The following is a 55784-nucleotide window of genomic DNA, read 5'->3' as shown; positions in this document are numbered from 1 at the left end:
CTTGGCGCCGAGGGCGAGGCCGAGCATCTGGTGGCCGAGGCAGATGCCGAAGACCGGGATATCGGTCTTAACAAGCGTCTTGATCACCGGCACGGCATATTCGCCGGTCGCCGCCGGATCGCCCGGGCCGTTCGACAGGAAGATGCCGTCCGGCTGCATGGCGAGCACGTCTTCGGCGCTCGTTGTCGCCGGCACGACGGTCACCTTGCAGTCGAGGCCGGCAAACAGGCGCAGAATGTTGCGCTTGACGCCGTAGTCGAGGCACACGACATGATATTTTGCGTCGGCAGCGCCGAGCTCGCCATAACCTTCATTCCAGATCCACGGCGTCTGGGCCCATTGCGAAGACTGGCCCGAGGTGGCGATCTTGGCGAGGTCGAGGCCCTCGAGGCCGCTCCAGGCCTTGGCTTCGGCCTTCAGCGTCTCGATGTCGAACACACCGTTCGGATCATGGGCGATCACCGCGTTCGGAGCGCCGTTCTCGCGGATCCAGGCAGTCAGTGCGCGGGTGTCGATGCCGCAGAGGCCGATGATGCCGCGCGCCTTCAGCCATTGGTCGAGATGTTTGGCGGCGCGGTAGTTCGAGGGTTCGGTGATGTCGGCCTTGAAGATGACGCCGACGGCACCGTGGCGGGCGGCAGGCGTCAGATCCTCGATGTCTTCGTCATTGGTGCCGATATTGCCGATATGGGGAAAGGTGAAGGTGACGATCTGACCAAGATAGGACGGGTCGGTCATGATCTCTTCATAGCCGGTCAGCGCCGTGTTGAAGACGACCTCGGCCTGGACCTTGCCGGTGGCGCCGATGCCCTTGCCTTCGATCACCGTGCCGTCGGCAAGAACGAGCAGGGCGGTCGGCTTTTCGATTGTCCAGGGTGCTGTCGCGGTCATCTTCATCCCGTTTCCGGCGGCCGATGCGCGTTGCCGCGCTCGCTGCCATTTGATCTCGCAGGCGTGTGGACGCGGCTATGCTGCGCGCTTCAGGCCTGATCACGAATTTTGGTGCAGGTGGCGGTAGATAGCCACGCAATCGCTGAGCGTCAATCTTTGTAACCGGGATTGCGGCCGTTTTCCTGCGCTTTATCGCGCCGATCGCGCAATTTATTTGATCCCCCGCATCAGCGTGGTTTATGAAGCGGCATCAAAAACGGAGAAAAGACCATGCTGCGCGATCAACTCGCCACCCAGCTGAAAGAGGCGATGAAGGCCAAGGATTCGGAGCGGCTTTCCACCGTCCGGCTGATTCAGGCCGCTATCAAGGATCGTGATATCGCCAATCGCGGTGCCGGCAAGGAGCAGGCGAGCGACGACGAGATCCTGCAGATTCTCGCCAAGATGGTGAAGCAGCGCGACGAATCGGCAAAGATTTACGAGGAGAATTCCCGGCCGGAACTCGCTGCCAAGGAGCGCGCCGAAATCACCGTCATCCAGGATTTCATGCCGAAGCAGCTGTCGGAGAGCGAAGTGCGCGCCAACGTCTCGGCGATCATCGCCGAGACCGGTGCTGCCGGCGCCAAGGACATGGGCAAGGTGATGGCCGCGCTCAAGGAGCGTTATGCCGGCCAGATGGATTTCGCCAAGGCGTCGGCGACCGTCAAGGAACTGCTGAACTAATTTAGAGCCTTTCCTGGTTAGATTGAAGCATTCTGCCGAAGCAGGTTTTCGTCAGGGCAGAGGCGATTGCGACGGGCATACCTCAAGGTACGTCCGAGCCGATCGCCTCTGATCCTGGCTAGAGATGCCCGGCCCTCCGGCCGCACCGCTTCGCCGCGGCGAAGCGGTCAGTGCGTCCGGCGATTCGAAGTCTTGCAGATTTGCCAGGCAAATCTGCGGGAGGGCTGGCTGAAACGGGCCGGCTGATCGACCGGCCGGCTTGGCCGTAGAGCTTGGCTACGACACGCGCCGGCCGGTCGACCATCCGACTCCGTTTGAGCCAACAGAATGCATCAATCTAACCAGGGAAGGCACTAGACCACGCGTCGCGCCTACGGTTCGTCGAGGACCGCGGGTCCGAGCACCGCCTCGGCGGCGGCATCGACGATGGCGAATTTGGAAGCCTGATAATTCCAGTATTCTAGGATGAAGCGGCGTGACAGCCAGAAGTCGCCCTTGCGGGATGGTTCCGTCCAGCCGACGCTTTCCATGGTCGCGGCCTGCGTCAGAAGCCGCTTCAGGTGGGTGTTCGATATCATGAACTGGTCGCGGATTTCCCGCAGCGACAGGGGGCCGACCGCGACGCGCTCGGCCGTCTCGGGAAAATCCGGAAGGCGCGAGATCAGGTAGTCCATCACCAGCCCGCCGGAATTTGCCCAGTTGAAGAGGTTGAAGGTGGGGCCCGGACTGCGCACCGCCTGGCTTCCGATGATCGCCTTAGCGATGCGGGGCTGGATCGCTGCCATCATCGCCGCGGGATCTGTGGCGATCCTGTCGGCGCGCTTACCGCCGTCGAGGCTGTCGAGGATCATCATGTGGGTGACGAGCCATCGGGTGAAATGCTGCTCCGCGATTTCGGTGGGTTCCAGATAGCGTGTGCGCTTGTCGGCACCAGGAGCCGGACGCAGGAAGCGATAGGCCAGCATTTCCTGCATGAACGCCGCTGCCGTGTTGCGGCTGGCGATGTCGTTCTGGACCGCAAAATCGATGAAGCGGCCGGAATAGAGGCCGCTCTTTTCATAGTCGGGATGGCCATAATGAAGTGCAAAGCCGGCATGGGCCATCAGCCAGCGCTGCTGTGCGGCGAAAATCGAGGCGATGCGCGGGCTCTCACGATAGATCGCGAGCATCTGATCGGCGCAGTGGAGGATTGCCGCGAGAAAGCGATCGTCTGCTGCAAGAGTTTCAGCGGTAAAGGCCATGGGGAAGGAGTCCAGGAAATTCGGCGCATACTTCCTTCACGCACGCGCCGCCTGTCAACGGATTTGTCAATAATCGGTTAATTTCAAAAGGGAATTTGTATCAGGGCAAGCCAAAAATTTAAGAAGGCAGGAGCTGGGGGCGCTCCTGCCTTCTTGCACTTTGCTTCCGCCGGCACGCAGGGCCGAAGCCCAAGCCGGAGGGTATTTGCAAAGGCACCCTTGCGAAGCGGCGCCGGGGGTAGGGATGGTGCTTCGCTCGGGGATCGCTTGTTGAGATCGAACTTATTGCGGTGCGGCGGCCTGTTCAAATTACAAAAAAATAATGATTGCCGAAAATGTCGGTTTTGGAGATGTCGAAGCGGAGGCTCGGATGGCGGCGCAAAGAGCAGAGCGGATCGTGACAGAGGGTGGTAATGGTTTGTTTTCAAACGATTTATTTGAGGCTCATGGGAGATGTCCGTCTTTGCCGAAGCTTGCGCGACGGCGGAATTCTGGTCTCCAGAGGACAATAATGTCGCACCCCTGTCGCAGGGGCGATAACGTGTTTTTGATTGGATAAGCGACGCAATCGGAGACGGGTGCACTTGCCTGTGAATAGCGGGTTTTCGTGACAAGTTTCGTGGCATGGTGCGGCAAAGCAGCTTATATGGAGGCTGGCCAAGAGGTATAGATGCGCTTTTCCAACACCTTTCTCGATGAGATCCGTGACCGCGTTCCGATTTCGAACGTGATCGCGCGCCGTGTGAGCTGGGACAAGCGCAAGACCAATGTCTCGCGCGGCGATTACTGGGCCTGCTGCCCGTTTCACGGCGAAAAATCACCGAGCTTCCACTGCGAGAACCGGAAGGGCCGTTATCATTGCTTCGGCTGTGGCGTCACCGGTGACCATTTCCGCTTCCTCACCGAGCTGGAGGGCCTGAGTTTTCCCGAGGCGGTGCAGCAGATCGCCGATATGGCCGGCGTGCCGATGCCGCTTGCCGATCCCGTCATGGAAAAGCGCGAGAAGGAGCGCGGCTCGCTGATCGACGTCATGGAAATGGCGACGGCCTTCTTCCAGGACCAGTTGCAGACCGCCAATGGCGCGAAGGCGCGCGCCTATCTGCGCGATCGCGGGCTGACGGGGCGCACCATCGAGACGTTCCGCCTCGGTTATGCGCCCGACAGCCGCAATGCGCTCAAGGAATTCCTCGCCGGCAAGGGCGTCACCAAAGAGCAGATCGAGGCCTGCGGCCTCGTCGTTCATGAAAACGTGCCGGTGTCCTATGATCGCTTCCGCGACCGCATCATGTTCCCGATCCTCTCGTCGCGGGAAAAGGTGATCGCCTTCGGCGGCCGTGCCATGTCGGCCGAGGCGCCGGCGAAATACCTGAACTCGAACGAGACGGAGCTCTTCCACAAGGGCAATGTTCTCTACAATTTCGCCCGCGCCCGCCGCGCCGTCCAGGGGCCGGGCCGCAGCGATCAGCAGGACGAGAATGCGAGCGGCACCATCATTGCCGTCGAAGGCTATATGGACGTGATCGCGCTCCATCAGGCGGGTATTGAGAACGCCGTTGCGCCGCTCGGCACCGCACTTACCGAAAATCAGCTCGAGCTGCTCTGGAAGATGGTGCCGCAGCCGGTGCTCTGCTTCGATGGCGACGGCGCCGGCATCCGTGCGGCCAATCGCGCCGCCGAACTGGCGCTGCCGCATCTGAAGCCTGGCCGCTCCGTCCGCTTCGCGCTGCTGCCCGACGGCAAAGACCCTGATGATCTCGTGCGCGACGAGGGCCGCGCGCCTTTCGACAAGGTGATGAGCCAGGCAAAGCCGCTTTCGGAGATGCTGTGGAGCCGGGAGATCAACACCGGCAAGTTCGACACGCCCGAGGCACGCGCCGAGCTCGAGGCGCGGCTGAAGCAGCTTGTGGCCGTCATTGCTGACGAGAATGTTCGCCGTCATTACCAGCAAGATATTCGCGACCGGCTGAACGCCTTCTTCCAGCCGCAGTTCCAGAACCGCAATAATGGCGAGCGGCGCGGTTTCGGCGGCAACTCCCGGGCTGGCCGCGACAATGCTGCTAAGGCAGGGCCGAAAAGCCCGAGCCTGATTTCCGACCGGCTTGCCCGCTCGGGCCCGGTGCGCGGCCATCGGGACAATACGGCGCTGCGCGAAAGCGTGCTGGCGCTCACCATCGTCAATCATCCGGCGCTGATGATCGACGATTATGACGAGATCGCCGCGATCGAATATGACAGCCGCGAGCTGCAACGGTTGTGGTCGGCGGTGCTTGGGGCAGCGGCCGCCGTCGCCGGCCCGCATCTGACGCGTGACTATCTGACTGAACGGCTGGAATTCGAGGGCTTCGGCCCGCTGATCAAGAGCCTCGACCAGCAGGTGCGCAATGCCCGGCTCTGGACGGCCACCGAGGAGGCGGCGATGGAGGATGCACGTGAGGGTTATCGCCAGGCGCTCGCCTTCCACAAACGGGCAAAGGCGCTGCGTCGGCAGAAGTTGGAGCTCGAACGCGAGATTGCGCTGGCGACCGAGGCCGGCGACGGCGAGGCGATCGTTCAACTGATACGGGCCCAGCAGGAAGTGCATCTGGAAGGCGTGCGCCTTGAGAACCAGGAGGCGATCATCGACGGATTCGGCGTGCTTTCCGGTCGCGTCAAAGGGGCGGCGAACCACTGATGTCGCTGACCGAAGGCAACGAAGCTGGCTTTTCCGCCTCCGATGCGCTGTTTTCCGCCGGCCGCTCGCCACTCGAGGTGCTGAAGCACGTCTATGGCTATTCCTCTTTCCGCGGCAAGCAGCAGCAGGTGGTCGAGCACGTCGTGTCAGGCGGCGATGCGGTGGTGCTCTTTCCGACAGGTGCGGGCAAATCACTGTGCTTCCAGATCCCGGCGCTCTGCCGCGAAGGCGTCGGCATCGTCGTTTCGCCGTTGATTGCCCTGATGCGCGATCAGGTGGAGGCGATGAAGCAACTCGGCATTCGTGCTGCCGCACTCAATTCGTCGCTGTCGCGCGAGGAGTTCGTCGAGGTTCGCCGCGCGCTTTCGGCCGGCAAGCTCGATCTCCTCTACGTGACGCCGGAGCGCATCCTGACCGACGGCTTCCGCGAGCTGATCGCCAATGAGAAGATCGCGCTGTTTGCGATCGACGAGGCCCATTGCGTCTCGCAGTGGGGCCATGATTTCCGGCCGGAATATCGTGAGCTCGGCCGGCTCGGCGAGCAATATCCGGGCGTGCCCAGAATAGCGCTGACGGCAACGGCCGATCCTCATACCCGCGACGATATCGTCGAGCGGCTGGGGCTCGACGCTGCCGAGATCTTCACCACCAGCTTCGACCGGCCCAACATCAGCTATGAGATCGTCGAGCGCGATCAGCCGCGTCAGCAGCTTTTGCGCTTCCTCTCCGACCATAAGGGCGACAGCGGCATCGTTTACTGCCTGTCGCGCGCCAAGGTCGAGGACACGGCCGACTGGCTGAACGGGCAGGGGGTTCGTGCACTGCCTTATCATGCCGGCATGGACCGGGCGCTTCGCGACGCCAATCAGGATGCCTTCCTGAAGGAAGAGAATCTCTGCCTGGTTGCCACCGTCGCTTTCGGCATGGGCATAGATAAACCGAATGTGCGTTACGTCGCCCATCTCGACCTGCCGGGTTCGGTGGAAGCCTATTACCAGGAGACCGGGCGCGCCGGCCGCGACGGCCTGCCGTCGGAGGTCTGGATGGCCTATGGCATGACCGACGTCATTCAGCGTCGTCGGATGATCGACGAGGGCAATGCCGCCGCGGAGATCAAGCGGGTCGAACGCGCCAAGCTCAATGCCTTGCTGGCGATTTGCGAGACCGCCTCCTGCCGCCGGCAGGCGATCCTGGCCCATTTCGGGGAGGCACATGCCGGCCAATGCGGCAATTGCGACACTTGCCTGAAGCCGGTCGAGACCTGGGAGGGCACGGAAGCGGCGATCAAGGCGCTGGCCGCCGTCTATCGCACCGGCGAGCGTTTCGGCGCCGGCCACGTCATCGACGTGCTGGTCGGCAATGTCAACGACAAGACCGAGCGTTTCGGCCATGTCGATATGCCCGTCTTTGGCGCCGGCAAGGACATTCCGGCGCGAACTTGGCAATCCGTTTGCCGCCAGCTGCTCGCCATGGGGCTGATCCGGGTCGATCACGATGCCTATGGGGCGCTTAAGTTGGAGCCGGAAGCGCGCGCCGTCTTCAAGCGCGAGCGACAGGTATTCTTCCGCAAGGACCGGCCTGCCTCGGAACGGCGCACGAAGAAGGCGGAGCGCAGTGAGCGCAAATCGGCCCTGTCGGGCGCCGACGACAGCCTCTTCGAGGCGCTGCGGGCCGAGCGCATGGCGATCGCCAAATCGCTCGGCGTGCCGCCCTATGTCGTCTTCCCCGATACGACGCTGATCGCTTTTGCCACCGAACGGCCGCGCAGCCGTCAGGAGCTGCTCGCCATATCCGGCGTCGGGCAGGCGAAGCTCGAGCGCTATGGCGACGCCTTCCTGGAGATCATCCTCGCGCATGACGACTGAATGGATCGGGCGACGTGCCTCCCGATTTGGGCCCAGCGCTGAACAAGACAATCCGGTGGCGATATGCTAACTCCGAAGCTATAAAAAACATCAGGAAGGGCCGCCTATGACCTCGCCATTTGTCTCCCATCTCCGCGCCGAGATTTCGGCGCTGAAGGATGCCGGCCTCTATAAGTCCGAACGGGTCATCAGCTCCAAGCAGGCGGGCGAAATTGCGATTTCCACCGGCGAGCGGGTGCTGAATTTCTGCGCCAACAACTACCTCGGCCTTGCCGACAATGAGGAACTGGCCGAGGCCGGCAAGCAGGCGCTCGACCGCTACGGCTACGGCATGGCCTCGGTGCGCTTCATCTGCGGCACCCAGGAGGAGCATAAGCAGCTCGAAGCGCGCATTTCCTCTTTCCTCGGGATGGAAGACACCATCCTCTATTCCTCCTGCTTCGACGCCAATGGTGGCCTGTTCGAGACGCTGCTTTCCGAGGAGGACGCGATCATCTCGGATGCGCTGAACCACGCCTCGATCATCGACGGCGTCAGGCTGTCGAAGGCCAAGCGCTTCCGCTACGCCAACAACGACATGGCAGCACTCGAAGAGGAATTGAAGAAGGCCGAAGGCAGCCGCTTCAAGCTGATCGCCACCGACGGCGTCTTCTCGATGGACGGCATCATCGCCAATCTGGGCGGGGTCTGCGATCTCGCCGAGAAATACGGCGCCATGGTCATGGTCGATGACAGCCATGCGGTCGGCTTCGTCGGCAGGAATGGCCGCGGCTCGGCCGAACATTGCGGCGTCGAGGGCCGGATCGACATCATCACCGGCACGCTCGGCAAGGCGCTCGGCGGCGCCTCGGGCGGTTATACCTCGGCGAAAGCCGAGGTCGTCGAATGGCTGCGGCAGCGCTCGCGACCCTATCTGTTCTCGAACACGCTGGCGCCGGTCATTGCCGCTGCCTCGCTGAAAGTGTTCGACCTGATCGAAAATGGTGATGCCTTGCGCAAGCGCCTTTCCGACAATGCCGATCTCTTCCGCACCGAGATGACGAAGCTCGGCTTCACGCTCGCCGGCGAAGGCCATCCGATCATTCCCGTCATGCTCGGCGAGGCCAAGCTCGCCCAGGACATGGCAGGTCTGATGCTGAAGAAGGGTATCTATGTGATCGGCTTCTCCTTCCCCGTCGTGCCCAAGGGCCAAGCCCGCATCCGCACGCAGATGTCGGCCGCGCATTCGCGGGCGGATGTCGAGCGGGCGATTGCGGCCTTTGCGGAGGCAGGGCGGGAATTGGGTGTGATTTGAGTGCAGCTTACTCCCTCTTCTCCCCAGCGGGGAGAAGGTGGCCCGAAAGGTCGGATGAGGGGGCGGAGCAAAGCGACGTTTCGAGCGGTAAGCAAGAAACAAACGAGGATTTGACGGTGTGCCGTGTGGCCCCCTCATCCGCCCTACGGGCATCTTCTCTCCGCTGGGGAGAAGAGGGAATAGCGACGCTGGCGTCAAGCAGAGGTGGGAGCAGACATGTCGAACATGATGAAGGCGCTGGTCAAATCGAAGCCCGAGGTCGGGCTCTGGATGGAGAATGTGCCGGTGCCGGAGGTCGGGCCGAACGATGTGCTGATCCGGGTGAAAAAATCGGCGATCTGCGGCACCGACGTGCACATCTGGAACTGGGACCAGTGGGCGCAGAAGACCATTCCGGTGCCGATGGTGGTCGGCCATGAATTTTCCGGCGAGATCGCCGAGATAGGCTCTGCCGTCACCCGCTATCATGTCGGCGAGCGGGTTTCCGGCGAGGGCCATATCGTCTGCGGCAAGTGCCGCAACTGCCGGGCGGGCAGAGGGCATCTCTGCCGCAATACGCTCGGCGTCGGCGTCAACCGGCCGGGCTCGTTCGGCGAGTTCGTCTGCATCCCCGAAAGCAATGTCGTGGCGATCCCGGACGATATTTCCGATGAGATCGCGGCGATCTTCGACCCGTTCGGCAATGCCGTGCACACCGCACTCTCCTTCGATCTCGTCGGCGAGGACGTGCTCGTCACCGGCGCCGGGCCGATCGGCATCATGGGGGCGCTGGTCGCCAAACGTTCCGGCGCCCGCAAGGTCGTCATTACCGATATCAATCCGCATCGGCTGGATCTGGCGCGCAAGCTCGGCATCGACCACGTCGTCGACGCCTCGAAGGAAAATCTCGCCGACGTGATGAAGACGATCGGAATGACCGAGGGGTTCGATGTCGGGCTCGAAATGTCGGGTGCGGCACCCGCCTTCCGCGACATGATCGACAAGATGAACAATGGCGGCAAGATCGCCATTCTCGGCATTGCGCCGGCGGGCTTCGAGATCGACTGGAACAAGGTGATCTTCAAGATGCTCAATCTCAAGGGCATTTACGGCCGCGAGATGTTCGAGACCTGGTACAAGATGATCGCCTTCGTCCAGGGCGGCCTCGATCTCGCACCCATTATTACCCATCGCATCAAGATCGACGATTTCCGCGATGGCTTCGAGGCGATGCGGTCGGGCAACTCCGGCAAAGTCGTCATGAATTGGATGTGAGGAGGACGAGATGATTTATGAAGGAAGCTGCCATTGCGGCAATATCGCTTTCGAGGTCGAAGGCGAATTCAGCGAGGCGCTCGACTGCAACTGTTCGCTCTGCCGCCGGCGCGGCGGGCTTCTGGCCTTCGTGCCGCGTGAGAAGCTGGTGCTGAAAACGCCCGACGCGAATATCTCGACCTATACCTTCAACAGGCATGTCATCCGCCATCACTTTTGCGCCAAGTGCGGTATTGCGCCCTTCGGCGAGGGTGTCGCGCCCGATGGCTCGGCGATGGCTTCGATCAACCTGCGCTGCATTCCCGCGATCGACCTCGGCGCGCTGAAGGTGACGGCCTATGACGGTGCGGCGCGTTAGAGACGGCAATATAACGTCGGCACAATTGTAAAAGACGACCGAACAACTGGTGCGGCATGCAAAATTCATGCTGCTCTTGTCTTTTGTTTGCCGCTTCTTAAATAAGGTTCGCAATCGCAGCCGCGGTTCAAAGCCTGTGGATAAGGCTTTTTCCGATGATTCGTGAGCTTTTTTTATGGAAAAGCTTGACGAGAACAAAAAATGTGGGAATCACCGTTCGACTTGTTGAAACGGTGAACTGGGTCAAGGCGGATCGCGCAACCATGGCCGGAAATCCAAAGGCAAGAAAGCTTTGCTGTCCGGTACCGGCGATCGTGGTTAATCAGACTTTAAATGTCATCCCGTTAGGTGGGCTCAGGTGATTCAAGGGCGGCGCGAGCGGCGCGTCAAGCCCTGAGACGGCCCATTCACCGTAGCGAGATTGGATAGCGTCAGGAAGGCGACGATATAAATGGCAACCAAGGTCAAAGAGAACGAAGACGCGGAAGTCGAACGCGACGGCGCAAGCGACGGCCCTCTTCTCGATCTTTCCGACGACGCGGTCAAGAAGATGATCAAGGCCGCCAAGAAGCGCGGCTATGTGACGATGGATGAGCTCAACGCCGTTCTGCCGTCCGAGGAAGTGACGTCCGAGCAGATCGAAGACACGATGTCGATGCTTTCGGACATGGGCATCAACGTCATCGAGGACGAGGAAGCCGAGGAAGCCGGCGCTTCCGGCGGCGGCGATGACGATGATGCCGGCGGCGACGAGGACAGCGAAGGCGGCGAACTCGCGCCTTCCGGCGGCACCGCGCTTGCGACCGCCAAGAAGAAAGAGCCGACCGACCGTACCGACGATCCGGTGCGCATGTATCTGCGCGAAATGGGCTCGGTGGAACTGCTCTCCCGCGAGGGCGAAATCGCCATCGCCAAGCGCATCGAGGCCGGTCGCGAGACGATGATCGCCGGCCTCTGCGAGAGCCCGCTGACCTTCCAGGCGCTGATCATCTGGCGCGACGAACTCAACGAAGGCACGACGCTGCTGCGCGAGATCATCGATCTCGAAACGACCTATTCCGGTCCCGAGGCCAAGGCTGCGCCGCAGTTCCAGAGCCCCGAGAAGATCGAGGCCGACCGCAAGGCGGCCGAAGAGAAGGAAAAGACCCGCCGCGCCCGCTCCGGCGACGACGACATCACCGATGTCGGCGGCGAAGGCCTGCCTCCCGAGGAGGAGGAAGAGGACGAGGACGAATCCAATCTTTCGCTGGCGGCGATGGAAGCCGAGCTTCGCCCGCAGGTGATGGAGACGCTCGATACGATCGCCGAGACCTACAAGAAGCTGCGCAAGCTGCAGGACCAGCAGGTCGAGCAGCGCCTGTCGGCGTCCGGCACGCTTTCCTCCGCCCAGGAGCGCCGCTACAAGGAGCTCAAGGATGAGCTCATCAAGGCCGTCAAGTCGCTGTCGCTCAACCAGAACCGTATCGACGCCCTGGTCGAGCAGCTCTACGACATCAACAAGCGCCTCGTCTCCAACGAAGGCCGCCTGCTGCGTCTGGCCGAATCCTACGGCGTCAAGCGCGATAGCTTCCTGGAACAGTATCAGGGCGCCGAGCTCGATCCGAACTGGATGAAGTCGATCGGCAATCTGGCCGCCCGCGGCTGGAAGGAATTCGCCAAGGGCGAGAACACGACGATCCGCGACATCCGCCAGGAAATCCAGAATCTGGCGACCGAGACCGGCATTTCGATTTCGGAATTCCGCCGCATCGTGCACATGGTGCAGAAGGGCGAGCGCGAAGCGCGCATCGCCAAGAAGGAAATGGTCGAAGCGAACCTTCGCCTCGTCATCTCCATCGCCAAGAAATACACGAACCGCGGCCTGCAGTTCCTCGACCTCATTCAGGAAGGCAATATCGGCCTGATGAAGGCGGTCGACAAGTTCGAATACCGCCGCGGCTACAAGTTCTCGACCTATGCGACCTGGTGGATCCGTCAGGCGATCACCCGGTCGATTGCCGACCAGGCCCGCACCATTCGCATTCCGGTGCATATGATCGAGACGATCAACAAGATCGTCCGTACCTCGCGCCAGATGCTGCACGAGATCGGCCGCGAGCCGACGCCGGAAGAACTGGCCGAAAAGCTCGCCATGCCGCTCGAAAAGGTCCGCAAGGTCCTGAAGATCGCCAAAGAGCCGATCTCGCTCGAAACCCCTGTTGGTGACGAAGAGGATTCGCATCTCGGCGATTTCATCGAGGACAAGAACGCGCTGCTGCCGATCGACGCGGCCATCCAGGCGAACCTGCGCGAGACGACCACCCGCGTTCTCGCCTCACTGACGCCGCGCGAGGAACGTGTGCTGCGGATGCGCTTCGGCATCGGCATGAACACCGACCACACGCTCGAAGAAGTCGGCCAGCAGTTCTCGGTCACCCGCGAACGTATTCGCCAGATCGAGGCGAAGGCGCTGCGCAAGCTGAAGCATCCGAGCCGTTCGCGCAAGCTGCGCTCGTTCCTCGACAGCTAAGCTTCGATGACTTCTTGATGGGAATGCCGGGCTTTATGCCCGGCTCAGCCTGCTGACGAAGCCGGCCAACTCTTCTTTCGTCATGCTCGGGCTTGTCCCGGGCATCTGCCTCCGTTTCGTAGGCAGCAGATCCCAGCACAAAGCCGAGGATGAAGCCAGGTGGCGAGCGAGGTTTATCATCAAATAGAGCCGGGCTTTACGCCCGGCTTTTTGCTTTTGTGATTAACACCAATGATCCTCGCTGCTTTCTTGTCCCTGTATGGTGACAGGCCTATAATCCGGCCACGGGGAAAGGATCGATCGCGACACACGCGAGATCGTATGCCTGCGTGAGCGATCCTCCGTCGGGAGGTGCGACATGACCACTTACATTCTTTTGATCGACTGGACAGACCAAGGCATCCGTACTGTTCGCGACTCGGCAAAACGGCTGGACGCGGCGAAGAAACTGCTCGCAGGCGTCGGCGGCTCCATCAACCAGTTCTATCTGACGATGGGTGGACACGACATGGTCGCCGTCTGCGAGGCGCCCGACGACGCGGTGATGGCGCATTTTACACTGTCGCTCGCCATGGCGGGCAATGTCCGCACCGAGACGCTGAAGGCGTTCCCGGAGGCTGCCTATCGGGATCTGATCGGCTCGCTGGGTTAGCTGCATTCTAGGGTTGTGTATTTTATGTGTTGCAGAGCGCCGGCTGTGCTGGCAGTGTCGCGGCGTGCTTCAATTTCCGCGACACGGCTTATGGCTCGATTTTCGGCAAGCTCATGACGAAAGCGCTTTCCCGTTTCATGATCGCCGTCGGTCGTCCGGCCGTCACTTCCTGACCAATGGAACTGGCGGCGGGCACACGGGATGGCGGGATCGGGCAGGGCGCGGCTGCGTCCTTCGCGCTGCATGCCGCTGCGATCCTGCTCCTTCTGCTGCTGTTGCCGAGGGCCGAGCCGCCGCTGCCGGTGCCCGATGACGGCCTCACGGTGGAGATCGTTCCGCAGGCCGCGGAGCCTCTGAAAATGCCTCAGCCGGTCAAGACGCCTTCGCGGGAACAGGGAAAGCCTGAGGCCGCGAGGCCCGAAGCAGGGCCGACAACGCCGGTCATGAACAATCCGCCTGCTGTGCCGATGCCATCTCCGGCGCCGATCGCGCCGCCGGCGCCGAAGCCGGCGGAATTCGTCACGGCAAGCCAATTCTTTTCCGACAGGGTGCTGGCCGATTTGCGCAGCCGCGGGGCGCGGGAGGCGCTGCGCCAGCTTTCCGGAGCCGAGCGCAATCTGCAGCTTTGCGATCTTGAGGCGCTGGAACAGGTTCGCCGCGCGCAGCCGGATATGCAGCCCGATATGCTCGCGCCCTATGCGATGGCGGCGGAGAAGGTCAGCGGCAACAGCGTCGAGGTCAAGGGCGGCGCCTTCCGCAGCAAACGCAAATGGTACAATATCCGGTTCAGATGCGCGCTTGATGTGGGCTCCGGCAAGGTCGCGTCCTTCGCCTTTCTCATCGGCGACGCCATTCCGCAAGCCGTATGGCAGGAGCATGATTTGGTCGCGGACGATGGACCCGCCGACCAATGACCGCGGCAGCGATCACGCGGTTTTTTGTTTTTGTGGCTTGATGCTGCCGGCTTTAAAGGCCACATCGCTGCTGTGACAGAAGAAGACGTCGAACCGGCAGAAGCGCATGAAGCGGCAAAACAGCGGCCTGAAATCGGCTGGGGTGTCGGCGCGTCCGTGCTTCTGCATTTGCCGCTCATCGCCCTTCTGATTTTCGGGCTGCCGAAGATCGAGCCGAAGCCTCCTGAAGACGAGAGCGTGAAGGTGGAGCTCGTTCCGCCGCCGGAAGAGAAGAAGCCGGAAGAAAAGAAGCCCAAGGAGAAGCCACCAGAACCAAAGCCGCCGGAAGAGGCTAAGAAGGAGCCGCCTCCACCACCTCCGCCGCCGAAGGCTGCGAAGCCGCCCGAAGCGCCCGTCGCTCCCCGGCCACAACGCGTAGCCCGTCCGGTTTTTGAATTTGCCGAGAAGGATTCGGCGCCGGAACAAAGCGAGCGGGGTATACCGCAGCAGGCCGAAGCACCTAAGCCGCCGGTCATTGAGGTAAAACCGGAAACATCGCCTGTCGAACCGCCGCAAACCCAAAAGCCGGATGTTCACCAGACTATCCCTGCCGCGAATCCGCTGCCTCAGGATATTGAACTTCCCGAGGTAGAGACTACGGAGGTCAATCCGGAAAAGAACGGGCCTGCTGCCATAGGACCCGATGAGGCAAAGACGAATTTCGAGCAGGCAAAGCCCTCAACGAATTCGACGGCGGCAACCTCCTCAACGCCACCAGACGCTGAGGAATCGAACAACCTCAAGAAAGCGAAGACTCTGTTTACTCACGACTTTGTCTCAGACCGCAGGGTCAAGGCGGCGATGAATAATTTGCCGCGCCAGATGCGGGGTGGTCAGCTTTGCTGGAGCGAGCTTAGAGAACAGCTGCTTCATTCATCCGCAGCATATGATCCTAATATTATTGAGGTGCCTCGATACAATCTGCCGAACGGCAATGTCCTCGCGCTTAAGCGAAGTGCGTTCTATGACGGTAAGCAATTGCGCCAGTTGGCGTTCAGTTGCGAAGTGAACGACAATGCGACAAAGATCATTTCGTTTGAATTCGGTGTCGGGAACGTAATTCCCAAAAGTGAGTGGGCGATTTATGACTATCCATGATAAATGGCGGTCATTATTGGCGAGCCGCCGGTACAAGCCACACGCAAGGAACCGCATCTAGCCTCTCCCTATGGCCGTGATGGTACGGTGAAGAAGGGACAATGATATGTCGAACGAGATCGAGCGTTTTCTGGAGCGCCAGGACGAAGCCGTCAGCGCGTTGTTCCTGGAAAACAAGGGCGACGAGCTGACCGATATTCTGGTGGCGGCGCTTGAAGAGGCCTTCGAGATCCTGCTCGAAGCAGCACCCGCCGAAACGCTGCATTGACAAATTTCAAGACATTGCCGGCAGCGCTTGGCGAGCGGCTTTCCGGCTACCGGTTCGAGCGCGATGCGCTCGGCCGTTCCTCCGCAAGCGTTTTCCGGCTGGAAGGCGAGTGCCTGCCGCCCCTCTATCTGAAGGTCGAGGCGGCGGGGCCGTTCGGCGAGCTTGCCGATGAAGCCGCCCGGCTCGGCTGGCTCAAGGCCGCCGGCCTGCCGTGTCCCGACGTTATCGCCCGGGAAAGCGACGGCGAGCGCAACTGGCTGCTGATCGGCGCCCTGCCGGGGACTGATCTTGCCAGCGCATCGGCGCTGACGCCGCTTGCGCGAGTCGGACTGCTGGCGGCCGCACTTGCCGATCTCCATCACCTGCCGATCGTCTCCTGCCCGTTCGATCATCGTCTGGAAAAGCGCCTGCCGGCCGCAAGGGCGCGCATGCAGGCCGGGATCGTCGACGAGACCGATTTCGACGAGACGCGGCTCGGAAAGGGCGCCGAAACACTGTTTGCCGAACTCGAACGCCGGCGGCCGGACCGTGAGCATCTCGTCGTCACCCATGGCGATGCCTGCCTGCCCAATTTCGTCGCCTCCGGCGGCCAATTCTCCGGCTATATCGATTGCAGCCGCCTCGGCGTCGCCGACCGCTATCAGGATATTGCGCTCGCCTGCCGCAGCATCGCCGGTAATTTCGGTGCGGCGCTGGTGCAACCCTTCCTCGATCGTTACGGGCTGACGGCGCCGGATCCGGCGCGCCTCGATTATTACCAGCTGCTCGACGAGTTCTTCTGACGCTTCAAAGACGCGTGGCGCTTGCCAAGCGTTGCGCCCGCTCCATCCGGCTGGCAAGATGGCAGGCATCGGATCTGCGGACGGATGATGGCGAAAAATCAGTTCAGGATGTTACGCTCGGCGCTGGCCGGCGTCGAGGCGGTGGAAGCGGCAACGCATCACAGTTTCAGCAGGCACACGCATGAGCAGTTCGGCATCGGCCTCGTCTCATCAGGGGCGCAGAAGTCGCTCAGCGGGCGCGGCATGGTCGAGGCTGCGGCCGGGGATATCATCACTGTCAATCCGAACGAGGTGCATGACGGTGCGCCGATCGGCGCAGGCCGATCGTGGCGCATTCTCTATTTCGATCCCGAGATCGTCGCCAGCCTGTCGCGGGAAATCGGCGAGGGCGGGGCAGGGCGACAGGAAATCCCCTATCCGGTCATCCGCAATGCGGCGATCGCCGTCCGCTTCGAAATGCTGTTTGGCGCGGTCACCGGTGGCGGAGCCGACGGGCTGCTCTCAGAGCAACTGCTGCTGCAGCTCGTCGCCAATGTCATGCGGGAACGGGGCGATCGCCAAGAGCGACCAGCAGTGCCGGTCTCCATCCGCGCGGCGCGGGATCTGATCGACGACGATCCTCTTGCCGCCGTCTCGCTTGCCGATCTCGCCCGGGAAAGCGGCCTCAGCCGCTTCCAGGTGCTGCGCGGCTTTGCCAAGGCGACGGGGTTGACGCCGCATGCCTATCTCCTCCAGGCCCGCATCCATCGCGCCCGCCGGCTGATCGCTCAGGGCACACCGCTTGCCGAAGCGGCTTTTGCCAGCGGTTTTGCCGATCAGAGCCACATGACGCGTGTCTTCGTGCGCAAATACGGCCTGTCGCCGCGGCTCTATGCCGGCGCCTTTGTCTGAGCGGTGCCGGTATGGCGCGCTTCGTCACCGGGATGGCCCCGATCCGCGTCCGAGGCCGAGCCACCCGCCTCGTCCTTCGAGGCCCCTGCGGGGCACCTCAGTATGAGGCTCTCTCGAAGGCCGTCCATCCTTCTGCCGTCCACGGTAAAAAGGCGCGGCACCCTCCAACGCCCCTCAGCCTGAGGCGCGTAGCCCGTGAGGGCGAAACCTCGAAGGGCACGCTCAAAGCCGCTTCTTGCATTCATCGAACTTCAAGCGCCCGCTTCGTCCTTCGAGGCCCCTTGCGGCGCACCTCAGGATTGGGGCTGATCGCAGGTGCCGCGGGCTGCGACCTCTCTCCAGCTTCATCGTGAGGCGCCCCGCAAAGGGGCCTCGAAGGACGGGGCTGGCCGAGCGCCGCCTCCGCGCTGCAATTTCGTTCAAGACCGCAGCCGGCCCCTGCTGTTTTCTCGACGCATCCAATCGGAGATGCGGAATGTCGAGACAGGTTCAAGGTTATGTCTATCTGACGCTGGCCATGCTGACGGTCGGAAGCACCGTCATTGCGAGCAAACTCATTGCCGCCGGCTTGGCGCCGTTTACCGCCACCGCCTTGCGCTTCGCGCTCGCCTTTCCCGTCTTTCTCGTGCTGATGCGGGCAACCGGCGCGCGGCTGCCGAAGCTTCCCCGCCGTGACCGCCTCATCCTCATCATCCAGGCGGGCGCCGGCAGCGTCGGCTATACGACGCTGCTGATCTCCGGTCTCAGCCTGACCTCGGCGGCCGATGCCGGCGTCATCATCGGCACGCTGCCGGTGGTCTCGGCGGCAATTTCCATCCTGCTGCTCGGCGAACGGCCGCAGCGCGGCCTGCTTCTTGCCGTGGCGCTGGCGACCGCCGGCGTGCTGTCGATCGCCTTCAAGCCGGAGGCGGCGGGCGGGTCGCTCGCCGGCAATATGCTGATCCTGCTGGCGGTCGTCTGCGAGGGACTGTTCATCCTGCTGAACAAGCGGCTGACCGTCGATATCCCGCCGCTTGCCCAATCGACGCTGATGACCGGCATCGGCTTCGCCGTCGCCGTCATCCCGGCCGTCTTCGAGGCGCCTTCCGCCCAGGGATTTTCCGCAAGCGCTGCGGCGGCGGTCGTCTATTATGTTGGTGCCGACCGTCGCCGGCTTCCTGCTCTGGTATGCGGGGGCCGAAAGGGTGAGCGGCACGGAAGCCTCGCCTTTTACCGCGCTCGCGCCGGTGTCCGCCGTCGTGCTCGCCTTCGCCACGCTCGGCGAGCCGATCGGCGTCAGCCAACTTGCCGGTATTGCCAGCGTGCTTGCCGCGGTGCTCGGGCTCGGTCTGGCTGGAAATCGCACAGCAACTCAGCCGGCCGAGGGGAGATAGGCATGCGTTTCAACCATTCCGCCGCCCTCTGGCAGACCTTTCCCGAGCTTCGCGCCGGCGCCCTCTATGCCACCGGCATCGATGCCAATGTGGACGTCGAGGCGTCGATAACAAGCTTCGGAGCGATTGCCGAGGCCCGGCTCGACGGCGCCCAGGAAAGCGAATTTCCGGAGATACGGGCCTGGCGGCGCGGCTTTTCCCTAATGGGGTTGAAGCCGACGCAATATCGGTCGGCCTCCGAAGCGCTGCTGCGCCGCTTCCGCCAGGAGCACACGCTGCCGCGCCTGCATCCGCTCGTCGATCTCTGCAATGCGGCCTCGCTCGCCTTCGCTATTCCCATTGCCGTCTTCGATGTCGAAAAGATCGCCGGCGATCTCGAGGTTCGGCCGGCGACGGGTGACGAGACCTATCTGACCTTCGGCGGCGACATCGAACATCCCGAGCCGAACGAGGTGATCTTCGCCGATGGCGAGGCGAGGGCCCATGCGCGGCGCTGGACGAACCGGCAGAGCGGGCTTTCGGCGGTGCGGCAGACGACGCGGTCGGTGCTGATCGTTGCCGAGGCGCTGCATGCCTCGGCCGAGGCGGATATCGGCAGGCTGGTGTCAACGCTCGCGGATCAGCTGGCGAAGGCCTGGCCGGCGGCGCCGAAAGCGGCGCTGCTCAGTGCAGCATCGCCGCATTTCGAAGTCTGAAGCGGATCGCGCCCGGACGGAGCATTCACACCTTGGGCCGGCGGCATGCCCGCCCTATCTTCCGGGGATCGATCGCTTCTGGAGACGAACCGCATGTCAGATAAATCGATCAAGATCCCCGGTCCGGATCACCCGATCACCGTCGAGCACAATCCCTGCCGCGTCGTCGTCACGCTCGGCGGCAGGACGGTCGCCGACAGCCGCGACGCGCTGACGCTGCGCGAAGCCTCCTATCCGCCGGTGCAATATATTCCGCGCAAGGATGTCGACATGTCGCTGCTGCAGCGCACCGATCATCGCACGCATTGCCCCTATAAGGGCAACGCGGCCTATTACAGCATCATTCCGGGAGGCGAACCCGCAGAGAATGCCGTCTGGACCTATGAGGCGCCGAATGCCGCCGTCAGCAACATCAAGGGCCATCTCGCCTTCTATCCGGACCGCGTCGACAGCATCGAGGAAATGGCCTCTCCGGAGGCCGGCACCTTCTGAGGCGGCCGACGCCAGCCGTTATCGCAGGACGTCGAGCCATTCATTGCTGAAGACGAGGCTGGCAACCGTGACTGGTTCGCCGCTTTCGTCGCGGACGGTGATGGCGATCGTCATGCGATCACCCGCGGGCAGTTCGTCGCGGGCCACATCCAGCAGGATGCGGGTCACCTCTTTTGGAATGTCCTCACGAGATTTGAGCTCGGTTCCGTGCTCGTCGCGGGTTGGACCTTCCCCGTTGTGTAGATCGAAATAGTAGCGAGCCATGTTCTTTCCTGCGCGTCAGAGGGGAAATCACCGATGAAGACAATTGTTCCCGGGGCTGGCCATTGATCCCTATGGAAAATGCTGGGCGGATCGACGTGGTTTCGCCATCCTGCTGCTGACCCTGGAATGATGCCTGCCGACGCATGATGCGTTGAAAGCTTCGACGGCTCTCGTTAGAGCCTTTCCTGGTCAAATTGAAGCATTCTGTTGGCTCAAACGGAGTCGGATGGTCGACCGGCCGGCGCGCGTCGTAGCCCAGCTCTACGGCAAAGCCGGCCGGTTGATCAGCCGGCCCGTTTCAGCCAACCCTCTCGCAGATTTGCCTGGCAAATCTGCGAGACTCAGAATCGCCGGACGCACTGATCGCTTCGCCACGGCGAAGCGGTGCGGCCGGTGGGCCGGGCATCTTTCCGCCAGGATCAGAGGCGATCGGCTCGGACGTACCTTGGGTATGCCCATCGCCAATCGCCTCTGCCCCGACGAAAACCTGCTCCGGCAGAATGCTTCAATTTGACCAGGAAAGGCTCTAAGGTCGCGCCAAAACATTGTTTGGGGATGCGCGTGAGGTCAAAATTCATATCTTTCATGTTGGCGGCGGTTTTCGCCTCGCTGCCGGCGGCAGCACTGGCCGAGGGATGGCAGGCGGTGGAAGAGGTGCGGCCCTATGCGATCTCGGGCAGGTCGGGTGCTGCGCTCTACGAATCGATCGGCGAGCACGGGCCGAAGGCCGGGGTCACCGGCCGGGTGATCGCGCATACGACGTTCAAGCTCACCTGGACGCGCAAATACGAACCGCAGGGCAACGCCTGCGTGATCACGACCAACAAGCCAAAGCTCATCATCACCTACACGCTGCCCAAGCCCTCGACCGCGCTGCCGCCGGCCGTCAAGGGCAGCTGGGAAGGTTTCATATCAGGCGTTGCCGCACATGAGCGGGTGCACGGCGAGACCATCAAGGAGATGGTCAGGGAAATCGAGGCGACGAGCATCGGCCTGACCGCTGCCGACGATCCCGACTGCAAGAAGATCAGGGTCGAACTGACGCGGCGTCTCGGCGAAATCTCCGCACGGCAACGCCAGCGCGGCCGCGACTTCGACAAGGTCGAAATGGGCGAAGGCGGCAATATCCAGCAGCTCATCCTCAAGCTGGTGAACGGGCCGTGACTGCCTGACAAGCCCGCTTGCCGCTCCACTCCTGGACCGGCCCCTCGGACCTCCTATCTCTCCCGCTAATGCATGTCGCCCGGAAGTGTGCAGCGGTTCGGGGACAACGACATGCATAAAAACAAAGAGCTAAAGCGCGTCGCATGAATCAAATTTGATGCGACGCGCTTTAACGAGGATGGAGCGAGGAGACGTGCAATGTCCTATGTCGATGGTTTCGTCGTGGCGGTGCCGAGGAAGAATATCGAGGCCTACAAGAAATTCTCGACCTTCGCCGGCTCGCTATGGACCGTGCAGGCCAAGGAGGACGAGCTGGTGGTTTTCTCCTGGATCACCTATCGGTCCCGGCAGAGCGCGACGAAATCAATGCCAAGGTGATGGCCGATCCGCGGCTCAAGGGCGATGAATGGCAGATGCCGTTCGACGGCAAGCGGATGATCTATGGCGGTTTCGAGACGCTGCTGAAGCTCTGACACCGGCGCCGTCACCTGCCGAGCCAGGCATTGACTCGGCCGTCATGGCGCGCCAATTCGCGGGAGAAATCATTGCGAGACGGAGAGCGCCCGTGCCCCAGACAATACTCACCTTGGCCACCCGCGGCCAGGGCCTTTACGAATTCACCGACCAGGCCGAAGCCTTCGTCGGCGCCTCCGGGCGGGAGGAGGGGCTTCTCACCGTCTTCGTGCGCCACACCTCCTGCTCGCTGCTGATCCAGGAAAATGCCGATCCGGATGTGCTCAGCGACCTTCTTTCCTTCTTCCGCCGCCTCGTGCCGCCGGCCTCCGATCCGTCGATGGGCTGGGTCGTGCACAGGGCCGAAGGGCCTGACGATATGCCGGCCCATATCAAGGCGGCGCTGACGCAGGTGTCGATCGGCATTCCCGTCGCGCGCGGCCGGCTGATGCTCGGCACCTGGCAGGGCATATACCTCTTCGAACATCGCGACCGCCCGCACCGGCGCGAGATCGTGCTGCATCTCGGTTCCTGAGAGAGCGGCGCCGGACGCGGGTGATCGCTCGACTCCCATCGGGCGAAAAACTGCTCATCGTCTTGTGAATGCAAACTGAATGGCCGGTTCGAACGCCATTCAGCTTGCAGCGTCTACTGTCGAGACAATCCCCTCAGGGAGAAGTTGAAAAAACAAAGACCAATCGACGGAGACAGCTGATGACGCATTTCCTCACCAAGGCTTGCCTTGCCGCAGTGCTTGCCCTTTCATCCATTCCGGCGACGATCTCCACGGCCGCTGCCGCCGGGCCGCAGACGAACCTCATCGTCGAGGCGCAATATCATCGCCCGATCCGCGGCTGCTCGCCGATGCATGCGGTGCGCAAGGCGCGGGACTTCGGCCTGCGCAGAGCCCATATCACCCGCATGTCGCCGCGCGTCGTCGTCGTTGCCGGGCGTGACCGCCGCGGCTGGGACAGGATGGTCTTCGCCAATGTCCGCGGCTGCCCGGTGATCCGCCGCTGACGAACCGGTCCGAACGGGCTGCAGCGTCCTTTGTGTGTTTCAAAAAGACACGCGGACATTGCGAACCCGGCCGGCAAGCGCTGATACGAGGCTTGCCGGCCATTTTGCCTTGACGGCGACACTTTCAGCCGTCTCTTCTCTGCTCTGTATAAGTGATTCCCGGAGATGCCTCAGGCGTGATGGGGACGGCGGCTTGGCCGCACCGACTTTAAAACGAAAGGTTTTTCGATGATGCAGTTTCTGGCAAAGGCGGGTCTTGCCGCCATGCTGATAACAGGCACCCTTGCCAGCACCGCGGCCCCGGCCGCTGCGCAATTCAGTATCATTATCGGCGATCCGGAGCGTGAGCCGCCGCGCGATTACCGCCGTCCGCCTCCGGGCTTCGATCGCCGTCCGCGCGGCTGTGATCCCAGGCTCGCCGAAGATCTCGCCCGCGATTACGGCCTCCGCCGCGCCCGCGTCGTCGACATCACCCCGCGCCGCGTCATCGTCCAGGGCTGGACCCGCCGCGGCCCCGACGAAATGAGCTTCGGCAACGTCCGCGGCTGCCCGGCGCTGCGTCGCTGATATCATCTGCAATATCGCCTCGGCGGCAAGAGCCGCCTTTGCCAATCCCCCGGATCGGCAAGGCGGTTTTCTTTTTGTGGATTGCTTTGTGCGCGCGGTAGACCCTTCCCCAACCCCTCCCACTAGGGGGAGGGACTAACTTGCTGCACCGCTTCGCATAATTTCCATCGTAGCATCCTTAGAACGCTGACAGCCAGAAAGACGTCTCTTGTTTGAGCGCCACGGGTTGCAGCTAGCCCCTCCCCCTTTTGGGGAGGAGGGAGGGGTCTTGGCAGGCCAAGCCCAAACATGACGACAGAGCAATTGACCGAATTCGGACGCCGCACGTCGGAAAGGACGCGTCGCGCCTCCATTTCACGGCTCGATCGCAAACGTCACCGTGACGCTGACATGGTAAGTGGTCTCGCCGCCCTGGACGGGAACGGCGGCGTCGGCTTCCTTCATCATTGTGGCGCGATAGGCCGGCTGCGGCAGCGGGCGAGGCTCATTCTCGTTGATCTCGATGATACGACCGAGCTTGACGCCGGCGGCTTCGCTCAGCGTCTTCGCCTTCTTGACCGCCTCGGTTACGGCGTTTTTGCGCGCATCTTCGAGCGCTGCTTCCGGTTTGTCGTTGGTGAACTGGATGTCACCGCCCTGGTTGATGCCGAGCGTGACGGACTGGTCGATCACCTGGCCGAGTTTGGCAAGATCGCGCAGCCTGACGGTGACCGCATTGATCGTCTGATAGCCGATCAGCTGCGGCTGCTGCTGCTGGCCGTCGACCGGCTGCGGATAATTATATTGCGGCTGAATGGAAAAGCCGGAGGTTTGCAGATCGCGCTCGGCGATGCCGCCGCTCTTCAGCGAGTCGAGCACGTCTTTCATCGCCTTGTTGTTCTCGTCGAGCGCTTCGCGGGCGGTTTTCGCCTGCTTGACGACGCTAAGAGTAACGATGGCCATGTCGGGCGCCATGGACGATTCGCCATCGCCCGTCACCGAGATCACCTCGCGCGGCTTTGCCTCCTGCGCCAATACAGGCGCTGCCGCCAGCGGCAGGGCCAAAAGGGCAGTCATCAGAACAGTCTTGGACAGAATCGGCGCCATGTTTCATTCCCTAGTTGTCGTTTCCCGGATGAACTTTCTGTCGGTTGATTGTGAAGCTATTGCGGCGGAAGGGAAGGGCGAGTGTGTGGCGAGAGAAAAATCTGCGGGGCGGCGGGTGGCAGGGAGGGTGTGCCGTGTGAGCCCCCTCTGCCCTGCCGGGCATCTCCTCCACAGGTGGGGAGGTTGGCTGGGCGCGATGTCCATCTCAACAACTAACGTCACAGCCCGACGAAGCGGTAAACGGGTGCGAAGGTTTGGCCCCCGTGGGGGAGAAGCCCGGCAGGGCAGAGGAGCCGGCCACGGCACAGCCTCTCCATTCCTGCGGGTTCGTTAAAGGCGCACCACCTTCCCAAATCCCCAAACCTGACGGCAAATACGGCGGGTTAAGAAATTGGGGCTTTTGGACACGCTGTGCCCGGCAAGGGGGACGACATGCGCATCATAACAATTCTATCAATCGGCCTCGCCATCGGCCTGGCGGGCTGCACTCAGGTGGCGGAAAAGGCGGAGAACGCCGCCTACCGCTCCTTCACCAGCTATGCGCTGGGCAAACCCTACGCGGAGATCGCCAATCTCGGCCAGTCCCCGATGGCGCTGCTTTCCGGCTCTGGCGCCACCTACGGCCCGATGATCGGCGCGACGCCGTTGAAAAACGGCATGACGAGCTACCGGCACATGGCGCCTGCCGCCAAGACCGAGACCGGCACGAATTTCGCCGGCCTGGTCGGCAGCTCGACCGTGTCGCAAAACAACCGGCTTTCCTATTTCCTGGTGGGCACTGACGGCATCGTCAAGGATTGGGCGACGGGCTCTGTACAGGGCAGCGCCAGTGACTGCGTGCAATATATCGGCGGCATCATCAACCGCTGCAACGACATGCGGCAGCTGCAGGCTTCGCTCGCGCTCCACGATATCAGCGTGGCGACCAAAGCCGGCCAACCCGTATCGAGCTGGGGTGAACCGGCGGCACCCGCGGTCAACTGAGAACGCGCAACCGCAGTTCCGCGGGTCAAGCCCTGAGACCACGGAGGGCGGGGAGTCTGCGCTGCAAGGATCGCAAGTCCACGCTGGTTTTAGGAATTACCGCCCTTTTAAGCGGTTCTTGTCCGAAACAGCTCGCGCATTTTGCTGGAATTCCTCCGGGCGTCCCGCTTCCTGACAACCGCGTCTCCCACCCTCCGTCATACTCGGGCTTGACCCGAGTATCCATGCCGCACGCGCACGAGCTACTGGTCTGCGGTCGCCATTGTCAGTACGAACGCCAACGCATTGCTTGGGGCTATGGATCCTCGGGTCAAGCCCGAGGACGACGGAGGGCGGGGAGCTTGTGTGGCTAGGACCGCAACTGCGTGGTGGAGCGCATTCTTTCCTGCGGTTCTTACTTCGCTATCCCTGGCGGAAAGCCTTACATTATCCGGAACCGGATTTGGCGTGACCGCTAAAGGATGCAGCGCTGAATTAAGCGCCGAAATCGTCCATGAAAGACGGATGGATGGCCGGCTTGCGCTCTTCGCGGACTTCGCGGAAACGCTGGGGAACCGCACCGAGACCGGTCACGAAACGGGACAGAAGATTGCGGTTGAAAAGTTTCTGTATGGCACTCATGGTATTTCACTCATTCTTTTTTTTGTTAGTCGCCAGCATATATTTTGCCCAAGCTGCCGTCGCAATGGGCAATTTTGCATGACAGTTATGTGACAGTGGATGATCACATTGGCGTTAGAAGAGCCCGTCGGGCCACGCTGCCACCATAAATCCTCGGCGGCTGCCGACGTGGCGTGGTAGACTGAGCGCTTGGGCTAAACCCAAGCCCTCCGAAGGAGAAGCTCAGATGAACCGCTTTTTCGCACTTGTCGCGACCGGAACGCTGATCAGCCTTGCCACGATCACTTCGGCCTGCACTTCGTCCCCTGACCTCGACCAGACGTCGTCGATCAACGGCGGTTACTATCAGGAAAGTCGCCCGCTTAATCCGGCTTGCACGGATGGGTTCAGGCCGAGCGATGGGCGTTCTTGCAGTTATTAGGATGGCTTTGCCCGCCATGGCCCTTGGCGGACCACGCATTCAACATGCGGATCGGGACGGCGACGCGTCGCATGGCCGTACCGTTTCAGAGGTGATTGGTAACGACGAGTGCAATTTTAGGTAAATGCGTCAGCCAGAGTTAATCGCCTCATGCGATGCGTAGCGGATCATGGAGGTTTTGATGATCGCTACCCGTTTTTGTAGTGCCGTTACCGTTTTTACCTTCGCCGTAACCGGCGCTTTTGCCCAAACCGCACTCCCGCGAAACGGGACGATACCCGAGGGATATATCACGGCTCAGTCGAGCATCTCGCTGTCGCTGCCCTTTGATCAAAGCGCTCAGATGGATGAGCAGGTCCAAAAAGCCCAGAAGGCGCTATACAACATTGCGTCGAGGAACTGCTCGGTCGTCGTGGAGACAATCGCGGAAGATTGCAAAATCACCGGGATCACCAACAACGTCGACATGCAACGCGGCAACAACCGCGACGGTTTCATTTCTGTCCGCGGCCAGATCAGCATGGCGATCAAGCTCAAACCTTCGATGCACGGTTCGAAATAGATGGTCGCGAGCGCCGACTCGGCGTGGTGGCCCGATTTGATCTGACTGAGTCCTATCGCCCACGGTCATTTCGGCCTGCACGCCGTCCGGCAGCGCCGGTCAGAGAGGTCGCGCGGCGGCTTAGCCAAGCGCCGTATTGGGCCACTCCCGCCGCGCAAGTGAAACTCCTGGGACTGACCGCCAATTCATCTGCGCCGACGTGGTCATCCTTGACTGCCGCGAAAATTGACTCCCGGGCCAAAAACCAACGGCGAACCATTCTTCAAGTGCCTTAAAAGACAAAATAATGGTGAAACCGGAGGGACTCGAACCCCCAACCAAGCGGTTATGATCCGCCGGCTCTAACCATTGAGCTACGGGCCCTGACGCCGGTGGCCGGCTTTGCTCCTGAAGCGGACGATTCGATAACGCGCTTTGCCGGCTGGGTCAGGCCACGCCTTGCTCGAAGGGTGCCGCCAGAGCGCCAATGGTGACCCGGCTCTGGAGATGTGGGCTTTCACGGGACAGGTTCGCAATTCTGGGACACCGGCGACGACGAAGCCGAAATGATTCGCTGGCTGACCTCGGGCAAGAAGACCTTTGTAGCTACCTGAGATGCGGTACATTTGAACGCGGGCCAAGCAGCGCTGGTTCGCGCCTTGAGGGGCTTCATGCCAGCTTTTGACCTATGCCGCTCTGCCATCTAACGTCTAGCTGAGAACGAGGGCAGTCAGCATGTTTCGAACATTGAGCGGGATCAGCTCGCTCCAACTGGTCTACCGTTGTCGGTGAGATTTACGTCTTCGTGATGGAGGCAGTAAGCGGCCGAATAGGCGAGGGAAGTTTGCTGCAGTTCGTCACCCTTACGAGGGGGAACCCGCACTTTTCAAGGCGCACAAACTGGTGGCGACGGACGCTTGGCCGGCGATGAGCCGGGCACGACACTATCTAAGGGTGTCGCGAGTTGGGACAGCCTCGATCCCACAGTGGGTGCGACAGCAGACATTTAAGTCACTGTTATTCTCCCATATATCACGCTGCGCCGGCGTAGCGGCGTGCTCCTGCGTTGACGGATGGTGCGGTGGAGCCGCCGCACTTCTTACTCAACGGAAGCCGAAGAAGCTCAAGATAGCGAGCACGATGACTACGGCGCCGACGAGCCAGATTATGTTATTCATGTGAAATCTCCTTCAAAATGGAACGAGTCAGGCAAGCACATAATGTCTAGCGGCAGCTCAGGTTCCAATTCCCATCACCTGGCAAGCCTCCTCTCGCGACAGGTAGCCCTGCGCCGATTCCTCCTGATCCCGCCGTAGAGCTCGATCGGGTAGGAGATTGTTCCAGCGCCGCCGCAATTGCTTTCGCCTATTTTTCGAGGAGGTGCAGATATGAGGTTGATGTGGGTTGGATTTGGCGTCCGGCTACAGGCAAACTAGAATGGTGGGCCCGGAGGGACTCGAACCCCCAACCAAGCGGTTATGAGCCGCCGGCTCTAACCATTGAGCTACAGGCCCCTGGCGCCGTAGGCCGGCGCCGTAGTGCCGAAGGTCGGCACCGGGATGCCGGGGCAATGGTTCCCGCAGCATTGGTTCGCTCTAGCCCAAATTGCAGGGAGCCACAAGCGGGCAGGGCAACATCTGTGGATGAAGCATGGTTCACGGGCCAAAGCACTGGAACCTTGGCGCGCGGGGTACACTTATTCGAATCAGATTCCGCTTGAAAAGGGCGTTTGCAGATGGTGGCTTCGAACAGGGTCGTAGTGCTCATCGTGGAGGATGAACCGCTGATCCGGTTCAATATCCTCGATGTGCTGGAGGATGTCGGACACGTGGCGCTGGAGGCGGCGAATGCCGATGAGGCGATGGTGGTGCTGCAGGGCCGGCAGGATGTCGATATCCTGTTCACCGACGTCAATATGGCCGGGTCGATGGACGGCATCCAGCTTGCCAAGCGGGTGAGGGCGATGCGGCCGAATATCGGCATCATCATCACCTCCGGCATGGTGGGGCTCGATCCGAGGGCGCTGCCCGCCAACGCAGCCTTCCTGTCGAAACCCTATATGCACGATACGCTGATTACGACGATCGATTCCTTGATGACGTGATGCGCGCAGCCGCAAAACGGGGACAGGTTTTGCGGCTGCGCGCGAGGCGCCGGGAGCCATGCTCCTCTTCAGGCGGGGCGGAGGGAACCGCACCCTCAGCGGAAGCTGCTCTTCAGTGCCTCGTTCTCGTGCTGGGCCTTCTTTTCGTAAATCGTAAACAGAGCCATCGAGAGCAGATAGGAGAGGAAGGGATCTCCTATCTGCGTGGCGATGTCGCGGGATGCGAGCACGTGGCGCTCCAGGGCGCTGATATCTTTCTGCGTTGTGGTTTCAGCGAGGCGGTTCATGCTGCCATCTCCAGGAATTGCGTCACGACCGAGCGGGCCGGAACATGTCTGACATAAAGGGGTAGGGTGAGGCCGAGGGCGGCGCGCATTCTGCGCAGCACGCGGTCCGACACTTCGAAGGCGCCGCAGCAGACGGGGTACTTGCCGTAGCCGTCTGCGCGGCCGAGTTCTTCCACTTCGGCGCCTGCGCGTTTGTAGACGCGCTTAAGATAGGGTTCGTAGTTGGAAATCATCGTATGGATGCCGTGATCGAGTGCGCATTCGCACAGCGCGAGCAGCATCATCGAAAAGGCGCGGCTGGCATCGATATTCGCGAAATCCTTGGCGATCGCCTCTTCATCGATGCACATGCGCGTGCCCTCCCAGATGCCGGGAGCAATGAGATCGGCGGCAGCGGGAAACGTCTCGCGGAAGACGTCGTAGAGCAGGGTCGGGCCGGTCGTCGGCATCAGGCGCATGCCGCCGTAAAGGCGGGTGCGGCTGTCGTTGCACCAGACGAGATAGGCCGGGGCGAGCGCATCATAGCTGTCGCGTTCGTAGGGGCCGATGACGGGAACGTCCCAGCCGAGCGTATCGGCGAAGACCTTCTTGCGCAGGCGGAACATCTGGTCGAGTACGGCAGCGTATTTCTGATACTCATGTGCCTGAATGATAACGAACATTTTGCCCTCCAGCGTTTGCAGTTCGTGGAAGGCACAATGGTTCAGGCGGGCCGCATCGGAAATTCCCTCAGATAGGCCCCCCCAGATGGGGGGATTAGCCCAAAAGTATGAGGATTGGGGTTAGGCCCTGCGCAAGCAAGGCGCTGAAGCGCGGCAACGCTTCACGTCTTCTTGAATCTCGCTTGCGAAAACAGGGGCGTGGATCGAGGAAACGGAAATGCGCTATGGATTGATGATGCGCAGCTGCACGGCCCGCGAGGCGGCCGCCGAGATCGTCGCACAGCCGAGCTTGAAGCGGGCGGTCTTCAGATAGTCGCGGGTGGTGTGCTCTGAAATGCCCAATATCACCGAGATATCCTTGTAATCCTTGCCGAGTGCGGTCCAGTGCAGGCACTCGATCTCGCGTGGCGACAATGTCGGCACCGGATCGTTCTCGCCATAGAGCTCATAGACGGCCTTGCGATGGATCAGATGGGCGATCTCGATCCATTCGTTGCGGCAGCGGCGCACGAGTTCGGCCCATTCCTCGGCCGGAATGCGGGCGTTCATTGACAGCAGCGCGCGGCGCTGCGCCTTGTCGGCGACGGGGATGGAATAGCCGTTGCCGCCGATGCCGTGCTTCTGGGCGTCGACCAGCATGGCATAGGCCTCCGGCGTCGGCTCGACCTCGCTCCAGTCGAACGGCAGCTGGCGTTCGAAGCCCTGCTTGACGATCGGATCGACCTTCACATAGCTGTTCAGGAGGTAGCGCGAAACCCAGGCATCCGGGTAGGTTGTGCGCACGAAGGGGGAATCGATCTTGCTCGCAATGGTTTGGGCGAGATGGTAGGTGACGAAATCGAGGCCGTATTCCGCCTGGAGAATACGGATGGCGGCCTCCACATTGGGCGCAGCCTTGATCTGTTCGAAAGCGGATTCGAACTTGTCGCTGTAAGTATTCTCGATCATTTCCATCGTCCCACTTGCTTCAATTCTACCGTGAGTGCCGTCTAAAATACAAGGCATCCCCACATATGCGGGAGTGACAATCCGGGCACCACCTGCTAGCGCCTTCATAGGGAGGCCTCATATGGACAGCACGAGACCATTCGAGATTGCCGAATGCCAACAGGCCGCCAAAGGCCTGAAATCCAGCTGGCAGGACATGGCAGGTTCCGAAGCCTTGATCCGCGCCCTCGTTGCCGAACGCAACGGCGACAGTCCGCTGGCGCTGTTCTGGACCGAGGTCCATCGGGCGCTTTGCCAGGAACGCAAGGCTTTCTGACAAGTCTGCCCCGGCGGACGATTTCAGTCTTTTCCCCGATATGACAGCATCGGCTGGCATTGAAACCGGCCCCCCGGCGAGATGAAACCCGCGCTCCGCCATGAGTCGGTTTTCATTCCTACCCGTTTCCGATTTTGCAAAGAGGGTGTCGAGCGGCAATGTTGACGGCGGGGAGGGGGATAGCGTTTATCCCCCGTCTTTGTGCCAATATGCTTGACGAAGCGTTTCGAGCGGGAACAGTTGGCGTTCCCGCAAGTGGCTGCACTGTGCCATTACTGATACTTCCTGGCTAAAGAGCGAGATTTCCATCGGTCGGCTTGGAAAGCATTACTCCGCGAGAGCGGCACTCGTTAAGCTCTCCCCGCCCGCCGGTGAGACAGGTTGGGCAGCTTTCTCCACCCTCTGGTTGCACTGGCCGCAGCCTCTCTCCGCCCTCATCCTGAGGTGCCCCGCAAGGGCCTCGAAGGACGAGGGTCGGCCACCCGGGCCGCCCGCTCACTCGGCCCTGACCGGTCCGCGTTTCGACAGATCCGGCAAGGTCTCGTATTCCAAGGCAATCAACGCTTCCTTCTTGCGGCGCGACCAGCCCTTGATCTGCCGCTCGCGGGCGATGGCGTTGATGATGCGGTCATAGGTTTCGGTAAGACGAGTTCGACGGGGGAGGCGCTTTGAGGTGTAGCCGTCATAGGTTCCGGCATTGTGCTCCCAGACACGCGCCTCAATCTCCTGCTTGGTGAGGCCGGTATAGTATGAGCCGTCGCTGCAGTGGAGGATGTAGACGGTGACTTCCATGACCGCAGGCTAGCATGGGGAGTGAACGGGCAGCAATCGGGCGGCGCTGGATTGGCCTGCCCCCGTCCTTCGAGGCTCCGCCCTTCGGGCTGCGGGTGGCCGACCTCGTCCTGAGGTGCCCCGCAGGGGCCTCGAGGGAGGAGGGTTGGCCACCAGCGTCTGCTCCGGCAATAAATGTGGGTTGAAGCGCCCAGCCCCCGCTGGTTGAGGTGCGTGTGGCTGGGCTGATTGTTAAATCGTATGCCCCCTCAACCGACCTTTGTCGAAGGATTGATCCAATCCTGGCGCGGCAGTTCCGGCCGTGGCAGCTTCGGACGGAATTTGACCAGCACCTCGCGGCCGTCGATCGAGGCCTGCGTGCGTTCCAGCGCGTCGCGCTCGGCAACCGCCTGGCGCCAGTGTTCGTCGTCCCGGCCGTCAGGGCGGCCCTGTTCTTCCCAGATCGCGTAGGCCCGCTTGCTGATCCATTCGTGGCGTCTGTCGCTCATCATATCGGTTCCCGTGAAAGGCGTTATTGGGCAATTCTGTCCGGCAGAACAGGCGCGCGGCGCTTGGCTGCCATCAGCAAATCGAGTTCAATCGAGGAAGGTCCGAAACGGGTGAACAGGCTTTCGGCCTGCTCCCTGCGCAGGCCATATTTGGCGGCGAATTCGTCAAGACTATAGGGGCGGCCGCGCAGGACCCTGGCCCGCCGCTCCGGTTCACGGATTTGCGTCATTGGTTGATAACCCCATCTACTTTTGCGAAGTGCGGGAACAAAACAGATTACAGCCGCAAAAGTTCCGTGATTTTTCACGGTTTTTTCGGCCTTTTGCACCTGTTCCGGAGCGCTCTGGCGCGGCTGGGATGGATTTTCAATAATGCCGGGTGTTGAGAAAATTTCGCCTAAAACATGCAGGAATTTCATACCGTTAAGCAAACGGCTTCTGTTTCGGCGGAGAAATGGGCTTTATCCCAGGCGCGTTACTCTATAGAATCAATCATGTTATTCGGTCCTGCGAGGGGCAAAAAGCTGCGTTCCCCGCGCCGAAGCCGACCGATCCAGGAGGACCTTGGCTTCAATCCATCAAGAGGAGACAGACATGATGAATGCCCTGCCGCCACTTCATGACGGCCACGCGCCGTTTACCCTCCAGCAGCTGTTCCGCGAAGCACTTTACGCCTTCGAGGAATGGGACAGTGAATTGACCGAACCGATCGTGACCCACGAAGGACGGGTCATCCCGATCAGCTTCGTTTTCGAAGCCATGCGCGAATGCACCGACATTGTGCCGATGAATATAGTCGGCGCCGTCACCGAGCGGCTGACCAAGCCGTGGGAAGGCGAAGGTCCGCTCGACCAGATGACCTTCTCGACGGCGGCACGCGTCATGCGCGTGCTGGTGCGCAAACGTCTTCTCGCCAACGGAACGGCGGATCTCGTCGCCGTTTCGGCGCATGCGGCCGAAGACCAAAGCCGCGACTGACAGGCAAAGGATCGACACGCATATCGCGCAAAACTGTGCGACCGCGATAACGGCATGCGAGAAAATAAACACCTAAAGCGCAAGAGCGAATCTCAAAGATCGCGACGCGCTTTAGAGCAGGTCGCGCAAAGCGATTACGACATGCTGGAATCAAGGACCTAAAGCGTGACAAGCGAATCTAAAGATCGCGACACGCTTTAGGCCTGCGCTCCTTTTCTGTTTCGGCGGAACCTCCCTTATTCCCAGCCGTTTATTTCCATATTCCCAATTCACAGCTGGATTGGGAATTATTCAGTCATTCAGCGCGTTACAGCGTTCTCTGCGCCTCTTCGCGAGGGCGCTGGAAATGCGACAGACACAGCCCGTAGCAAGATGACGGGCGAGGAATAGCATCATGCTGAAATCCATCGTTCAAGAAATCATCGGCACACCGCGGCGTGAGCCGGAACTTCCGCAATCGCTCGAACAGTTTCGCGACAACAAGCGGGTACTGATCATCTTCGCCGATGCGCAGGACGATCGCGCCGTGATCCAGGACGAATGGTTGCGGAACGCCCATATGCGTCTCATCGAAGAAGATGTCGAAGTGTTCATCATTGCCGGCGGCGGCGCCTTCTCGCTGTTCGACGATGCCTGGGAGCTTGATGCCGACGATGTAAGAGAGCGGCTGCAGGGGCCGCCGTCGGGCGAGTTCGGGCTGATCCTGATCGGGCGTGACGGAACGGTGAAGCTGCGTTCGAGCGAGCCGCGCACGGCCGAGGAGATTTTTGAGGCTCTGGACAGCCTGCCGAAGGCGACGCCCTGGTGACTGCCGCGCGGTGTGGCTGAAGGCAGCCGCGCGGGCGCTCCCGTCAGAGTTCGAACGCCTCCTTGAGGCCGAGGCTTTTACGCTCGCGCAGGTCGAGATCGGCCTCGATGTGGGCGATGTGATGCAGCATCAGCTGGCAGGCCCGGTCGAGATCGTCGGTTTCGATCGCCGCGATGATGTCGCCATGTTCGGAATGGCCGCAGCTTGAGGCCGTCGACTGGCCGTAAAGCGCGATCACCAGAGACGAGCGGGCGACGAGCTCCTCCATGAAGCGCTGCATGATCGCATTGCCGGAGATTTCCGCCAGCATCAGATGGAAATCGCCTGACGCCTTGATCTCGGCGCGCCGCGCCGTCTGGCCGCGCTCGCTCATCAGTCGGCCTTCCTCCAGCAGAAGCTGTCTCAACTGGCTGATGTCGGCGGGCGTGATCCGCGCTGCCGCTTCGCGCAATATGCCCGGCTCGACCAGGCGGCGGGCGGCAAAGATCTGGCGGGCCTCGTCGGGGGAAGGATAGGCGACGAAGGCGCCGCGGTTCTTCTCAACGCTGACGAGACCCTCATAGGAGAGCGCCTGGAGGGCGGCGCGGGCAAGCGTGCGGCTGACGTTGAAAAGATTGCCGACATCGCTTTCGGAAAGCTTGGTGCCGGGGGAAAGCCTACGCTCGACGATCGCCTCGCGAATGGCGTCGCGGATCTGCTGCGCGCCGGTTTCGGCGGAGTCTTCGGCCTGTTGAGCCTTGACGGCGGATTTCATGAAATTCCTGTTCCCTGATGACGGGCAAACCATATCCGGCTTCGCGGTAAAAGTTAAACGGAATTTGTGACCGAAGCGGCGGCGAAATTGTATACAATTTTTTGCGCAAATTGCGAACAATAGCCTAAATGATGTGCAGACGATGCCGTGCTCATAATTTGCTCGTGCCGGAACGTTTTCGGTGAGGTCGTTAATTTACAATAGTTTGAGCTGCTGAAGTCGGATTGGCACGGCAGATGCATCGTCTTCTTCCAAATAGGGGAAGGCATGATGTCGAAAGCGGCAGAGATCGATATAGTATCCGTTTCGAAGGTCTATGGGGCGACAACCGCTGTCCATGGCATCAGCCTGAAGATTCCGGCCGGCTCCTATTGCTGCTTCCTCGGACCGTCGGGCTGCGGCAAGACCTCGACGCTGCGCATGATCGCCGGCCACGAGAGCATTTCGTCCGGCGATATCCGGCTCGGCAATACTGTCGTCACCGACTTTCCGCCGGCAAAGCGCGGCACGGCGATGATGTTCCAGTCCTATGCGCTGTTCCCGCATCTCGACCTGATCGACAATGTCGCCTTCAGCCTGAAGATGAAGGGCGTCGACAAGACGGAGCGGCGGGCCAAGGCGCTCGAAATGCTGAAGCTGATGCAGATGGAGTCCTATGCCAGCAGGCGCCCGGCCCAGCTTTCCGGCGGCCAGCAGCAGCGTGTGGCGCTGGCGCGCGCTTTGATCACCGATCCGGAGGCGCTGCTGCTCGACGAGCCGCTGTCGGCGCTCGATCCGTTCCTGAAAATCCGTATGCGCGCCGAACTCAAGAAGCTGCAGAAATCACTCGGCATCACCTTCGTGCACGTCACCCATAGCCAGGAAGAGGCGATGGCGCTCGCCGATATCATGGTCATCATGAATGACGGCCGGATCGAGCAGGCGGCGGCCCCGCGCGAGGTCTTCGAGAAGCCGGCGACTGCCTTCGTCGCCCGCTTCATGGGCGATCACAATGTGCTCACCGGCCGGGTGACATCGAGCGCGGACGGCGTGCTCGTCATGACCGTGCCGGAGGGGCAGAGCTTTTCGGTGCGCGGGGCGGGCAAGGCGGTCGGTGTATCAGTCGATATCGGCATCCGCACCGACCGCGTGCGGCTGCAGGTGGCGAGCGAATGGACGCTCGGCTTCAATGGCATCGTCTCCAACGTCGAATATCGCGGCTCTTCGGTGAAGATCACCGTCGTCGGCGCCGGTAGCGACGACTTCACCGTCATAACCGACGATAGCGATTATTTCGCTCGGCCGGTCGCCGTCGGCGAGACCGTCGCGCTCAGCTGGGAACTCGATGACGCCGTGCTTCTTGGCCGCTCTTCCGCGTGAACCATCATCATCAACAACCAACCTTCCGCGTCAACAAAAAGGGGAACTGACATGACGACTGAAACGACATCGACCAAGGCTGCGAAGGGCCTGTCCCGCCGCACGCTGCTGAAGACGGGTGCCGCCGCCGTCGGCGCCATCGCCGGCTCCGGCGCCATCACCGGCTTTCCCACCATCTGGGCGAAGACGAACATCACGCTTCGCCAGTTCGGCACCGGCGTTTCCAACATCAATGCCATCGCCGAGAAGTGCAAAGCCGATCTCGGCATCACCCTGGAGATGACGGCAACCGATTCCGACGCCGCCGCCCAGCGCGCCGTCACCCAGCCCGACAGCTACGACATTGCCGACATCGAATACTGGATCGCCAAGAAGGTGTTCCCGACGGGCGTGCTGCAGCCGATGGATGTCAAGAAGCTGAAATATTACGACAAGATCGTGCCGCTGTTCATCAACGGCAAGATGAAGCCGGACAGCGTCATCGCCCAGGGCACGGCGCCGCACACGGTCGGCTTCGTCGAGGCGCAGGGCTCCAAGAAGTTCGCCAAGGAGCCGACGCAGTGGATGACGATGGTTCCGACCATCTACAACGCCGATACGCTCGGCATCCGCCCGGACCTCGTCGGCCGCGACATCACCAGCTGGGCCGATATCATGGACCCGAAGTTCAAGGGCAAGACCTCGATCCTCAACATCCCGTCGATCGGCATCATGGATGCGGCAATGATCATGGAAGCCATGGGCAACATCAAATATGCCGACAAAGGCAATATGACCAAGGAAGAGATCGACAAAACGATCGAATTCCTGATCAAGGCCAAGGGCGACGGCCAGTTCCGCGCCTTCTGGAAGAGCTTCGACGAGTCGGTCAACCTGATGGCATCGGGCGAAGTCGTCATCCAGTCCATGTGGTCGCCGGCTGTCGCCGCCGTCCGCTCCAAGGGCATCGCCTGCAAATATCAGCCGCTCAAGGAAGGTTACCGCGCCTGGGGCGGCGGCCTCGGCCTTGCCTCGCATCTGAAGGGCGCCGAGCTCGATGCGGCGTATGAATATATCAACTGGTACACATCAGGCTGGGTCGGCGGCTATCTCAACCGCCAGGGCTACTACTCCGCCTGCATGGAGACCGCCAAGAACTTCATGACGGCAGACGAATGGGGCTACTGGATCGAGGGCAAGCCGGCTGAGGGCGATATCCTGTCGCCCGAAGGCAAGGTCATGGAGAAGGCAGGAGCCGTGCGCGACGGCGGCGCCTTCGAAGCCCGCATGGGTGCTGTGGCCTGCTGGAACTCCGTGATGGACGAAGACCGCTACATGGTCCGCCGCTGGAACGAGTTCATCGCGGCATAAGCGATTGCCGCTTTCCCCTCCCCAACCCTCCCCACAAGGGGCAGGGAGTCCGGCGAGGGCGCGGCAAAAAAGACTCCCTCCCCCTTGTGGGGAGGGCTGGGGAGGGGTCTTTTTTGAGCATTGTCTTTCGCTGATGCTCAAGACGTCGCTTCGCTCCGCCCCCTCATCTGCCCTTCGGGCATCTTCTCCCCGCTGGGGAGAAGAGTTTGCGGCTGGCCGCGTGACGATAGCGAAGTTGTGGCGGCGGGGACGCTGCCACGATTCTCTTCTCCCCAGCGGGGAGAAGGTGCCGGCAGGCGGATGAGGGGCTCCTTGCCCGACCTGCATAATGAGGAAACGGAGAACCGATCATGGCGACCATCGCAGCGGCAACGGAAGACAGCAAGCAGCCTACACGCCGCGCCTTCCGTCTTTCCCCCTCCGCCATCTCCTATCTCCAGGCGACACCGCTGATCGCCATTCTCGGTTTCTTCTTCCTGCTGCCGATCGCCATGATCGCCGTCGTCAGCTTCTGGGACTACGATTTCGCCGGCCTCTATCCCGACTTCCTCACCATGAACTACACCGATACGCTCGGTTCCTGGGTGACGTGGAAGACCTATCTCAACACGCTGAAATTCACCGCCATCGTCTGGGGGCTGACGCTTCTCATCGGTTTCTGGGTCGCCTATTTCCTGGCCTTTCACATCCGCAAGACCTCGACGCAGATGATCCTCTTCCTCGTCTGCACCGTGCCGTTCATGACCTCGAACATCATCCGCATGATCTCCTGGATCCCGGTTCTCGGTCGCAATGGCCTCGTCAATTCGACGCTGATTAAGTTGGGCGTCATCCCGCAGCCGATCGAATGGCTGCTCTATTCGGATTTCGCCGTCGTGCTCGCGATGGTGCATCTCTATACGCTGTTCATGGTGACGCCGATCTTCAACACGCTGATGCGCATCGACCGGTCGCTGTTCGAGGCGGCCCGCGATGCCGGCGCTTCCGGCTGGCAGGTGCTGTGGAATGTTGTCATTCCGCTGGCCAAGCCCGGCATGGCGATCGGCACGATCTTCGTCGTCACCCTCGTCATGGCCGATTTCTCGACGGTGCAGGTGATGTCCGGAGGCCAGAGCGCCTCGGTGGCGCTGATGATGAAGAACCAGATGTCGCTGCTGCAATATCCGGCAGCTGCCGCCAATGCTGTCGTGCTGCTTGCCGTCGTGCTGCTGATGGTCGCGGCGATCCTGCGCGTCGTTGACATCCGCAAGGAGCTCTGAGATGAACCACGAAAAACGCGGCATCGAATTCTATCTGCTCTCGATCTTCTTCATCATCTTCGTACTATTCCTCTACGGCCCGCTCTCGGCGATCCTGATCCTCTCCTTCCAGGGGCCGGACGGTGGCCTGACCTTCCCGATGAATGGCGTTTCCACGCACTGGTTCTTCAACCTGTTCGAAAAGCAGGCGGTCGGCGATTTCGGCGCCTCCTTCCGGCGCTCCTTCTCGCTCGGGCTGATGGTGATGGTCGTGACCGTCACCGTGTCGCTGCTTGCCGGCCTTGCCTTCCGCCGCCGCTTCCGCGGTTCGACTGTGCTGTTCTACGCGACGGTCGCGAGCCTCGTCGTGCCGTCGATCATCGTCTCGCTCGGAATCGGCGTCGTCTTCCAGGAGGGAGGGTTGAAGCCTGCCTGGTATTCCTCGGCCTTCGGCGCGCATCTGACTTGGACGCTGCCCTTCGGCGTGCTGATCATGTTTGCCGTCTTCAATCGCTTCTCGCCGGCCTATGAAGAGGCGGCGCGCGACCTCGGCGCCAGCTCCTGGCAGACCTTCCGCCATGTCGTGCTGCCGATGATCGCGCCGAGCCTGATCGGCGTCGGCCTGTTCGGCTTTACACTTTCCTATGACGAATTCGCCCGCACTTTGATGACGTCGGGCACGTATAATACGCTGCCGCTCGAAATCTACGGCATGACGACCAATGTCACGACGCCGGTGCTCTATGCGCTCGGCACGGTGACGACACTGTTTTCCTTCACCATCATTCTCATCGCCCTTGGCATCATGACGATGCTCAGCCGGCGGCAGGCAAAGATCAACTGACATGCGCATTCTCATCGTCAATCCGAACACCACCGCCTCCATGACCGAGAAGGCGGCGACCGCGGCGCGTGTGGTGGCCGCATCCGGGACGGAAATCATCGCCGCCACCTCGCGCATGGGGCCGGTCTCCATCGAGGGCCATTATGACGGGGCGCTGGCGATCCCCGGACTGCTTTCCGAACTGAAGGAGCGGCAGGCGGCGGGCTATGACGCGGCCGTCATCGCCTGCTTCGACGATACCGGCCTCGAAGCGGCACGGAGCTTGGCCGATGTCCCGATCCTCGGGCTCTGCGAATCTGCGATCGCAACGGCGGGCTTCTTGGCGCAGCGTTTTACCGTGGTGACGACGCTGGAGCGCTCGCGGGTGCTGATCGACAATCTGGTGCGCCGCTACGGCATGGGCGAGCGCGCCAAGGTGCGGGCTTCCGACATTCCGGTGCTGGAGTTGGAGAACGCGGCCTCGGGCGCGATCGGCAAGCTTCGGGCAGAGATCGAGCGGGCGCTGACCGAGGACGGCGCCGAGGCGATCGTGCTCGGCTGCGCCGGCATGACGGATCTGGCGCGTCAACTTCAGGAGATCTACGGCGTGCCCGTCGTCGACGGTGTCTCGGCCGCCGTCAAGCAGGCCGAGGCGCTGGTCTCGCTCGGGCTTTCCACCAGCAAGCGCGGCTCCTACGCCTCGCCGCTGCCGAAACCTTTCATGGGGGCGATGAGCGCCTTTTCGCCGACCCGCTCGGACGGTTGATCATGCCGGTTTCCCTCGATTTCAACGAGCTTTCCGAACGCGAGCGCTACAAGCTGATGATCGGCACGATCATCCCTCGCCCGATCGCGCTGGTGACGACGGTCGACGAACATGGGCGGATCAATGCCGCGCCCTTCAGCTTCTTCAATTGCCTTTCGGCCGATCCGCCGATTCTGGCGATCGGCGTCGAAAACAATGCCGACATGTCGTTCAAGGACACCGGTCACAATATCCGCATGACCGAGGTTTTTACCGTCAACATCGTCTCCTTCGCCATCGCCGAGGCGATGCATGTCTGCGGTGCCCGCTATCCGCGCGGCGTCGATGAACTGAAGGAGGCAGGCTTGACGGCGATGCCGGGCGAGAAGGTGGCGTCACCCTATATCGCCGAGGCGCCGGCCGCCTTCGAATGCCGGCGGCATGTGACGCTGGAGCTTGGCCGCTCGCGGCAGATCGTCATGGGTGAGATCGTCTATGCACATTACCGCGACGGTGTCGTCGATCCGCAGCGGCTGCATGTCGATCCGGCCGCGATCGATGCCATTGCGCGCCTCGGCGGCGATACCTGTGCCACAACACGCGACCGTTTCGAGATGCTGACGCCTAAGCTTTGACATCAGGACAGGTCCAAGTTTTGCTTTACTTTTTCGCCTCTGGCGAGAATGGTCTGCAGCGGATCATTGCGGCAGAGGAGCGCCTTATCATGACACTCGACGACGATCTCAACCGGATCGCGGAGCAGGAAAAAACGCTGAGCTTCGATGCCTTCGACCTGACGACGGCATGGCAGCTCGGCAAACTCCTGCAGGAACTCGCCACCGAGCGGGGCCTCGGTGTCGCAATTGATGTGACCCTTCATTCGATGCCGGTCTTCTATGCAGCGCTGCCCGGCGTGACCCCCGACAACGTCAACTGGGTTCGCCGCAAGCGCAACATGGTGCTGCGCTATTTCCGCAGCAGCTATGCCTCGGGCCTGAAGCTGAGAAAAGACGGCAAGACCGTCGAGGACAACGGACTTTCCGGCGACGATTATGCGCCGCATGGCGGCAGTTTCCCGATCAACGTCAAGGGCACCGGCTGCATCGGCGCCGTCACCGTCTCCGGCCTGCCGCAGCGCGACGACCACAATCTCGTGGTCGAAGCGCTGGCGCTGATGCTGGCGAAGGATCTCGATACGTTGCGGCTCTCTCCGCTGTGACGCGGCCGCATCTGCCGGCACAATCCGAGTGCCGGCCTGCCGGCGCTCGCTGCTGAGACAGCCGTCAGAGCCTGCCGCCGGCCTCGGCGATGCCCTTCGTCAGGCTGCCGGTTGCCGGGAAGAGCGGGATGAGGCAGGCCTGCAGCGCGTGATAGATGTCACCCTTGCCGGGGAATAGCGAATGCGAGGGGACGAGATCCTCCGTCAGTTCCTCGTGCCAGCCGCCGTTCTTGTGGTCGATGAAGGCGCGTTCGATCACGTTCCAGATCTTGCGGTAGCATTCCTCGTGATAGTCGCTCGGCAGATGCTCGTTGAGGAAATGGGCGGCGGCGGCACCCTCGCAGGCCGGCCACCAGAGCTTGTTCCGCTTGGCGGGCTTGTCGTCCCAGTCGAGCGTATAGAAGAAACCGCCCTTGTGACTGTCCCAGCCGAGTGCCATCGACTGCTCGAAGAGGGCCTTGGCCGCATCCGGCATCCATTCGATGCGTTTGCCGCCGAGCACCCAGAGCTGCAGGATGAGACGGGCCCATTCCAGCCAGTGGCCGGGCGTGGTGCCGGCCGGGCGGAACATTTCGTTCGGATGATAATATTGCTTGTCGAGCTTCCATTCGGCGTCGAAGTGTTCGGCGACGCGCCAGTCCACCGAGCCGGCCGCACGGCGGATGAGGAGATCGGCGATGCTTTCGGCCTTGGCAAGATATTGCTTGTCGCCGGTCGCCTCGAAGGCGGCCATCAGCGCTTCGGTGAGGTGCATGTTGGAGTTCTGGCCGCGATAGGCGCCGCCGTCGAGCGGCTGCCAGTCGGCGGTGAATTCCTCGGCAATCGCGCCGTGGCGCGGTTCCCAGAACTTGGTGTTCAGGATCTCGGTGATATCGGCGAGCATGCCGTCGGCGAGCGGATGGCCGATCGTCTTGGCGGATGAGGCGGCGAGCAGCACGAAGGCGTGGCCGTAGCCCTGCTTGTTGCTGTCGACCGGACCATTCTTGTCGAGCGACCAGAAATAGCCGCCATTCTTCCGGTCGCGGTGATGGTTCCAGAGATAGTCCATGCCGTGGTCGACGACGTCGTCAGCACCCGGACGGCCGAGCAGGGCGCCGATGGCAAAACAATGCACGGCGCGCGCTGCGATATGGATATTGCGAATCTGACCCTCGGCGTCGAGCGGCTTGCCGGTATCGTCGAGATCGTAGAAGCCGCCCTTGGGATTGACCGAATTGTGCTGGAAGAAATCGAAGAGCCCGTTTGCCTGGTCAAACAGCCAGGCGCGGTGATAGGCGCGGCTCGTCCAGTTTCCAAGCGCGGCGTTACCGGTTGCGGGTGCCATGATACTCCTCCGATTTCGTGGGCAATGCGTATCAATTGCCTATATAGAGGCCGTTCAAGCCTGTCATCTGGCGAGGCTTGCAAAGCACGAAATCGACAGGCATATATTGACATAAAGATATCTTTATGTGATTTGGACTGTCTGGTCTTACGACGTCAAGGAGCCTCCCGTGTTTGACAACCTCTTTGGTCCGGAAACGGGCAAGCGTGACGGCAATGAAGTTTTCGCAGCGCTGCGCAAAGCCGCGAGCGAACGCATCCTCGTTCTCGACGGCGCCATGGGCACGCAGATCCAGGGGCTCGGCTATGACGAAGACCAGTTCCGCGGCACCCGCTTCATCGGCTGCGCCTGCCATCAGAAAGGCAATAACGACCTTCTGATCCTGACCCAGCCGGATGCGATCGAAGAGATCCACTACCGCTATGCCAAGGCCGGCGCCGATATTCTCGAGACCAACACGTTCTCCTCGACCCGCATTGCGCAGGCCGATTACCAGATGGAAGGCGCGGTTTACGACCTCAACAAGGAAGGCGCCGAGATCGTGCGCCGCGCGGCCCTGCGCGCCGAGCGCGAGGACGGCCGCCGCCGCTTCGTCGCCGGCGCCATCGGACCGACCAACCGCACCGCCTCGATCTCGCCCTACGTCAACAATCCCGGTTTCCGCGCCGTCACCTTCGACGATCTGCGTTCCGCCTATGGCGAGCAGATCGACGGTCTGATCGACGGCGGCGCCGACATCATCCTGATCGAGACGATCTTCGATACGCTGAACGCCAAGGCGGCGATCTTTGCCTGCGAGGAGCGCTTCGAGGCCAAGGGCGTGCGCCTGCCTGTGATGATCTCCGGGACGATCACCGACCTTTCCGGCCGCACGCTCTCCGGCCAGACGCCATCGGCCTTCTGGAATTCGGTGCGCCACGCCAATCCCTTCACGATCGGCCTCAACTGCGCCCTCGGCGCCAATGCGATGCGCCCGCATCTGCAGGAGCTTTCGGGTGTCGCCGACACCTTCATCTGCGCTTATCCGAATGCCGGCCTGCCGAACGAGTTCGGCCAGTATGACGAGACGCCGGAGCTGATGGCGGCGCAGATCGACAGCTTCGCCCGCGAAGGCCTGGTCAATATCGTCGGCGGCTGTTGCGGCTCGACGCCGGAGCACATAAGAGCGATTGCCGAGACCGTCGCCAAGTACAAGCCGCGGCCGATCCCCGAGCACCGCCCCTTCATGTCGCTGTCGGGTCTCGAGCCCTTCGAGCTGACCAAGGACATTCCCTTCGTCAATGTCGGCGAGCGCACCAACGTCACTGGCTCGGCCAAGTTCCGCAAGCTGATCACCAATGCCGATTACACGGCAGCGCTCGATGTCGCCCGCGACCAGGTCGAGAACGGCGCCCAGGTGATCGACATCAACATGGACGAGGGCCTGATCGATTCCGAAAAGGCGATGGTCGAGTTCTTGAACCTGATCGCCGCCGAGCCCGATATCGCCCGCGTGCCTGTCATGATCGACTCGTCGAAATTCTCGATCATCGAATCCGGCCTGAAGCGTGTGCAGGGCAAGCCGATCGTCAACTCGATCTCGCTGAAGGAAGGCGAGGAGAATTTCCTCGCCCAGGCGCGGTTGCTGCACAATTACGGCGCTGCCGTCGTCGTCATGGCCTTCGACGAGACGGGGCAGGCCGACAGCTATGAGCGCAAGGTGGAAATCTGCACCCGCGCCTATAAGCTTTTGACCGAAAAGATCGGCTTCCCGCCCGAGGATATCATCTTCGATCCGAACATCTTTGCGGTCGCGACCGGCATCGAAGAGCACAATAATTACGGCGTCGACTTCATCGAGGCGACGCGGACGATCCGCGAGCGCATGCCGCTCGTCCATATCTCCGGCGGCGTCTCCAACCTTTCGTTCTCGTTCCGCGGCAACGAGCCGGTGCGCGAAGCGATGCATGCCGTCTTCCTCTACCACGCCATCCAGGCGGGCATGGACATGGGCATCGTCAATGCCGGCCAGCTGGCGGTTTACGACAACATCGATCCCGAACTGCGTGAAGCCTGCGAAGACGTGGTGCTAAACCGCCGTCCTGACGGCACCGAGCGGCTGCTCCAAGTGGCCGAGCGGTTCCGCGGCGCCGGCGCCAGGGAAGGCCGCGTCCAGGATCTGTCCTGGCGCGAATGGAGTGTCGAGAGGCGCCTCGAACATGCGTTGGTCAACGGTATCACCGAATATATCGAAGCCGATACCGAGGAGGCCCGCCAGCAGGCCGCCCGGCCGCTGCATGTTATCGAAGGGCCGCTGATGGCGGGCATGAACGTCGTCGGCGACCTTTTCGGCTCGGGCAAGATGTTCCTGCCGCAGGTGGTCAAGTCAGCGCGCGTGATGAAGCAGGCGGTCGCCGTGCTGCTGCCCTATATGGAAGAGGAAAAGCGTCTCAACGGCGGCGAAGAGCGGCAGTCGGCGGGCAAGATCCTGATGGCGACGGTCAAGGGCGACGTGCACGATATCGGCAAGAACATCGTCGGTGTCGTGCTCGCCTGCAACAATTACGAGATCGTCGATCTCGGCGTCATGGTGCCGGCGACGAAGATCCTCGAAACGGCGATCGCCGAGAAGGTCGATGTCATCGGCCTTTCCGGCCTGATCACGCCGTCGCTCGATGAGATGGTGCATGTCGCAGCTGAGATGGAGCGGCAGGGTTTCGAGATCCCGCTGCTGATCGGCGGCGCGACCACTAGCCGCGTGCATACGGCGGTGAAGATTCACCCCGGCTACAACAAAGGACAGGCGATCTACGTCACCGATGCGAGCCGCGCCGTCGGCGTCGTCTCGGCGCTGCTGTCGCCGGAGACGCGCCAGGGCTATGTCGACGATATAAGAGCCGAATATGCCAAGGTGGCGGCCGCGCATGCGCGCAGCGAAGCCGAGAAGGTGCGGCTGCCATTGCCGCGGGCGCGGGAGAATGCCCATAAGATCGACTGGTCGGCCTACCAGCCGACCAGGCCGCAGTTCTTCGGTACGCGGGTGTTCGAGGATTACGATCTGGCCGAGCTTGCGAAATACATCGACTGGACGCCGTTCTTCCAGACCTGGGAACTGCGCGGCCGTTTCCCTGCCATCCTCGAAGACGAGAAGCAGGGCGAGGCGGCGCGTGCGCTTTGGGCCGATGCGCAGGCGATGCTGAAGAAGATCATCGACGAGAAGTGGTTCCGGCCGCGCGCCGTCATCGGCTTCTGGCCGGCCGGCGCGGTTGGCGACGACATCCGCCTGTTCACCGATGAAAGCCGCAGCAAGGAATTGGCCACCTTCTACACCTTGCGCCAGCAGCTTTCGAAGCGGGACGGGCGGGCGAATGTGGCGCTCTCCGACTTTGTGGCGCCTGTCACAAGCGGTGTGCAGGATTATGTCGGCGGCTTCGTGGTGACGGCCGGCATCGAGGAGATCGCGATCGCCGAACGTTTCGAACGGGCGAACGACGACTATTCCTCGATCCTCGTCAAGGCGCTGGCCGACCGCTTTGCCGAAGCCTTTGCCGAGCGCATGCACGAGCAGGTGCGGCGCGAATATTGGGGCTATGCCAGGGATGAGCACCTCAGCAACGAGGATCTCATCGGCGAAGCCTATGCCGGCATCCGTCCGGCGCCAGGCTACCCCGCTCAGCCCGACCACACCGAAAAAAAGACACTCTTCAAGTTGCTCGATGCGGAACGCGCCGCGGGCGTGAAGCTGACCGAAAGCTATGCAATGTGGCCGGGCTCCTCGGTCTCCGGTCTCTATATCGGGCACCCCGACTCCTATTATTTCGGCGTCGCCAAGGTGGAGCGGGACCAGGTGGAAGACTATGCCAAGCGCAAGGGCATGGAAGTTTCCGAAGTCGAGCGCTGGCTCGGACCGGTGCTGAACTACGTGCCGCGCAAGGCGGATGAGGAGATAGAGGACGCGGCGTAGAGACGCGCTCCCCGTTCTTAATGTGATGAATCAAGAGACATTGAAGCCGGAAAGTGATTCATTTTCCGGCTTCATGCTTTTTATGTGGCTCGATAATTTCCCGTGGTCAGGCTTTTTGAATTCGATAGCGGAAATGACGATGGAATGGCATTCTTAGGCAAGCTAGCAACGGGTGCCGCAATGCAAGTGACAATCCCTGCCGCAACGGCCAATCTGTTGAAATTGATCGATGCCGCTCTTTCCGGTGAGGAGGTGGTGATCGCCAAAGGGCGCAAGCCCGTGTGAAGCTTGTTCCGGTTGTACGGTCCTCTTTCAAAATCGGCTTGCTCAAAGGGCAAGTCATCGGAGACAAGCCGGATTTCTTTGAGCCGATCGATGAGGGCGCACTCGCGGTCTGGAAAGGGATCGGTTGAGTTTGCTTCTGCTTGATAGGTTTCCAGCGTTCGATCACATGGATTATCCGTATAATTTGGATGGGCTCAAGCAGTCAGCTCACCCCGATGGTCAGCTCGGCCACGAAGTCATAAGCATCGCCGCGATAGAGCGAGCGGGTGAATTCGACGGCGCGGCCGGAGCCGAGATAGGAGATGCGCTCGATCGACAGGCCGGCGGCGCCGACGGGGACGCCGAGAAGCTGGGCGTCGGCTTCTTTCATATTGGTCGCCGAAATGCGCTGTACGGCGCGTACCGGACGGACGTTGAGGCGTTCGAGTACGGCGTAGAGCGAATTGGTGACGGCGGAGGGGTCCGGCAGGAATTCGCCGGAGACGCTGGCGTTTTCGATCGCCAGCGGCTGGTCGTCGGCGATGCGCAGGCGGGAGAGACGCGAAACCTTCACGTCGGTGCCGAGCCCGAGGATCATCATCTCGTCGGGCGAGGGGGTATGGACGCCCTTGTGCAGCCATTCGGAGCGCGAGCTCATGCCGCGGCGCGCCATATCCTCGGTGAAGGAGGTGAGTTGCGACAGGCGTTGCTCGACCTTGGAGACCGGCTTGGCGACGAAGGTCCCGGAGCCATGGCGGCGCACCAAGAGGCCGTCGGCGACGAGCTCGTCGATCGCCTTGCGTACGGTGACGCGGCTGACGGCGGCAAATTCGGCGATGTCGCGTTCCGGCGGAAGCGCATCACCGTGGCCGAGCGTGCCGGTGCGCACGGCTTCTTCAAGTGTGCGGCGGAGCTTGACGTAGAGCGGGCCGGTGCCGGCCGCCTGCAGGCGCTGCAAGGACAGGAGGGTGGCGAGGTCGTCGGTCATGCCGCACCTCTCTGCTTATCGTTCAGAAGCTTGACCGCAAGCTCCACCGCGCCCTGCAGGGCATCGTTCTTCGGCCTGGCGAGCAGCGGCTTGTAGCGTTCGGAAAGCCAGGGCTCGTAGGCTTCCGCAAGGCCGCCGAGCAGGCAGATGGACGGGCATTCCGGCCAGAGCAGCGCGTCGAGGCTTTCGCCGATCGCCGTTGCGGCATCCCTGACGATGCCGACCGCAACCACATCACCCTCAGCGGCGTGCTTGAAGACCATGGGCGCGTAACGGGCGAAATCCTTCGGCCGTGCCGTATGGGCGAATTCGACGATCCGCTCCGGGTCGTTGCCGTATTCGGTCATGACCGCTTCGGTGATCGGCGATGCCGGGCGAACTCCGTCATGGGCGAGCAGCGAACGTTCCATGAGATCGCGGCCGAGGCGGGCGCCGCTTGCCTGGTCCCCGACGATGAAGCCCCAGCCGCCGATACCCTTGAGCCGGCCATCTCTCCGGGCACTATAGACCGAACCGGTGCCGAAAGCGCCGACGATGCCGTCGGCATCGCCGAGCGCGCCCTGCAGGGAGATCAAGGCATCGGTGACGACACGACCTTCGGTAAAGGGCAGGGCTCTTTCGATTCGTTGGCCGTAATCCATGACGTTTGCGCCCGCGACGCCGACGACTGATACAACAGAGGCCACGGATTCCGCGTCAAGGCCAGAGTCGCTGAGCGCCTGCCGGGCGGATTCGACGATGTTGAGCAGAGAGTTTTCCAGGTCAGACAGGATGTTGGCAGGGCCGGCCTTACCGCGGCCAAGGACGTTGCCGTCTCTATCTGCGACCGCTGCCCGGCAGCTCGTTCCACCGCCGTCTATGCCGATTGCAAGCTCCTTCATCGGGCCTCCGATACGCCGTTCCCTCGGGTTTTTCATACAATACCAAAAAAATACCATTTACCAAGTGGGGACGGCGGCAAAAATTCATCTTTTTATCTTGTTGATATTGCAGGGTAAATTTTTTTAAGCAGTTTTTGGCGGCCGAAAAGTTAAATTTGGCTGGACAATTGGTATTTTTTTGGCATTAATTTGACAAAAGGGAACAGCAATCGAAGCCCGCGAAAACCGGCAGCAAAGCTAAGTCGGAATCGCTTCGAGGATGATCAGGGAATGATCCGCCGGCTTGCATGCGGGCGGCGAATTCACGGATCCATCGGCTGTCCATTTCTTTCGCCGCGCCGGCGCAGGCTACCCTGCAAGGTGCGCAGTCCGACCGTAGGCGCTCCGCTTTCGGTCCATCGAGCTTTCGGGGCCGGCAGCCGCTGGCGGCCCTCCAAGGGGCATTGGGTGTTTTCTCAGACGCGCCAATTGCTTGTTTCAGATTGAAAACGGCGCCTTCGGCGCTAAAAACAGGAGAGGGAAATGAAAAACACTGCTCTGAAAAGCTTGCTGCTTGCCTCCAGCCTGCTGACGCCGGCAAGTCTCGTCCACGCTGCCGACGTTACGCTGACGGTCGAAAGCTGGCGTAACGACGACCTGCAGATCTGGCAGGAGAAAATCATTCCGGCCTTCGAAGCCAAGAACCCGGGCATCAAGATCGTCTTCTCGCCGACCGCGCCGACCGAATACAATGCCTCGCTGAACGCCAAGCTTGATGCCGGCTCTGCAGGTGACATCATCACCTGCCGTCCGTTCGATGCTTCGCTCGAACTGTTCAACAAGAAGCAGCTCGTCGACATCACCAGCCTGCCCGGCATGGAGAATTTCTCGCCGGTCGCCAAGGCCGCGTGGACGACAGATGACGGCAAGTCCACCTTCTGCGTGCCGATGGCTTCGGTCATTCACGGCTTCATCTACAACAAGGATGCCTTCGACAAGCTCGGCATCTCCGTGCCGAAGACGCAGGACGAGTTCTACGCCGCACTCGACAAGATCAAGGCCGACGGCACCTACATCCCGCTCGCCATGGGTACGAAGGACCTCTGGGAAGCCGCCACCATGGGCTATCAGAACATCGGCCCGAACTACTGGAAGGGCGAAGAAGGCCGCAAGGCGCTGATCGAAGGCAAGCAGAAGCTGACCGATCCGGAATGGGTCAAGCCTTATGAAGAGCTTGCCAAGTGGAAGCCGTATCTCGGCGACGGTTTCGAAGCCCAGACCTATTCCGACAGCCAGAACTTGTTCACGCTCGGACGCGCCGCCATCTATCCGGCCGGTTCGTGGGAAATTGCCCTGTTCAACAGCCAGGCGCAGTTCAAGATGGGCGCCTTCCCGCCACCGGTTCCGAAGGCTGGCGACCAGGGCTACATCTCCGATCATCCGGATATCGGCGTCGCGCTGAACGCGAAGAGCACGCATTCCGAAGAGGCCAAGAAGTTCCTCAGCTGGGTTGCTTCGCCCGAGTTCGCCGATATCTACGCCAACGCGTTGCCAGGCTTCTTCAGCCTGAACTCCAATCCGGTTAAGATGTCGGATCCGCTCGCACAGGAATTCGTCTCCTGGCGTGGCCCGTACAAGTCGACTGTGCGTTCGACCTACCAGATCCTGTCGCGCGGCACGCCGAACCTCGAAAACGAGACCTGGGTCGAATCGGCCAACGTGATCAACGGCACCGATACGCCGCAGGTCGCAGCCGAAAAGCTCCAGAAGGGGCTCGACAGCTGGTACAAGCCGGCCAAGTGATGTGATCAGGGGTGGCGTCTAAAGCCCCTCGTCCTTCCTGCCGGCCACCTTCTCCCCACTTGCGGGGAGAAGGAGACTCTCAGGGACCTCCCAAAGCCCAATCTCATCAGGGCGCGTACCCTCTTCCAGGCAGATAGAGGGTAAGGGCGGGAGCATATTTTCCATCTCAGCTGCGCCTCGCGGCCATTCGACAAGGACAGGCAAAAGCCATGAGCGAAACCGAAAAGGCGATCGATATCGCCCCGATCAAGCGCCCGGTCCGCTGGCACATCTTCGTCTTCATGCTACCTGCGGTGATCGTCTATTCCGCGGTCATGGTGCTGCCGCTCATCGAGACGCTCAGGCTTTCGCTTTACAATACGGTCGACGGGCAGCCGGCCTTCGTCGGGCTCGCGAATTTCAAGGTGCTGTTCGGCGATCCGCGCTGGGCGCATGATTTCTGGAATGCGCTCGTCAATAACCTGATCTTCTTCGCCATCCATATGTGCGTGCAGAACCCGATCGGCATCGCGCTCGCAGCCCTGCTTTCAGTGCCGAAGCTGCGCGGCGTCGCCTTCTACCGCACGGCGATATTCCTGCCGACGCTGCTTTCCTTCGTCATCGTCGGCTTCATCTGGAAGCTGATCCTGTCGCCGATCTGGGGCGTGGCGCCCTGGATGCTCGATCTCATCGGGTTGAAATTCCTGTTCGCACCCTGGCTCGGCAAGCCCGGATCCGCGCTGATCGCTGTGTCGCTGATCTCCAACTGGCAATATATCGGCATCCCGATGATGCTGATCTATGCGGCGCTTCTCAGCATCCCCGAAGAGGTGATCGAGGCGGCCGAGTGCGACGGCATTACCGGCTGGGCGCAGTTCTGGAAGATCAAGCTGCCGCTCATCCTGCCGGCGATCGGCATCATCTCGATCCTCACTTTCGTCGGCAATTTCAACGCCTTCGACCTGGTTTACACAGTGCAGGGGGCGCTCGCCGGCCCCGACATGTCGACCGATATTCTCGGTACGCTGCTCTACCGCACCTTCTTCGGTTTCCAGCTGCAGCTCGGCGACCGCTCGATGGGCGCGACCATTGCGACCGTGATGTTCCTCATCATCCTCGCCGGCGTCTCGCTTTATCTCTTCGTCATCCAGCGGCGCATGCGTCGCTACCAATTCTGAGGAGCGCGCATGTCCAAGGCACGCACATCTCCCATCCGCACCGGCCTCGTGCATCTCGCGCTTTCCGCCTATACGCTGGTCGCGCTGTTCCCGGTGTTCCTGACCATCGTCAACTCGTTCAAGGATCGCGCCTCGATCTTCCGCGAGCCGCTGATGATCCCGACGCCGTCGACCTTCAGCCTCGTCGGCTACCAGACGGTGCTGGGACAGGGCGATTTCGCCACCTATTTCCAGAACAGCTTCATCGTCACGATTATCTCGATCCTGCTCGTGCTGCTCTTCGGCGCCATGGCGGCCTTCGCGCTCTCGGAATACCGCTTCCGCGGCAACATGCTGCTCGGGCTCTACATGGCGATCGGCATCATGATCCCGATCCGTCTCGGCACTGTGGCAATCCTGCAGGGCATGGTGGAGGCCGGTCTCGTCAACACGCTGACCGCGCTGATCCTCGTCTATACCGCGCAGGGCATACCGCTGGCGATCTTCATCCTGTCGGAGTTCATGCGCACCGTTTCTGACGATCTGAAGAATGCCGGGCGCATCGACGGACTATCCGAATACGCGATCTTCTTCCGCCTGGTGCTGCCGCTGGTGCGTCCCGCCATGGCAACGGTTGCGGTCTTCACGATGATCCCGATCTGGAACGATCTCTGGTTTCCGCTGATCCTGGCGCCCGCCGAAGCGACCAAGACGGTGACGCTCGGTTCGCAGATATTCATCGGCCAGTTCGTTACCAACTGGAACGCGGTGCTGGCGGCGCTGTCGCTCGCGATCCTGCCGATCCTGATCCTCTACGTCATCTTCTCGCGGCAGCTGATCCGCGGCATCACGTCGGGAGCCGTCAAATGAGCCACGAAAAACCGATCCGAGTCCTCGTTGCCGGCCTCGGCAACATGGGCCGCAGCCACGCGCTTGCCTATCATAACAATCCCGGTTTCGAGATCGTCGGTCTCGTCAACCGCTCGGCGCCGGAGCTGGAGCCCGAGCTCCAGGGCTATACCATTCATCCCGACTTCGCGACGGCGCTTGCCGAACTGAAGCCGGACCTGTGTTCGATAAACACCTATTCCGACAGCCATGCCGATTATGCCGTCGCCGCCTTCGAGGCGGGCTGTCATGTGTTCGTGGAAAAGCCGCTGGCGACGACCGTCGCCGATGCCCAGCGGGTCGTCGCGGCGGCTAAGAGGGCGGGGCGCAAACTGGTGATCGGCTATATTCTTCGCCATCACCCGTCCTGGATGAAGCTGATCGAAGAGGCGCGCAAACTCGGCCCGCCTTACGTCTTCCGCATGAACCTCAACCAGCAGTCCAGCGGCCCAACCTGGGCGACGCATAAGTCGCTGATGCGCACGACCTCGCCGATCGTCGATTGCGGCGTGCACTATGTCGACGTCATGTGCCAAATCACCGATGCGAGGGCCGTCGAGGTGCGCGGCATGGGGCTGCGCCTCTCCGACGAGATCGCCGCTGGCATGTATAATTATGGCCACCTGCAGGTGCTATTCGAAGACGGTTCGGTCGGCTGGTACGAGGCCGGCTGGGGGCCGATGATTTCGGAGACAGCCTTCTTCGTGAAAGACGTGATGTCACCGAAGGGCGCCGTGTCGATCGTCATGGATCCGAACGCCAGGTCCGACGATATCGACACCCACACCAAGACATCAGTGATCCGTCTGCACACGGCCGAAACCGGCCCTGACGGCAAGTTTATCCGGCCCGACCAGGATATGAGGATGACGGGCGAGCCCGGTCATCAGGCGCTCTGCGACCTGGAACAGGCCTTCATGCTGAGGGCGATCCGCGAGGATCTCAACCTCGACCGCCATATGGCGGATGCAGTGGCGTCGCTGCGCATCTGCCTTGCCGCCGACGAGAGCGTGCGTACCGGCCAGCCGGTCAGATTGTAAGGAAAAATCAGTGGGATCGCTTCAACTCAAATCCATCCGCAAGACCTATGGCACGCATGAGGTGCTGAAGGGCATCGACCTTGAAGTCAAAGACGGCGAATTCGTCATCTTCGTCGGGCCGTCGGGCTGCGGGAAGTCGACGCTCTTGCGCAGCATTGCCGGCCTCGAGGACGTCACCTCGGGCGGCGTCGTCATCAATGGCCGCGACGAGACGCTGACGCCGCCCGCCAAGCGCGGCATCGCGATGGTGTTTCAGTCCTATGCGCTCTATCCGCACCTGACGGTCAAGGACAATATGGGCCTCGGCCTCAAGCAGGCCGGCACGCCCAAGGGCGAGATCGACAAGCGCGTCAGCAAGGCCTCCGGCATGCTGTCGCTGGCGCCGTATCTGGCGCGCCGGCCGGCCGAGCTATCAGGCGGCCAGCGCCAGCGCGTTGCGATCGGCCGCGCCATCGTGCGCGAGCCGGAACTCTTCCTGTTCGACGAGCCGCTGTCGAACCTCGACGCCGCGTTGCGCGTCCAGACCCGGCTCGAAATCGCCCGGCTGCACCGCAGCCTGAAGGCGACGATGATCTATGTCACCCATGACCAGGTCGAGGCGATGACGCTGGCCGATAAGATCGTCGTGCTGAATGCCGGCACGATCGAGCAGATCGGCTCGCCGATGGAGCTCTACAACCGTCCGGCCAACGTCTTCGTCGCCGGTTTCATCGGCTCGCCGCAGATGAATTTCATCGCGGGCGAAAAGGTTGGTGATCACAGCGCCAAGACAATCGGCGTGCGTCCCGAGCATATGACGCTGTCGCGCGAGCAGGGGAGCTGGGCGGCGAAGGTCGTGCATGTCGAGCATCTCGGCGCCGATACGATCATCTATCTCGAATCCGACCAGTGCGGCCTGCTGACCGCCCGCCTCTTCGGCGAACACCAGTACGAGCCGGACGAGATCGTCTACGCCACGCCGGATCAGGCGCGGGTGCATCGCTTCGATGTGGATGACCGGGCGATCCGCTGAGGGAAATGAAGGATCAATCGCTCAGCCATGAGCTGGTATTGTGGCTCCTTTCGCCCGCCCCATCCTCCGTCATGCTCAGCCCTGTGCCGAGCATCCATGCAGGCATCCATCAGCGGAGGGGATGATCCTCGGCTCAAGGCCGAGGATGACGGAGTTTGGGGTGCGTTTCTGTCAAACTCGCCCCTGGCGCACAGAGACGCACCGTGCCGGTGCTTCGTCAGACAAAGCGCGTCGCCTGAAACGTGACTCAACGACGCGCTTTAGCTCGTCGTTTCCCGCAACCGTTGGACGCTAGCGGGCGAGATGCATCAGCGCTGACCTTCTTCCGTCATTCAACAAAAAGCGCAGTTTCCGCGGCGCCCTCTTTCATGAGCGGGATCGGCAAATTCAATCGCTGATGACGAGCAAGTCGGCCGCCATGAAACGCAGCGTCACGGTTTCACCGGCCTGCGGTGGGGTGACGCCGGGGCTGTTGAACATGTCGAAGGAGATGACATTGCCGCCGACATTCATGCGGGTGCGGA

The 55784-nt window shown here is 61.5% G+C and carries 55 protein-coding genes, 2 tRNA genes and 3 pseudogenes (2 of these 60 running past the window's edge); 42 read left to right on the top strand and 18 right to left on the bottom strand.

All coding sequences use genetic code 11. The features are described 5' to 3' along the window. Window positions 1-891, bottom strand: partial view of a glutamine-hydrolyzing carbamoyl-phosphate synthase small subunit gene (gene carA, locus GGI60_RS03605; RefSeq protein ID WP_183913858.1) — the 5' portion only. 315 nt of this gene lie to the left of the window's left edge; only the first 891 of its 1206 coding nucleotides appear in the window; the start codon lies at window positions 889-891; its stop codon lies beyond the left edge, outside the window. Between the two features lie 270 nt (window positions 892-1161). On the opposite strand from carA, the gene GGI60_RS03600 reads away from it, so the two are divergent. Beyond that, window positions 1162-1614, top strand: a complete 453-nt coding sequence (locus GGI60_RS03600) for a GatB/YqeY domain-containing protein (RefSeq protein ID WP_183912537.1) — start codon at window positions 1162-1164, stop codon at window positions 1612-1614. 371 nt (window positions 1615-1985) lie between these two features. Here the strand turns inward: GGI60_RS03600 and GGI60_RS03595 are convergent, their stop codons facing one another. Beyond that, a complete protein-coding gene (locus GGI60_RS03595) occupies window positions 1986-2855 on the bottom strand; it encodes a hypothetical protein (protein WP_183912539.1) in 870 nt (289 codons plus the stop codon). A 670-nt stretch (window positions 2856-3525) separates the two neighbouring features. Between GGI60_RS03595 and dnaG the strand changes: the two genes are divergently transcribed. From dnaG to GGI60_RS03520, 15 genes and pseudogenes are all read left to right on the top strand, one after another. After that, window positions 3526-5526: a DNA primase gene (dnaG, locus tag GGI60_RS03590; protein ID WP_183912541.1), complete on the top strand. Its 2001-nt coding sequence runs from the start codon at window positions 3526-3528 to the stop codon at window positions 5524-5526. Further along, window positions 5526-7391 carry a DNA helicase RecQ gene (gene recQ / locus GGI60_RS03585; protein WP_183912543.1) on the top strand — a complete coding sequence of 622 codons (1866 nt, stop codon included), beginning with the start codon at window positions 5526-5528 and terminating at the stop codon, window positions 7389-7391. The genes dnaG and recQ overlap by 1 nt, the downstream gene beginning before the upstream one ends. A gap of 106 nt (window positions 7392-7497) precedes the next feature. Further along, window positions 7498-8685 carry a glycine C-acetyltransferase gene (locus GGI60_RS03580; protein WP_183912545.1) on the top strand — a complete coding sequence of 396 codons (1188 nt, stop codon included), beginning with the start codon at window positions 7498-7500 and terminating at the stop codon, window positions 8683-8685. A 216-nt stretch (window positions 8686-8901) separates the two neighbouring features. Beyond that, window positions 8902-9939 carry an L-threonine 3-dehydrogenase gene (tdh, locus tag GGI60_RS03575; RefSeq protein WP_183912547.1) on the top strand — a complete coding sequence of 346 codons (1038 nt, stop codon included), beginning with the start codon at window positions 8902-8904 and terminating at the stop codon, window positions 9937-9939. Between the two features lie 10 nt (window positions 9940-9949). Continuing rightward, window positions 9950-10297 carry a GFA family protein gene (locus tag GGI60_RS03570; protein WP_183912549.1) on the top strand — a complete coding sequence of 116 codons (348 nt, stop codon included), beginning with the start codon at window positions 9950-9952 and terminating at the stop codon, window positions 10295-10297. Window positions 10298-10748: 451 nt separating this feature from the next. Beyond that, window positions 10749-12806, top strand: coding sequence for an RNA polymerase sigma factor RpoD (rpoD, locus tag GGI60_RS03565; RefSeq protein WP_004677699.1), 2058 nt, complete (start codon window positions 10749-10751; stop codon window positions 12804-12806). A gap of 358 nt (window positions 12807-13164) precedes the next feature. Continuing rightward, the gene (locus GGI60_RS03560) at window positions 13165-13458 is read left to right on the top strand and encodes a GYD domain-containing protein (RefSeq protein ID WP_097578689.1); all 294 of its coding nucleotides are present in this window, start codon (window positions 13165-13167) and stop codon (window positions 13456-13458) included. A 176-nt stretch (window positions 13459-13634) separates the two neighbouring features. Next, window positions 13635-14372, top strand: a complete 738-nt coding sequence (locus GGI60_RS03555; RefSeq protein ID WP_183912553.1) for a DUF930 domain-containing protein — start codon at window positions 13635-13637, stop codon at window positions 14370-14372. A gap of 30 nt (window positions 14373-14402) precedes the next feature. Next, complete coding sequence (locus tag GGI60_RS03550; protein WP_183913859.1) at window positions 14403-15509, top strand: DUF930 domain-containing protein; 1107 nt, start codon at window positions 14403-14405, stop codon at window positions 15507-15509. A gap of 106 nt (window positions 15510-15615) precedes the next feature. Next, window positions 15616-15777 (top strand): hypothetical protein, encoded by a 162-nt coding sequence (locus GGI60_RS03545; RefSeq protein ID WP_004677707.1) that lies wholly within the window; start codon window positions 15616-15618, stop codon window positions 15775-15777. After that, the gene (locus tag GGI60_RS03540) at window positions 15774-16559 is read left to right on the top strand and encodes an APH(3')-II family aminoglycoside O-phosphotransferase (RefSeq protein ID WP_183912555.1); all 786 of its coding nucleotides are present in this window, start codon (window positions 15774-15776) and stop codon (window positions 16557-16559) included. The genes GGI60_RS03545 and GGI60_RS03540 overlap by 4 nt, the downstream gene beginning before the upstream one ends. An 87-nt stretch (window positions 16560-16646) precedes the next feature. After that, window positions 16647-17450, top strand: a complete 804-nt coding sequence (locus GGI60_RS03535; RefSeq protein ID WP_183913861.1) for an AraC family transcriptional regulator — start codon at window positions 16647-16649, stop codon at window positions 17448-17450. Between the two features lie 475 nt (window positions 17451-17925). Beyond that, window positions 17926-18823 (top strand): annotated as a pseudogene (locus GGI60_RS03530) (DMT family transporter). A 2-nt stretch (window positions 18824-18825) separates the two neighbouring features. Further along, window positions 18826-19518, top strand: a complete 693-nt coding sequence (locus GGI60_RS03525; protein ID WP_183912557.1) for a B3/4 domain-containing protein — start codon at window positions 18826-18828, stop codon at window positions 19516-19518. A 93-nt stretch (window positions 19519-19611) separates the two neighbouring features. After that, window positions 19612-20010 carry a DUF427 domain-containing protein gene (locus tag GGI60_RS03520; RefSeq protein ID WP_183912559.1) on the top strand — a complete coding sequence of 133 codons (399 nt, stop codon included), beginning with the start codon at window positions 19612-19614 and terminating at the stop codon, window positions 20008-20010. Window positions 20011-20028: 18 nt separating this feature from the next. On the opposite strand, the gene GGI60_RS03515 is transcribed toward GGI60_RS03520, so the two are convergent. Beyond that, on the bottom strand, window positions 20029-20274 hold the full coding sequence (locus GGI60_RS03515; RefSeq protein WP_183912561.1) for a DUF6894 family protein: 246 nt from the start codon (window positions 20272-20274) through the stop codon (window positions 20029-20031). Between the two features lie 555 nt (window positions 20275-20829). On the opposite strand from GGI60_RS03515, the gene GGI60_RS03510 reads away from it, so the two are divergent. The 5 genes and pseudogenes from GGI60_RS03510 (at window position 20830) to GGI60_RS03490 (ending at window position 23478) form a co-directional block, all read left to right on the top strand. Continuing rightward, window positions 20830-21438, top strand: coding sequence for a DUF922 domain-containing Zn-dependent protease (locus tag GGI60_RS03510; protein WP_183912563.1), 609 nt, complete (start codon window positions 20830-20832; stop codon window positions 21436-21438). A gap of 198 nt (window positions 21439-21636) precedes the next feature. Beyond that, window positions 21637-21911: pseudogene (locus tag GGI60_RS03505) on the top strand (DUF1428 domain-containing protein). Between the two features lie 92 nt (window positions 21912-22003). Next, the gene (locus GGI60_RS03500) at window positions 22004-22426 is read left to right on the top strand and encodes a secondary thiamine-phosphate synthase enzyme YjbQ (RefSeq protein ID WP_183912565.1); all 423 of its coding nucleotides are present in this window, start codon (window positions 22004-22006) and stop codon (window positions 22424-22426) included. Between the two features lie 179 nt (window positions 22427-22605). Continuing rightward, window positions 22606-22911 carry a hypothetical protein gene (locus tag GGI60_RS03495; RefSeq protein WP_183912567.1) on the top strand — a complete coding sequence of 102 codons (306 nt, stop codon included), beginning with the start codon at window positions 22606-22608 and terminating at the stop codon, window positions 22909-22911. A gap of 228 nt (window positions 22912-23139) precedes the next feature. Beyond that, on the top strand, window positions 23140-23478 hold the full coding sequence (locus GGI60_RS03490; RefSeq protein WP_183912569.1) for a hypothetical protein: 339 nt from the start codon (window positions 23140-23142) through the stop codon (window positions 23476-23478). A 354-nt stretch (window positions 23479-23832) separates the two neighbouring features. Here the strand turns inward: GGI60_RS03490 and GGI60_RS03485 are convergent, their stop codons facing one another. Beyond that, the gene (locus tag GGI60_RS03485; protein WP_183912571.1) at window positions 23833-24564 is read right to left on the bottom strand and encodes an SIMPL domain-containing protein; all 732 of its coding nucleotides are present in this window, start codon (window positions 24562-24564) and stop codon (window positions 23833-23835) included. A gap of 432 nt (window positions 24565-24996) precedes the next feature. Between GGI60_RS03485 and GGI60_RS03480 the strand changes: the two genes are divergently transcribed. Next, window positions 24997-25548 (top strand): hypothetical protein, encoded by a 552-nt coding sequence (locus tag GGI60_RS03480; RefSeq protein WP_183912573.1) that lies wholly within the window; start codon window positions 24997-24999, stop codon window positions 25546-25548. 474 nt (window positions 25549-26022) lie between these two features. On the opposite strand, the gene GGI60_RS03475 is transcribed toward GGI60_RS03480, so the two are convergent. Beyond that, window positions 26023-26169, bottom strand: coding sequence for a hypothetical protein (locus GGI60_RS03475; protein ID WP_183912575.1), 147 nt, complete (start codon window positions 26167-26169; stop codon window positions 26023-26025). Window positions 26170-26395: 226 nt separating this feature from the next. Here GGI60_RS03475 and GGI60_RS03470 point away from each other — a divergent pair, with 226 nt between their 5' ends. Together GGI60_RS03470 and GGI60_RS03465 are read left to right on the top strand one after the other, a co-directional pair. Further along, window positions 26396-26590, top strand: a complete 195-nt coding sequence (locus tag GGI60_RS03470; RefSeq protein ID WP_096763347.1) for a hypothetical protein — start codon at window positions 26396-26398, stop codon at window positions 26588-26590. A 181-nt stretch (window positions 26591-26771) separates the two neighbouring features. Continuing rightward, a complete protein-coding gene (locus tag GGI60_RS03465) occupies window positions 26772-27152 on the top strand; it encodes a hypothetical protein (RefSeq protein WP_183912577.1) in 381 nt (126 codons plus the stop codon). Between the two features lie 287 nt (window positions 27153-27439). Here GGI60_RS03465 and GGI60_RS03460 read toward each other — a convergent pair. Together GGI60_RS03460 and GGI60_RS03455 are read right to left on the bottom strand one after the other, a co-directional pair. After that, window positions 27440-27515, bottom strand: a tRNA-Ile gene (locus GGI60_RS03460). A gap of 1054 nt (window positions 27516-28569) precedes the next feature. After that, window positions 28570-28645 (bottom strand) — tRNA-Ile (locus GGI60_RS03455). Window positions 28646-28866: 221 nt separating this feature from the next. Here GGI60_RS03455 and GGI60_RS03450 point away from each other — a divergent pair. Next, a complete protein-coding gene (locus GGI60_RS03450) occupies window positions 28867-29235 on the top strand; it encodes a response regulator (RefSeq protein WP_183912579.1) in 369 nt (122 codons plus the stop codon). Between the two features lie 95 nt (window positions 29236-29330). On the opposite strand, the gene GGI60_RS03445 is transcribed toward GGI60_RS03450, so the two are convergent. The 3 genes from GGI60_RS03445 to GGI60_RS03435 all read right to left on the bottom strand — a co-directional run bounded on the left by GGI60_RS03445 (window position 29331) and on the right by GGI60_RS03435 (window position 31132). Next, window positions 29331-29522: a hypothetical protein gene (locus GGI60_RS03445; RefSeq protein WP_183912581.1), complete on the bottom strand. Its 192-nt coding sequence runs from the start codon at window positions 29520-29522 to the stop codon at window positions 29331-29333. Then, a complete protein-coding gene (locus tag GGI60_RS03440; RefSeq protein ID WP_183912583.1) occupies window positions 29519-30184 on the bottom strand; it encodes an acyl-homoserine-lactone synthase in 666 nt (221 codons plus the stop codon). Before GGI60_RS03440 ends, GGI60_RS03445 begins: the two co-directional genes overlap by 4 nt. 222 nt (window positions 30185-30406) lie before the next feature. Beyond that, window positions 30407-31132: a LuxR family transcriptional regulator gene (locus GGI60_RS03435; protein WP_183912585.1), complete on the bottom strand. Its 726-nt coding sequence runs from the start codon at window positions 31130-31132 to the stop codon at window positions 30407-30409. Window positions 31133-31253: 121 nt separating this feature from the next. On the opposite strand from GGI60_RS03435, the gene GGI60_RS03430 reads away from it, so the two are divergent. Then, window positions 31254-31448: a hypothetical protein gene (locus GGI60_RS03430; RefSeq protein WP_183912587.1), complete on the top strand. Its 195-nt coding sequence runs from the start codon at window positions 31254-31256 to the stop codon at window positions 31446-31448. 495 nt (window positions 31449-31943) lie between these two features. Here the strand turns inward: GGI60_RS03430 and GGI60_RS03425 are convergent, their stop codons facing one another. The 3 genes from GGI60_RS03425 to GGI60_RS03415 all read right to left on the bottom strand — a co-directional run bounded on the left by GGI60_RS03425 (window position 31944) and on the right by GGI60_RS03415 (window position 32958). Beyond that, complete coding sequence (locus GGI60_RS03425) at window positions 31944-32240, bottom strand: GIY-YIG nuclease family protein (RefSeq protein WP_183912589.1); 297 nt, start codon at window positions 32238-32240, stop codon at window positions 31944-31946. 248 nt (window positions 32241-32488) lie between these two features. Next, a complete protein-coding gene (locus GGI60_RS03420) occupies window positions 32489-32728 on the bottom strand; it encodes a DUF2934 domain-containing protein (RefSeq protein ID WP_183912591.1) in 240 nt (79 codons plus the stop codon). A 23-nt stretch (window positions 32729-32751) separates the two neighbouring features. Next, on the bottom strand, window positions 32752-32958 hold the full coding sequence (locus tag GGI60_RS03415; RefSeq protein ID WP_183913863.1) for a hypothetical protein: 207 nt from the start codon (window positions 32956-32958) through the stop codon (window positions 32752-32754). Between the two features lie 364 nt (window positions 32959-33322). On the opposite strand from GGI60_RS03415, the gene GGI60_RS03410 reads away from it, so the two are divergent. Together GGI60_RS03410 and GGI60_RS03405 are read left to right on the top strand one after the other, a co-directional pair. Further along, entirely contained in the window at window positions 33323-33706 is a 384-nt protein-coding gene (locus tag GGI60_RS03410) for a hypothetical protein (RefSeq protein ID WP_183836963.1), read from the top strand. A gap of 394 nt (window positions 33707-34100) precedes the next feature. Beyond that, complete coding sequence (locus tag GGI60_RS03405) at window positions 34101-34514, top strand: DUF4174 domain-containing protein (protein WP_183912593.1); 414 nt, start codon at window positions 34101-34103, stop codon at window positions 34512-34514. Window positions 34515-34557: 43 nt separating this feature from the next. Here the strand turns inward: GGI60_RS03405 and GGI60_RS03400 are convergent, their stop codons facing one another. Next, window positions 34558-35268 (bottom strand): GntR family transcriptional regulator, encoded by a 711-nt coding sequence (locus GGI60_RS03400; RefSeq protein WP_183912595.1) that lies wholly within the window; start codon window positions 35266-35268, stop codon window positions 34558-34560. 270 nt (window positions 35269-35538) lie between these two features. On the opposite strand from GGI60_RS03400, the gene GGI60_RS03395 reads away from it, so the two are divergent. From GGI60_RS03395 to GGI60_RS03365, 7 genes are all read left to right on the top strand, one after another. After that, window positions 35539-36627, top strand: a complete 1089-nt coding sequence (locus GGI60_RS03395; protein WP_183912597.1) for an ABC transporter ATP-binding protein — start codon at window positions 35539-35541, stop codon at window positions 36625-36627. Window positions 36628-36678: 51 nt separating this feature from the next. Continuing rightward, window positions 36679-37977 (top strand): PotD/PotF family extracellular solute-binding protein, encoded by a 1299-nt coding sequence (locus GGI60_RS03390; RefSeq protein WP_183912599.1) that lies wholly within the window; start codon window positions 36679-36681, stop codon window positions 37975-37977. Window positions 37978-38327: 350 nt separating this feature from the next. Further along, window positions 38328-39236, top strand: coding sequence for an ABC transporter permease (locus tag GGI60_RS03385; RefSeq protein WP_183912601.1), 909 nt, complete (start codon window positions 38328-38330; stop codon window positions 39234-39236). 1 nt (window position 39237) lies between these two features. Further along, the gene (locus GGI60_RS03380; RefSeq protein WP_183912603.1) at window positions 39238-40059 is read left to right on the top strand and encodes an ABC transporter permease; all 822 of its coding nucleotides are present in this window, start codon (window positions 39238-39240) and stop codon (window positions 40057-40059) included. 1 nt (window position 40060) lies between these two features. Next, window positions 40061-40804, top strand: coding sequence for an aspartate/glutamate racemase family protein (locus GGI60_RS03375; RefSeq protein WP_183912605.1), 744 nt, complete (start codon window positions 40061-40063; stop codon window positions 40802-40804). Window positions 40805-40806: 2 nt separating this feature from the next. Next, window positions 40807-41418, top strand: a complete 612-nt coding sequence (locus tag GGI60_RS03370) for a flavin reductase family protein (RefSeq protein ID WP_183912607.1) — start codon at window positions 40807-40809, stop codon at window positions 41416-41418. Between the two features lie 89 nt (window positions 41419-41507). After that, window positions 41508-42002, top strand: a complete 495-nt coding sequence (locus tag GGI60_RS03365; protein WP_183912609.1) for a heme-degrading domain-containing protein — start codon at window positions 41508-41510, stop codon at window positions 42000-42002. 64 nt (window positions 42003-42066) lie between these two features. Here the strand turns inward: GGI60_RS03365 and GGI60_RS03360 are convergent, their stop codons facing one another. After that, window positions 42067-43326, bottom strand: a complete 1260-nt coding sequence (locus GGI60_RS03360; protein WP_183912611.1) for an AGE family epimerase/isomerase — start codon at window positions 43324-43326, stop codon at window positions 42067-42069. A 169-nt stretch (window positions 43327-43495) separates the two neighbouring features. Between GGI60_RS03360 and metH the strand changes: the two genes are divergently transcribed. Further along, window positions 43496-47269: a methionine synthase gene (gene metH, locus GGI60_RS03355; protein WP_183912612.1), complete on the top strand. Its 3774-nt coding sequence runs from the start codon at window positions 43496-43498 to the stop codon at window positions 47267-47269. 180 nt (window positions 47270-47449) lie between these two features. Beyond that, window positions 47450-47682 (top strand): annotated as a pseudogene (locus tag GGI60_RS03350) (type II toxin-antitoxin system Phd/YefM family antitoxin). 74 nt (window positions 47683-47756) lie between these two features. Here GGI60_RS03350 and GGI60_RS03345 read toward each other — a convergent pair. Together GGI60_RS03345 and GGI60_RS03340 are read right to left on the bottom strand one after the other, a co-directional pair. Further along, entirely contained in the window at window positions 47757-48521 is a 765-nt protein-coding gene (locus GGI60_RS03345; protein WP_183912613.1) for a GntR family transcriptional regulator, read from the bottom strand. Then, window positions 48518-49402 (bottom strand): N-acetylglucosamine kinase, encoded by an 885-nt coding sequence (locus tag GGI60_RS03340; RefSeq protein ID WP_183912614.1) that lies wholly within the window; start codon window positions 49400-49402, stop codon window positions 48518-48520. The genes GGI60_RS03345 and GGI60_RS03340 overlap by 4 nt, the downstream gene beginning before the upstream one ends. 522 nt (window positions 49403-49924) lie before the next feature. On the opposite strand from GGI60_RS03340, the gene GGI60_RS03335 reads away from it, so the two are divergent. The 5 genes from GGI60_RS03335 (at window position 49925) to GGI60_RS03315 (ending at window position 55260) form a co-directional block, all read left to right on the top strand. Further along, a complete protein-coding gene (locus tag GGI60_RS03335) occupies window positions 49925-51184 on the top strand; it encodes an ABC transporter substrate-binding protein (protein WP_183912615.1) in 1260 nt (419 codons plus the stop codon). A gap of 209 nt (window positions 51185-51393) precedes the next feature. Beyond that, entirely contained in the window at window positions 51394-52341 is a 948-nt protein-coding gene (locus tag GGI60_RS03330) for a carbohydrate ABC transporter permease (RefSeq protein WP_183912616.1), read from the top strand. A 9-nt stretch (window positions 52342-52350) separates the two neighbouring features. Next, entirely contained in the window at window positions 52351-53190 is an 840-nt protein-coding gene (locus GGI60_RS03325; protein ID WP_183912617.1) for a carbohydrate ABC transporter permease, read from the top strand. Then, on the top strand, window positions 53187-54248 hold the full coding sequence (locus GGI60_RS03320) for a Gfo/Idh/MocA family protein (protein WP_183912618.1): 1062 nt from the start codon (window positions 53187-53189) through the stop codon (window positions 54246-54248). Before GGI60_RS03325 ends, GGI60_RS03320 begins: the two co-directional genes overlap by 4 nt. A gap of 10 nt (window positions 54249-54258) precedes the next feature. Further along, window positions 54259-55260 (top strand): ABC transporter ATP-binding protein, encoded by a 1002-nt coding sequence (locus tag GGI60_RS03315; RefSeq protein WP_183912619.1) that lies wholly within the window; start codon window positions 54259-54261, stop codon window positions 55258-55260. Window positions 55261-55647: 387 nt separating this feature from the next. Here the strand turns inward: GGI60_RS03315 and GGI60_RS03310 are convergent, their stop codons facing one another. After that, a protein-coding gene (locus GGI60_RS03310; RefSeq protein WP_183912620.1) for an ABC transporter ATP-binding protein crosses the window boundary here: on the bottom strand, window positions 55648-55784 show its final stretch. It continues 925 nt past the right edge of the window; the window shows 137 of its 1062 coding nt (coding positions 926-1062); its start codon lies beyond the right edge, outside the window — the gene reads right to left on this strand; it ends in the stop codon at window positions 55648-55650.

The organism is Rhizobium lentis, from assembly GCF_014200175.1.
GTDB lineage: Bacteria > Pseudomonadota > Alphaproteobacteria > Rhizobiales > Rhizobiaceae > Rhizobium > Rhizobium mulingense.
The sequence above is the reverse complement of the archived record's forward strand: the minus strand, read 5'-3'. Positions and strand labels throughout refer to the sequence as shown.

Excerpts from the sequence above, each read along its gene's own strand:
- GGI60_RS03600 (WP_183912537.1), top strand. The coding sequence starts at position 1,162 with ATGCTGCGCGATCAACTCGCCACCCAGCTGAAAGAGGCGATGAAGGCC.
- GGI60_RS03595 (WP_183912539.1), bottom strand. The coding sequence starts at position 2,855 with ATGGCCTTTACCGCTGAAACTCTTGCAGCAGACGATCGCTTTCTCGCG.
- dnaG (WP_183912541.1), top strand. The coding sequence starts at position 3,526 with ATGCGCTTTTCCAACACCTTTCTCGATGAGATCCGTGACCGCGTTCCG.
- recQ (WP_183912543.1), top strand. The coding sequence starts at position 5,526 with ATGTCGCTGACCGAAGGCAACGAAGCTGGCTTTTCCGCCTCCGATGCG.
- GGI60_RS03580 (WP_183912545.1), top strand. The coding sequence starts at position 7,498 with ATGACCTCGCCATTTGTCTCCCATCTCCGCGCCGAGATTTCGGCGCTG.
- tdh (WP_183912547.1), top strand. The coding sequence starts at position 8,902 with ATGTCGAACATGATGAAGGCGCTGGTCAAATCGAAGCCCGAGGTCGGG.
- GGI60_RS03570 (WP_183912549.1), top strand. The coding sequence starts at position 9,950 with ATGATTTATGAAGGAAGCTGCCATTGCGGCAATATCGCTTTCGAGGTC.
- rpoD (WP_004677699.1), top strand. The coding sequence starts at position 10,749 with ATGGCAACCAAGGTCAAAGAGAACGAAGACGCGGAAGTCGAACGCGAC.
- GGI60_RS03560 (WP_097578689.1), top strand. The coding sequence starts at position 13,165 with ATGACCACTTACATTCTTTTGATCGACTGGACAGACCAAGGCATCCGT.
- GGI60_RS03555 (WP_183912553.1), top strand. The coding sequence starts at position 13,635 with ATGGAACTGGCGGCGGGCACACGGGATGGCGGGATCGGGCAGGGCGCG.
- GGI60_RS03545 (WP_004677707.1), top strand. The coding sequence starts at position 15,616 with ATGTCGAACGAGATCGAGCGTTTTCTGGAGCGCCAGGACGAAGCCGTC.
- GGI60_RS03535 (WP_183913861.1), top strand. The coding sequence starts at position 16,647 with ATGGCGAAAAATCAGTTCAGGATGTTACGCTCGGCGCTGGCCGGCGTC.
- GGI60_RS03525 (WP_183912557.1), top strand. The coding sequence starts at position 18,826 with ATGCGTTTCAACCATTCCGCCGCCCTCTGGCAGACCTTTCCCGAGCTT.
- GGI60_RS03520 (WP_183912559.1), top strand. The coding sequence starts at position 19,612 with ATGTCAGATAAATCGATCAAGATCCCCGGTCCGGATCACCCGATCACC.
- GGI60_RS03515 (WP_183912561.1), bottom strand. The coding sequence starts at position 20,274 with ATGGCTCGCTACTATTTCGATCTACACAACGGGGAAGGTCCAACCCGC.
- GGI60_RS03510 (WP_183912563.1), top strand. The coding sequence starts at position 20,830 with ATGCGCGTGAGGTCAAAATTCATATCTTTCATGTTGGCGGCGGTTTTC.
- GGI60_RS03495 (WP_183912567.1), top strand. The coding sequence starts at position 22,606 with ATGACGCATTTCCTCACCAAGGCTTGCCTTGCCGCAGTGCTTGCCCTT.
- GGI60_RS03490 (WP_183912569.1), top strand. The coding sequence starts at position 23,140 with ATGATGCAGTTTCTGGCAAAGGCGGGTCTTGCCGCCATGCTGATAACA.
- GGI60_RS03485 (WP_183912571.1), bottom strand. The coding sequence starts at position 24,564 with ATGGCGCCGATTCTGTCCAAGACTGTTCTGATGACTGCCCTTTTGGCC.
- GGI60_RS03480 (WP_183912573.1), top strand. The coding sequence starts at position 24,997 with ATGCGCATCATAACAATTCTATCAATCGGCCTCGCCATCGGCCTGGCG.
- GGI60_RS03475 (WP_183912575.1), bottom strand. The coding sequence starts at position 26,169 with ATGAGTGCCATACAGAAACTTTTCAACCGCAATCTTCTGTCCCGTTTC.
- GGI60_RS03470 (WP_096763347.1), top strand. The coding sequence starts at position 26,396 with ATGAACCGCTTTTTCGCACTTGTCGCGACCGGAACGCTGATCAGCCTT.
- GGI60_RS03465 (WP_183912577.1), top strand. The coding sequence starts at position 26,772 with ATGATCGCTACCCGTTTTTGTAGTGCCGTTACCGTTTTTACCTTCGCC.
- GGI60_RS03450 (WP_183912579.1), top strand. The coding sequence starts at position 28,867 with ATGGTGGCTTCGAACAGGGTCGTAGTGCTCATCGTGGAGGATGAACCG.
- GGI60_RS03445 (WP_183912581.1), bottom strand. The coding sequence starts at position 29,522 with ATGAACCGCCTCGCTGAAACCACAACGCAGAAAGATATCAGCGCCCTG.
- GGI60_RS03440 (WP_183912583.1), bottom strand. The coding sequence starts at position 30,184 with ATGTTCGTTATCATTCAGGCACATGAGTATCAGAAATACGCTGCCGTA.
- GGI60_RS03435 (WP_183912585.1), bottom strand. The coding sequence starts at position 31,132 with ATGATCGAGAATACTTACAGCGACAAGTTCGAATCCGCTTTCGAACAG.
- GGI60_RS03430 (WP_183912587.1), top strand. The coding sequence starts at position 31,254 with ATGGACAGCACGAGACCATTCGAGATTGCCGAATGCCAACAGGCCGCC.
- GGI60_RS03425 (WP_183912589.1), bottom strand. The coding sequence starts at position 32,240 with ATGGAAGTCACCGTCTACATCCTCCACTGCAGCGACGGCTCATACTAT.
- GGI60_RS03420 (WP_183912591.1), bottom strand. The coding sequence starts at position 32,728 with ATGAGCGACAGACGCCACGAATGGATCAGCAAGCGGGCCTACGCGATC.
- GGI60_RS03415 (WP_183913863.1), bottom strand. The coding sequence starts at position 32,958 with ATGACGCAAATCCGTGAACCGGAGCGGCGGGCCAGGGTCCTGCGCGGC.
- GGI60_RS03410 (WP_183836963.1), top strand. The coding sequence starts at position 33,323 with ATGATGAATGCCCTGCCGCCACTTCATGACGGCCACGCGCCGTTTACC.
- GGI60_RS03405 (WP_183912593.1), top strand. The coding sequence starts at position 34,101 with ATGCTGAAATCCATCGTTCAAGAAATCATCGGCACACCGCGGCGTGAG.
- GGI60_RS03400 (WP_183912595.1), bottom strand. The coding sequence starts at position 35,268 with ATGAAATCCGCCGTCAAGGCTCAACAGGCCGAAGACTCCGCCGAAACC.
- GGI60_RS03395 (WP_183912597.1), top strand. The coding sequence starts at position 35,539 with ATGTCGAAAGCGGCAGAGATCGATATAGTATCCGTTTCGAAGGTCTAT.
- GGI60_RS03390 (WP_183912599.1), top strand. The coding sequence starts at position 36,679 with ATGACGACTGAAACGACATCGACCAAGGCTGCGAAGGGCCTGTCCCGC.
- GGI60_RS03385 (WP_183912601.1), top strand. The coding sequence starts at position 38,328 with ATGGCGACCATCGCAGCGGCAACGGAAGACAGCAAGCAGCCTACACGC.
- GGI60_RS03380 (WP_183912603.1), top strand. The coding sequence starts at position 39,238 with ATGAACCACGAAAAACGCGGCATCGAATTCTATCTGCTCTCGATCTTC.
- GGI60_RS03375 (WP_183912605.1), top strand. The coding sequence starts at position 40,061 with ATGCGCATTCTCATCGTCAATCCGAACACCACCGCCTCCATGACCGAG.
- GGI60_RS03370 (WP_183912607.1), top strand. The coding sequence starts at position 40,807 with ATGCCGGTTTCCCTCGATTTCAACGAGCTTTCCGAACGCGAGCGCTAC.
- GGI60_RS03365 (WP_183912609.1), top strand. The coding sequence starts at position 41,508 with ATGACACTCGACGACGATCTCAACCGGATCGCGGAGCAGGAAAAAACG.
- GGI60_RS03360 (WP_183912611.1), bottom strand. The coding sequence starts at position 43,326 with ATGGCACCCGCAACCGGTAACGCCGCGCTTGGAAACTGGACGAGCCGC.
- GGI60_RS03345 (WP_183912613.1), bottom strand. The coding sequence starts at position 48,521 with ATGACCGACGACCTCGCCACCCTCCTGTCCTTGCAGCGCCTGCAGGCG.
- GGI60_RS03340 (WP_183912614.1), bottom strand. The coding sequence starts at position 49,402 with ATGAAGGAGCTTGCAATCGGCATAGACGGCGGTGGAACGAGCTGCCGG.
- GGI60_RS03335 (WP_183912615.1), top strand. The coding sequence starts at position 49,925 with ATGAAAAACACTGCTCTGAAAAGCTTGCTGCTTGCCTCCAGCCTGCTG.
- GGI60_RS03330 (WP_183912616.1), top strand. The coding sequence starts at position 51,394 with ATGAGCGAAACCGAAAAGGCGATCGATATCGCCCCGATCAAGCGCCCG.
- GGI60_RS03325 (WP_183912617.1), top strand. The coding sequence starts at position 52,351 with ATGTCCAAGGCACGCACATCTCCCATCCGCACCGGCCTCGTGCATCTC.
- GGI60_RS03320 (WP_183912618.1), top strand. The coding sequence starts at position 53,187 with ATGAGCCACGAAAAACCGATCCGAGTCCTCGTTGCCGGCCTCGGCAAC.